Raw genomic sequence first — 57,671 nt, forward strand, 5'->3', positions numbered from 1 at the left:
CGGCGAGATCGTCGCCAGCCGCGTCGACGACCAACGGCAGATGGTCGAGCTGACCATCAAGCCGGATCAGGAGTTGCCGCGCAGCGCCTATCAATTGCCCACTGCCGTCGACTTCAAACTCGGCCTGCCCCTGCGCTGGACGTTCTGAGGTCGCCATGCCGGTCAGATATCTTCTTTGCACAACCGCTCTGATGCTGGCTCTCGCCAGCTCGGCTCATGCGGCGCGCAGCCTCGAGCAAGTCCGTTATGCGCTGTTTCAGGACGGCCAGGCGGAGGTCGAAGAAGACCTGCGTCATCTGTCCGCGCGTGGCGACCTGGCCGCCACTCGCCTGCTCGGCGAGGTGCTGGCCAGCCGCAGCCCGGCGAATACCACACAGGCCCTCGAGCTGTTCAAACAGGCCTTTGCCGATGGCCGCGGGGACATCGGCGCGCTGATTCCTCTGGCCCGGCTGGTGGACAACAAGCCGCGCTGGCGCGAAGCCAACCGCGCATACATGCGCCAGGCGCTCGGCCGTTTCACACCTGGACGAGATTTCATCGCCGTCGACACGCGCCTGGAAGTATTTCTGGTCTACCCCGAGCTGTTCACGCAGGACGAAGTCACCCGGCTGATCGAGCTCTATGACCGCGCCTGCCTGATCTACTGCCACGCGCCGCTGTACCGAGCGGTGGCGGCGGCCCGCTACGGTGAAAGAAGCGAAGCCGAGAAGTGGTTCCAGCTGGCCGTGGAAAGCGACCCTCGCGCCGTGCAGCGTTATTACGAGTTTCTTGGCGAACAGCGCAACGTGCTGTTTCGCGCCTTCGCCGAGCGCCTGGCGCCGCGCATGAATGCGCTGCCGATCGACCTGGTGCACCGCATCGCCCAACAAGTGGCGAACATCCGCAACATCGAGATCAGCACCTTCAACAACAACCGCCCGACCACCCGCGCGCAGACCGACGAAGAAAAAGAAGCCCGCGAAGTCAAGGCGAAGGCCCATGCCAGCCTGGTCGAACAGCTCGACCGCGAAGTGCTGCAGTGGCTGGACAACGCCATCGAGCGTGATTTCGGCCCGGCCATGCTGAGCAAGGCCAGCTTCCTCATGACCGCACCGGACCGCTACAGCCCGGAGCCCGTGCTGGCCCTGATCCAGCGTCTGGAACAACGCCAGGGCGAGAACCTGACCCTGAGCATGGCCGAACGCGAAAACCCGATCACCCCGCAGCGCATCAAAGCACTGCGCGCCAGCCTGCACATGGTGCTGTGGCGCACCCTCGATCCGCGGTTGAGTCAACGCCTGATCACCGAACTGCAGGCCGAGCAGTACCCCGAGGCCCTGCTGCTCGAAGGCGACCTGTACAGCCAGGGCGGGCTGGACGAGCCCGATCAGGATCGCGCTCTGGCGCTGTACATGACAGAAGCCCGCCAGGGTTCGGTGAACGCCCTGCTGCGCATCGCCCGCCTCTATACCTACGGCCGTGCCATCTGCCGCGACAACGGCAAGGCTTACTCCTTCGCCTATGCCGCCCATGAACTGGGCGACCAGCGCGCCACGGATCTGATGCACACGCTCAGCACCCGGCTCACGCCTGAACAGCGCGATATAGCCGCCGCCGAAGGCAACCGTCTTATCGAGGAATCCACACTGTGAGCGCTCCCAATGTCCTTAGCCGCGCAGCCCTGCTGCTCGCCTGCCTGCCGCTCGGTCTGCTGCACGCAGAAGAAACCAGCATCACCTCGCCCGAGCTGGAGCCGGTCACCTCGCTGCTGACGCACAAGCTGTTCCTGCGTACCGGCTACGGGCCGGACGAAACGCGCCTGGGCGAAGACCGTCGCAGCTTCTTCAGCTTGCGCTACGAGCCGTCCTACCGCTGGTACTCCCCCGAACAACGCTGGGCAAAGTGGGAAGCCTTCGGCCGCCTGTGGCTCAACTACGACACCGATCCAAATGCCCTGCAAAGCGACGAGGGCAACGACGAAAACGTATCGAGCCGGCGCCATGCCTACAGCGAGGCCCGCGAGTTCTATGTACGCCGCAACCTGCTGGGCGACGACCCGCGTTTTTCCGCGACCTTCGGCCGCCAGCGCTTCAGCGATCGTTTCGGCATCTGGTGGGACGACAGCATCGAAGCCCTGCGCCTGGACTACAACGACAGCTTCGCCAGCGGCTTCGTCGCCATCGCGGAGAAGTTCTACTACTACAACTCCGACGACAACCGCCTCGACCCGCGCGACAAGAAGATTCGTTACCTGATGGCCGAGTACGCCTGGCGCTGGCATGCCGACCACTGGATCGGTGCGCGCCTGCTGCACGAGGACGACTACTCGGGCAGCTCGCCCGATGATCGCCAGGACTTCGATGGCCTGCGCTACGGCGTATTCCTGCACGGTGACACCCGCCACCTGACGTCGCTGGTCAGCGACTACCATCTGGAAGTCGCGGCACTCGACGGCAGGCTGGAAACCACGCAGAACAATGGCCTGCGCGATAGCGGCGACAAGACCGGCTGGGCCGTGGTGGCGGATGTCGGCAAGCGCTTCGAAACGCTGCCATGGACACCGCGCGTAGGCATCAGCGGCGGCCTCACCGATCGCCCGGATGACAGCGGCAGCGACGGTTTCACCCTCAACCGCATCCAGTCCGACCGGCGCAACGATCCGCTGAGCTACAGCAGTCGCCTGGTCAGCAACCTGGTCAGCGTCAACCTGAGCAACCTGGCCTTCTACGGCATCGTGCTGGAAACCCAGCCCACCGATCGCACTGCGTTGGATGTGCGCATCAGCGATCTGCGCCTGCGCAACCGTTCGGCGCAACTGCCCCTGCGCACCACCAACGAAGGCGTGGTGCGCGATACCGGCTCGTCTCATCTGGGCCAGGTGCTCGACATCAACCACTACTGGCGCATGTTCCCGCTGGCCTACGACGGCAAGCGGGTACAGCTCAACACCCTGGCCAGCCTGAGCTACTTCAAGGCCGGCAGCGCGCTGGAAATCGGTGATGACTATCAACTGACGCTGGGCATAACCCTGACTTACTGACCGAGAGCAGCGCTAGCATGATCTTCGCCTCCAACGTCTTTCTGTTCCTGTTTTTGCCGGTGTTCCTGCTCTGTTACTACATAGCCAAGGACCACTGGCGCTCGTACGTGATCGTGCTCGGCAGCTACCTGTTCTACGCCTGGTGGCGCCCGGACTTCCTTCTGCTGTTCGTCGCCATTTCGTACTGGAACTACTGGTTCGGCCTGCGCATTAAGGCGCGGGTGGATGCCGGCGAGAAGAAGATCGCCTTTCGCCTGCTGACCGTCGGCGTGATCGGCAACCTGGCCACGCTCGGCTACTTCAAGTACGCCAACTTCGGCGCCGACGTGCTGGTGGCGGTGCTGGAACCCCTGGGCATCAATACCTTCACCCTGGAACACATCATCCTGCCGCTGGGCATCTCCTTCTATGTGTTCCAGGCGCTGAGCTACATCGTCGACATCTACCGACGCAACGCCGAGCCCACCAATCGCTTCGTCGATTTCGCCGCCTATATCGCCCTCTTCCCGCAACTGATCGCCGGGCCGATTCTGCGCTACAGCCTGATCGACAAGCAGTTGAAGAACCGCACCCACTCGCTGGAGCTGTTCTCCCTCGGTGCCTGCCGCTTCATGCTCGGCTTCATCAAGAAAGTGCTGATCGCCGACTCCCTGGCGCCGATGAATACCCTGTTCATTGGCGGCGGTGGTGAGCTGCAGATGGCCGACGCCTGGTTCGGCCTGCTGATATCCGCGTTGCAGCTGTACTTCGACTTCTCCGGCTACAGCGACATGGCCATCGGCCTGGGCATGATGATGGGCTTTCGCTTCGCCGAGAACTTCAACCAGCCCTATATCGCGCAGAGCATCACCGAGTTCTGGCAGCGCTGGCACATGACCCTGGCCGACTTCCTGCGCGATTACGTGTACATGCCGCTGGTACGCAAGCGCCTGGTCGGCATGCTCGTCGGGCTGGTCATCACCATGGTGCTGTCCGGGCTCTGGCACGGACCAAGCTTCGCCTTCATCTTCTGGGGGCTGTTCTTCGGGATCGCCATGGTGATCGAGCGCAAGCTGGGCATCGCCACCAAGGTCAACACGCCCTACAACTTCTGGCGCAACGCCCGCTGCATGTTTCTGCTGGCCTCCTGCATGCCGCTGTTCTTCACCGGCAACCTGCCGCACAGCCTGCAGGTCTATCAGGCGCTGATCGGCCTCAATGGCATCGGCTCGCTGGACCTTTACTGGTTCGGCACCTCCGCCATGACCATGACCTTCACCCTGATCGCCCTGCTGTGGATCGTCATCGCCGGCGGCATCAACATTCGCTACTACGCCAGCACCGGCAAGGACTCGTACTTCATGCAGCACGTCAGCGGCTTCGGCGCCCTGTTGCTGTGGGTCGGCTTCCTGCTGACGCTGACCCGACTGGCCGCGAACTCCTTCTCACCCTTCCTGTATTTCCAGTTCTGAGGATGCCTCCATGTTTCCGGTGATGAACTCGGCCAGCAAGATCAACGGGATTCTCTTCTGCGTGATGCTGTGCGCCATGTTCCTGTACTCGCTGCCGGCGGTGTTCGCCTTCGCCGGCACTCAGACCCAGGCCCTGTCGCTGTTTCTCGACGGCAAACTGGTGCGCAAGTTCGAGCAGTTCTACGACAAGCAATTGTTCCTGCGCGACCCGTCCGTCGAGCTGTGGGCCAACATCCAGCACGCGATCTTTCGTGAAGGCGCCAGTGGCGTGGTACTGGGGCGTGACGGCTGGTTGTTCACCAACCAGGAGTACCTGCAGCCCAGAGACCTCGAGGGCAACCTGGAACGGCAAATCGTGCTGATCGACAAGGTGCGCGCGCAACTGGCGCAGCAGGGCGCGCGACTGATCGTCCTGCCGGTTCCGATGAAGCTGGACACCTACGCCGCGCACTCCACCTATGCGCCTTCGGAGCAGATCAGCGGCCTGTACCAACACTTCAGCGAACGCCTGCGTGAACACGGCATCGATACCGTGGATCTGCGCAGCGCCTACCTGAGCGTTGCGGCCACCGAGCCGCTGTTCCTGCGTAACGATACCCACTGGAGCCCAAGGGGAGCCGAACTGGCAGCCCAGACCCTGGCCGCGCAGTTTCCCGAGCTCCTGGGCGAGACCCCTTACCTGACCCAGGCCGTCAGTGAAAAAGAAGTCACCGGCGATCTGCTCAACTACCTCAAGTTCGACCCCAGGCTGGCGCCCAGCTATTTCGAGCCGGTGCATATCCAGCTCTACGAAACCCTGCAGCAGAGCCGCAACGACCTCGCCGACAGCCTGTTCGGCGAAGAGGCCGTGTCACTGGCGCTGGTGGGCACCAGCTACACGCGTATCGATGACTGGAACTTCGTCGGCTTCCTTAAGGAAGCCCTGCAGCGTGACCTGGTGAGCGTCGCGCTGGAGGCCCGCGGCCCGTTCCAGTCGATGAACGAATTTCTCGCCGGCCCGGCCGCGAAAAGCGGTGAGCTGCAGACGGTCATCTGGGAGTTCCCCCTGCGCACCCTGCTCGCCCAGCGCCAGATTCCTACCCCCCTGGCTACGCCAGAAACTGCCCAACACTGACCGAGGTACCGTCGTATGCCTGCCTTCATTTCACGCGCACTGATCATCCTGCTGACGATCGCCAGCGCCGCCGCCCAAGCCCAGGACGGCAACGCCGACCTCTATGACCCGGTGGCCCCGGCCAACTCGGCTTTCGTGCGGGTACTCAACCTCAGCGAACGCAACATCGAAGTCACCCTCAGCGGCAAGAACAAGCCCCAGGTCGTCACCGGCGGGCAGTTCGGCGGCTATCGCTTCGTCGCGCCAGGCAAGCAGCGCATTGCCGTAGCCAACCAGGCGGTGGAACACGAGCTGAAGGCCAACACCGCCAGCACGGTGATCTACCGCGACGGCCAGTTGCTGCTGATCGCCGACCAGTTCGTCAACGAACCGCGCAAGGCGCAGATCGCCTTCTACAACCTCACCGACAAGCCGGCAGCGCTGAAGACCGTCGACGGGCAGCACGTGGTGGTCGACACCATCAAGCGCGACCAGACCGGCAGCCGCATGGTCAACGAGCTGAAGATCGCCTTCGCCGCCTATGCCGAGAGCGAACAGCTGATCGGTTTCGACGAGCTGTTCCTGAAAAAGGGCCGCTCCTATAGCTATGCCCTGCTACCTGCGGCCAACGGTTACCGCGCAATAACCCTGGCCAACAGCATCGACCCCAGCGAATGAACCCTGAACGGCTGGCCAAACAAGTGAGCGGACGATGACCCCAAAGAGCATGAAGCACTATTTTCTACTGGCCATCGGCAGCCTGATCGCAGCGGGCGTACACAACGCCTCCGCTGCGGCGCAGAGCGAAAAGACCGATGAATGCACGGATTTGCAATGCCTGATCTGCCCGCAACTCAGTGCGCCCGAGGAATATGCCGAAGGCAACATGAAGGCACTCAAGCAGATCGTACCGGGGAGCGATCGCTGGCTGTTCCGTTCGGAAGTCGACCTGACCAACGAGTTCGGCATTCCGCCGGCCATGCAGCCAGAGTTCGCCCGCCTGATGCGTGCGTTCGCCAGCCATGGCACCCAGGTCGCGGTGGCCGTGCAGCCTACTCGCGGCCTGATGCATCGCGCCCAGCTGCAGCCGGGGCACATGCATGGCTTCGACTACGCGCGCGCCAGCGCCAACCTGCGCAAGTTCATGCAGCAGATGCGTGACGGCGGCGCCATCGTTCCGGACATCATGACCCTGGTGGAGCAGCCGCCGAAGGATTTCTTCTTCCGCCGCGATCACCACTGGACCCCCGTAGGTGCAGAGGCCACCGCCCGCGTCACCGCCGACGCCATTCGCCAGCACCCGGTCTACGCGCAACTCCCGCGCAAGGGCTACACCACCGAGCAAACCCTGACCCTGCACAAAGACGGCACCCTCAACCTCGGCCTGGCAGCTATCTGCGGCAACCATTTCGGTTATCAGTTCGTCCCCGGCTACCAGACCGTTCCGGAAGATAACGATGCGGCCCTGCTGTTCGAAGATCAGCCCGACCCGGAAATCGTCCTGGTCGGCACCAGTAACTCCGCCGCCCGTGAAGACGAGACCAAGCAGTTCAACTTCGACGGTTTTCTCAAGCAGTACCTGAGCAGCGACCTGATCAACTACGCCCTGCCCGGTGCGGGCCAGGACGGCTCGCTGCTGGAATATCTGCTGTCACCCAACTACGCCCCGGACAAGGCGCCCAAGCTGATCATCTGGGAGCTGCCGGCCAACTACCGTCTCGATGGCGACCTGATGTACCGCCAGCTGATCCCGGCGGTCAACGGCGGCTGCAAAGCCAGCGACAGCCTGCTCGAAGCACGTCTGGAACGTCCCGCCATGGGCCTCAACGATCGTCTCGAACTGCTCAGCAACGCCGGTGCGCAGCGCAAGGACCTCAAGGGCCGCAATGCGCTGCTCGACATCCGCATCAGCGACCCCAACATCAAGAACTTCTACATCATCACCTACTACGACAACGGCACACGCGACAAGGTGTGGTTCCGCCGTGAGGCCATCGTCACCGGCGGCCAGTACTACCTGGAACTGAGCCGTGCCGCGGAGTTCCGCGACGCCAACCTGCTGTCGGTGCTGCTCGAACCTACCCAGGTGGTGGAGCAGCCCTTCCAGATCGAGACCAAGCTATGTCTGTGAGGATTTCGCCCAGCCGCCTGACGGCCATGCTGGTGCTGCTCGCCGGCCCCGTGAGCGCCAGCGCCACGCAGTCGATCTGGAGCAACCACACACCGAACATAGCGGCGCAGATGACGGCCGACTACCGCCACGAGAGCTGCCCGAAAAAACCGCCTGCGGCCTACACCGGACACCTGCAACTGGACAGCAAGTACGACCAGAGCGACGCCAGCAAATCGCGGCTGGTGGCGCGCCAGAGCAAAGACACCGAACGTATCCGCCAGCAAGTGAAGCAATACATCGGCGGCCTGGTGAAAGCGACTCAGGTGTTCCAGCGCACCAGCAAGGCCAACGAAGCCACTACCGCCCTGGCCTGCCTGAACCAGTGGCTCGATGCCTGGGCCAGCAAATCGGCGCTGCTCAGCGACGACGCCAGCAAGACCGGCGTCGCCTCGCGCAAATGGGCACTGGCCGCCATCGCCTCGACACTGCTCAAGGTGCAGGCCCTGAGCGATGAGCGCTATCAGTTGAGCGCCGTTCAGGCGCGCTGGCTGGGGCAGCTGTCGGCCAAGGTGATGGCCGAATACGAGCCGCGCCGCTACGACAGCGGCATCTACTTCAACAACCACGACTACTGGGCCGCCTGGGCCGTGGCCGCCACCGCCATGCTGCTCGATGATGACCGTGCTCTGGCCTGGGCCGATGTCGCGCTGCGCCGCGCCTTCACCCAGCTCACTCCCGGCAAGGGTGACTACCAGTACCTGCCCCTGGAGGTCGCCCGCGGCCGCCTGGCTGCCGACTACAGCCAATACGCCCTGGTACCGCTGATGCTACTGGTGGAGGCCGCCGAACATAACGGTCGCCCGCTCACCGAGCAGGAGCGCGAGAAACTCGCCGGCCTGGCCAACTTTGCCGCGCGCGCCGTGCTGGAGCCCAAGGCCCTGGCGGAACTGACCGAGCGCCAGAGCGAAGTCGGCCCACACAAGATGGTCTGGGTGCTGCCTTTTCTTACTCGCTATCCGCAGCACCAATGGGCCGCACGCCTGTACCAGGCGCACGGCAAAGCCATCAATCATTACAGCCAGGTGGGCGGCGATCTGAAACCGCTGTACCCCCAGCTCAACTGACTCAGGATGCCACCATGTCCCAGGCACTGAACCTCTCCCGCGCGCTGCTGCTGACGGCCTGCGCAGCCTGCAGTCTGAGCGCCCTCGGCGGCCCGGCGGCGTTGCACACACTGGACCCGCAGTGGCAACAGCAGCAGCAACAGCGAACCAGCCAGCAGATCATGCAACACAGCCAGCCACCGGCTTTCGACCTGCCGGCACCGGCGCAACGCGGCAACGCCAGCCTGGAGCCGATGTACTCCGCGCAGGCGGGCAGCTGGCCCTTCGAGCCGTTCGTGCACAACGGCCTGTTCCGCGCCATCGCCGGCTACCAGGCGCAACACCCGCGCGCCGTGGTCATCCGCGGTGGCAGCGTCAGCCTGGCGCAACTGCACGCGCAACTGAACGACCCAAAGGTTCTGCGTAAGCATGAAGACGGTTACCTGCTCAGCTACCCGCTGATGATTGCCGAAGACGCCGCCCTGCTCATCGACGATCAGGTGCTCTACCTCTTCGGCCCGTCGGGCACCGCGCTGATCAACCAGGGCTTGCTGCAGGTAAAAGGCTCGCGCCTGGAAAGCTGGAGCGACGGCCGCGCGCTGGCCACCGACCGCCCTACCCGCCCCTTCATCATGAACTGGGCCGGCAGCCGTCTGCGGGTTGTCGACTCGCACCTGGTCAAGATCGGCTACAACGCCAACTTCTCCCGCGGCATCAGCAGCGGCCTGAGCGCGCAACAATCCGCCACCCGGCCGGCGGCGCGCATTCTGATCGACAACAGCCGCTTCGAAAGCATGGCCAGCGCCCTGGAGCTGCGCCACAGCGAAGCCCTGATCCGCAACAACCAGTTCAGCCACCTGCAGCAGTACGGCATCGATCTGGGCAACAGCCGCTTCCTGATCGCAGACAACCGCATCGACGACGTAAAGCACAACAGCGGTATCCGCATCGGCGGCAGCAGCAGCGGGCGCATTCAGAACAACCTGATCCTGCACACCGGCAAGAGCGCCATCGAAGTCAGCGAGCAGAGCGGCGCGCTGCTGATCGAGAACAACCGCCTCGGTGCGTCCAGGGGTTACGGCGTGATGCTGCGGCAGATCAAAGGCGGCGCTGGGCTTTTGATCGAGAACAACCTGATCGCCAACAGCCGACTCAGCGCCATCGACGCCGGCGGGCTCAGCGGCGCCCTGATCATCAACAACCGCATCCAGTCCACCCCGGAATACGCCATCAGCCTGCGCAACGAGCAGCTCACCGCCGGCCAACTGGTCATCACCGGCAATACCCTGGAAAGCATCGGCAAAGCCATGATCCGCGTGGAGGGTATGCAGAACACCGTGCTGGGCAGCAACCAGTACCGCGCCAACCCGCTATTGCAGAACCTGCTGATCGGTGACCTGCTGCCCCTGCAGAGCCAGATCCTCGACAACACCGTGCGGCGCAACTGCCATCTGCAGATATCCCAGCCTCTGACCGGCACCAGCGGCAGCGCAGACGCCCCCACCTGCACCAACTGACCAGCGCCAGACGTGGCCGAAAGGCCTGCACTCATTCCGCTCCGAGTGCAGGCCAGGACACTAGCGATGCTCCACTTTTAGCGTTGAAAAAACCGCAGCCCCAGCACTGGTCTCATTGCCGTTGTTATCGAGCGTGTAAACACCCGCCTTGAAATACAGGTTGTGACTGGCCCAGGCCGAGTTGAGTACACCGCTCCAGGTTTTGACCGCACCACCAGGCTCGACCAGGCCAATCGTCAGCCTGCCGTTCTTCGCCAGAAACACCTCATAACTGAAATCCTGATTCAGCTTGATCTTGCTCGATAGCACGATCTTGGTTGCATTGGCGCTGGCCGGATTGCCGCGGAACGAAATAACCACGTTGCCATAGCCAGTGGGCGAGAAGGATTGATAGCCCAGCATCACCGGGGGCGAAGTGCCGTTCTTCGAATGGATCTGGGAAAAGGCGATCAGCCCATTCGAAGGCACCTGGGTGATTCTCGCCGTGGCGGTCAGCACGTTATCCGCGGCGCTGTAGGGCCAGTTGCGCAGAGCACCGTTGGCGAACGTCTCGCGCAACTCACTGCGCGGGTAGGTCGAGTTGGCGGTCGTGGTGCCGTTGACCGGTGCCCAGAAAAACAGCCTGCCCTCCTTGGACTGAAAGTAGTGATCCTGATACCCCCCGGCCAGAACGGGGGTGGAAATGACGGCAGCAGGGACACCGACAGGGATGGTCAGGTTCCAGGTGGACAGGTCGATCATTGGGCGCGGTACTCCGAGGGTGAAACGGTGGTCTACGCCCGATCTATCCATGGCCGTGCCAGCATCGCTTCGAGCGTTGAGGCGGAGAATATCGGCACACTCAGCGGCCGTTAACGACCATCCGTCACCATGATGGCGCTATTTTTTTGACCACATAAGACATAGCCAACAGCAAAATCTATCCACCCATTCACCGCTAAGGAATTTCCTCAGCGACACGCTGGGCAGTGCGCCAAAACTGACGGAGTTGGCGCCAATAAGCGCTTTGCAGAAATGTGCGCCAGCTCGCGCTTTGTAGCGCGGCGAGCGTTGCTTCGAGTGCGCCCAGCCATTCACAACTGACCCAAGCGAACACCTGGAAACGACAAAGCCCCGAACCGTATGGCGGTTCGGGACTTTGGTTTGATATATAGCGGGAAGATGGGGATCTTGAACCCGTTTGGGCGGGTGCCCGTTGCTGCCCTTCTCTGCCCAACGCTAGCAAAATCGGGGCTTTCGCCTCATCCCTCCTGCCCATTGCGGCACTCTGTCGCCCGTTGATTTCGACACGCCTGCTAGACAGTTTTGACGGCTATGGGTAGCGTCTAGCCATCACAGCGCCCTGGATCGTCTGAAATCTGGATGCTTTGCGTGTCGCTTTTCCTTCTGCCCAAGTCGCTTTCCTCATTTTGACCTTGATTAAAATCAAGGACTTAGCGAAATTCTAGGCAGGTTATCAGACACCAGCGGGTATTTTATGCGACAGCAATGTCGCCTAATTAATAGTTATGTGTCACACAAAATGGAGGGTGTGTGTTTAAATTTTTACTAGGAACAATCGTTGGATTGTTTATATCTATGTTGGCTTTTTCAACGCTGACAATTTTCGAAGTGAAAATTGATATGTCAGTTGCCACCAACATATTTATTGCAGCCGCAACATTGACCGCCACCTTGATTCATTTTGATTCGCAAAAGAAACAAAGAATTGATCGAATATGGGAAATGAACAAAGGCGTACTTCTTGATCTTACGCACTCGCTATCTGAAGCCATCGAAGCCACAGAAACCGAAATCCATAACCGTCACTGTCATCCAGAAGAACAAGTCACATTAAAAAATCATGATTGGAACAAGCTAAAAGAGAAAACAAATTATGTGCTTAATGTTTACGGCCCTCTAATAAGCGCTGAGTTACTAGCCTCAATAAATCATCACAAGCAAATGAGTAGCAACATTCACCACCAAGTTGACCGCGAAGGCCTAGACACATTAACAGCCTATGAAATCACATTAGAAGAACACAGAAAACTATACGAGCAACTTCTTTCGTTCATATCAAAAATAAGCGGTGTAAGTGCCACATAACAACTGGTTCAAACCGTTCGCTTCGCTCACTGGGACGGGCTAAAGCCCGCCCCTTAACCAAACGTTATGAGGCTAGATGCTTGTGAGCAGGCGTAGAGAACTAAAGGGAATTGCCGCCGGGATATCCTCAAGCTTCTCGTCAAGATACAACGACATTGATGGCTACTGGGGACTAGGAGTTATTTATCTCTGCGCAGCAAAGGCAGGTCTAAGTAAATTTCAACTAGACCTAATCAGTGGCGAATCACTTCCATACTTCAAACACTCAAAAAAAGTAGCCGCTCCTTATCTTGAGTACTTGAAGGTACAGGCAGAGAAAAAAGGGTTTCACGCTTGGCAGATCTGTAAGGCAGTCATAGAAATTGAATTCAACACCATCCCATCCAAGCTAAACTTAATTTTCAAGCGAACGTGGGGCGAGGCTTTTCTCTGCACTGTTAGCATCACAGACGACTTAGGTAAATCTTGGAGCTATCAATATGAAGGGTGGTGTGGGAAACATGACCCCACAAAAGAGCACCGAAGCACTCGCAGGTACGCCTCATAACAAGTGGTTCAAATCGTTCGCTTCGCTCTCTGGGACGGGCTAAAGCCCGCCCCTTAACCAAACGTTATGCCGGATAGATAAAATGTGGCAGGAACTCGTTAAACAGCACAGTGGCGCAATAATCGTTCGAGAGGCCGCTTCTGAATCAGCAATCCAGCTTGCCGAAAGAACCCTTGCCGTCAAATTCCCAAGTGACCTGCAAGCTCTCCTACTGGAGTCCGACGGAATCGAAGGCGAGTATGGTCACGGCCTTGTCTGGCAGCTTGATCGCATCGTTGAAGAAAATCTAAGTTTTAGAGAAAGCGCCGAGTTCAAAGAGCTTTATATGCCATTTGATTGTCTCCTTTTCTTTGCCGACGCCGGAAACGGCGATCAATTCGCCTTTCCTATCCAAACGGGAGGCATACGCAGAGATGACATTTTTGTCTGGAATCATGAGGACGATAGCCGCACATGGGCTGCTCCATCTCTGTCCAAGTACCTGGAATGGTGGCTCAGTGGAAAGCTCAAGGTCTAGGCATAACAATTGGTTCAAACCGTTCGCTGCGCTCACTGGGACAGGCTAAAGCCCGCCCCTTAACCAAACGTTAGAGGCTACTCACGCACACTGAGGCCAACAACCATGAAATACGACGATCAGAAAATTTCAGAAGTTGTTTTAGCACTGCTTGGAGTGTTTGAGTTCGAGAACGGCAGGGTCTGGAAGAAAATTGAATTCGGCGTCATGGATGAGCTATTTGAAAAAGGCTATATCACTGACCCCAAAGGCAAAGCAGAGTCTGTTTACTTAACAGAAGAAGGTTTGCAACTAGCTAAAGAGCTTGCTAAAAAACACTTCTCAGCACAAGAGTAACCTCTAACAACTGGTTCAAACAGTTCGCTTCGCTCACTGGGACGGGCTAAAGCCCGCCCCTCAACCAAACGTTAGGTGTAAATCTGAATGAGACTGTCTCAAGCGCTACCTGGATTATTCAAAGAGATAGAGTTTGGGCTGAAAGAAATTGGAGAAAATGAATTAGCATCTTCATTAATAGATTTAGAAATCGTCGGAAGATGTACCTGCGACGATGATAGTTGCGGCACGTTCTATACGTTACAAAAATCAACATGGCAGGGCAAACCGTTAAAACAAGTGACTCCACAGGTCGATGGCTTGTTTGCAATTGATGTTTTTCAAGGCCAATTGGTATGTGTCGAAATTTTCAATCGCATTGATGTCACTAATAAAATCAACGTGCTATTTCCACTCAACACCTAACAAGTGGTTCAAATCGTTCGCTTCGCTCTCTGGGACGGGCTAAAGCCCGCCCCTTAACCAAACGTTATAGGGCAAACATGGATAACCTCGACAAGGTCCGAAAACTCATACCGCTGTGGTATGCCCACAGAAAGTGGGCCGAGAAGCTTCTTGTCCGTGTATTTGATTTGAAATCCGCTGAGGAAATACTAAAACCAGAGCACCGAGGAAATAATCCAATTCCTGGGACAAACTGGATGTATCGAACTCACGGAGTTGGCGTAGACATATATCGAACCGCAGATGTAGGCGGAATCGACTTCGATTTTAATAAAACAGATCCAGATGAGTGGCGTTTACAAGTATTCTTTGAAAAGCAATACAACGAAGGAAACCTGCCTTTCGCAGAGTATCGAGAGCTTTATGAAGATGAAGGGTTGCTCCAGTGCTTCATAAAAATGGCGCTTGAAGGGGGAACCCTATAACAAATGGTTCAAATCGCTCGCTTCGCTCACTGGGACGGGCTAAAGCCCGCCCCTTAACCAAACGTTAGGCATCCATAATCCATGTCCGAAGTCAACGCAATGCGCGCCGCTATTAATTCGCAAGACATTGATGCGTTGTGGCTCGCTTTAGCCAAGGTAAGCAAGCGTGAGGGAGCTCCATTTCTCGCAGAGGTATTGCTAGAGGCATGGCACGAATCGCACGAAGACATCGTTTTTGAATTGGGTCTTATCGGTGAGCCGAGCACAACCGGCGCAATTGCTAAGGCGGCGGTAACCACCTTCGAATACTTGATTGAATGGGACAATCTCCAAGCATTTCAGCGTAAATGCGCATATGCCTTGGCCCGAATTGGCAGCCTAGAGTCTCGTGCCGCCCTAGAGGCTCTTGCGAAGCACGCAGATCCGCACTTGAGCGAGTACGGTAAGGAAGGGCTAGAGCATTGGCCGCTGCCATACCGGGAGGGTGAATATGCCTAACAATTTCGTCGAGAGGGACGTCCGCAAGCTGCGCTTGCGGGTCCCCTTCGCCTTCGGCTCCGGCCGCCCCTCACGTCAAACGTTAGGTGCAGAACATGACATCGTCTCGCCTCAGAGTTACCGCCAGCATTAGTCAGCATAAGCTTCTGATCATTGAGCCATGGGCGCATGAAATAGTGCTCGAATTAGGAACCGAATACGACTTAATCGCGGACACTGCGGAACAACCTTGGTTTGAGGTGGAGACGCTTGAGGACTGCATAATGGTTTATGTGAATGGTGCTGGGGCTACATACAAACTATTACATAAAGATAAGATAATTTCCGAAAGTAACATCCGTACACCTTATATATAACTGGATACACCTAACTAGTGGTTCAAATCGTTCGCTGCGCTCACTGGGACGGGCTAAAGCCCGCCCCTTAACCAAACGTTAGGCTACCGCAGTCATGAAAATCGAACGTGCCAAAAAGGTACTGACCGAAAACACCAAAGTTCTTTATGGAATTTTCGGCGTCATTGAGTGCTCACCCTTCTTTCCTCCTTGTGGCTTTCTAAATGAATTTTTCAAAAAAGGTTCCGATCCTTGCGATCAAGACTCAAGAATGGGGAGCTGGGAACCATTTGAATTAAACGCACAAGAATATGAAGCCGTAGCATCCTGGTGGCTAAAAAATCATCCTAACTCTACTATCGACGCACTTGGAGTTAAAAATTGGGATGATTGGCAGATTAAAATCATCGAAGAAAATTACTAACAGCCTAACAAATGGTTCAAACCGTTCGCTGCGCTCACTGGGACGGGCTAAAGCCCGCCCCTTAACCAAACGTTAGAGCCACGGAAGGAGAAACAATAGGGGACAGACCACGATTAATATCCTGTAAATCGTGGTCTGCCCCCTATTTCCCTAACCACCACACACGGTCCGCAAAAGCGGAGCGGGATCGTTCGTTCTGGAGAAAGCCTTGCTGGCGAACGCTTAAAGATATCAATCGAATCCGTCTACGGTGTGACCTGCGTCCTTAATATTGGAGACATGCGCTATAATTTGAGGCGCGTCATCTGACAGATCAAAATCAAAAACAACCAGTTTGTTTATTTTTCTCACCTCATCAAAATCTACATTTTTAAGCAGGTGAGCAGTCCCCGCGGTCATAAACGTCAGAGCATCATTTGCCCGAGAAGCGACAATAAATCCCTCACTGATGGATTCAACCCACTCAAATGGGTACTTATAGTTAGGCTGAGCCCCTAACCCCCTAAGAGCAGTAAGACAATCGAGCATATCGTTAAAGGTAGGTTCATTCCTCTGATGCTTCTTCCGTTTAAACTTTACAAAATACAAATTAAAGTTAGCCACAAGCGCCTCCTAGATATTTCTCCAATAAACATATGCTTCTTTACGCCAAACAGCGGCAATTGAAATCACCATACAGATAAATAATCTACCGCGAGTTTAAACAATAGGGGACAGACCACGATTAATTTTCCGTAAATCATGGCCTGCTCCCTATTGTTCCTACGCTTTCTCGGCATCATCACTCCGTAGCCATATCCGATGACGCGTGCTTCCCAGTGCCGCGAGCATTGCTTAGCATGTACACAACATATATACGTTGTAGTTACGAATCGACCGATAGGTGACGACCATGGCCAAAGAAGCCGTTTTCAATCTGAAGCTTGAGCCCGAACTGCGCGAAGACTTCATGGCAGCCGCTCAAGCCGCACACCGGCCGGCCTCCCAGGTTATGCGCGACCTCATGCGCGACTTCATTCGCCAGCAGCAACAGGCCAAAGAGCATGATGAGTTCGTGCACCGCAAGGTCGCTGCTGCAAGGGCATCGGTAGAGGCTGGTCGTGGCCGCTCCAATGATGATGTAGAAGCTGAATTCGCCGCTCGCCGGACCAAGGCTCTGGGTCACTGATGCAGGTTATTTGGACACCTGAGGCCCTGCAGGACCGTCTGGATGTCTGGGAATACATCGCCACTGAGAACCCTCGCGCTGCAGTACATATGGACGAGCTATTCAGTGCTGCTGCCGCCAGCCTGGCTGACGTTCCCGACAAGGGCAGGCTGGGAACTGTGGCCGGTACTCGCGAGCTGATCCCCCACGAAAACTACCGCCTTGTCTATCAGGCTGAGCGTGACGCCGTCTGGATTCTCGCCCTGGTGCACGTCGCCAGGATGTGGCCGCCGGTCCAGAGCTAGCTGCAGTCTCTAGCCGCTTTCGACACTTCTTCGACACCTTGCATGCCGCAGAAAGCAAAAGCCCCCGAAGCTCTGGGAGCTTCAGGGGTTTTGGCTTGGATATGGCGGGAAGATAGGGACTTTCCGAAATCGGCCTAAAAACTCAATAAAATCAATGCATACAGGCACTTACAGAGCCGTTTGCTACAAATTTTTGCTACAAAACCACCAAAAAAACGACTAGCCTGTCACCCTAAAGAACATGTTCTTTATGGGTGAACAGAAATGGCCAGCGACAACCTAGTCTTACGCTCAGGGATTTGGCACGCCCGTCTAGCGATTCCAGAGGATGCTAGGCACGCCCTCAATCGGCGTGAGTTCACCGCTTCGCTCAAAACCGGCTCCAAAACCGAAGCCCAGCGCCTAAAACTCTCCTACTTGCAGCATTGGCAATCGTTGATTGTCCAAGCGCGTGGCACTTCAAAACTCGATCCAGAGGACGCCCGCATTCAGGCCAAGGAAATGGCCGAACGCGCCCGAGACTTCTTTGCCGATGTTGCACAGGCTTACATAACCAATGGCCCTATGAGCATCGAGAAGGCCGAAAATATGGCCGATTTTCTTACATTGGGACCAGAACATAGCGAAGAAGAATGGAGCCGGATTATTAGGCATTTTGAAGAGGGGAAAACTCTCGACCCATTCGAGTTCAATCGTGATCTTCAATCGCTTGTTAACAGCAATATGGAGCGACAGGCCGACGCTCTACCCTTGAAGCCAGTAGACCGGGAAGATATCCGCCAGATACTCAAAGACCCGAGCCACTACCAAGCCAAATCGCCCATTACCACCACCAGAATCAAGGCTTTTAAGACCTTTCAAGAAGACGTTAAAGGCATTGTTCAAAAGACCGTAGACACCCAGGTCGCCAAACTCGAAAACCTCAAAAAATGGCTTGAATCGAACCGCCGCGACCTTACCCACGAAAGCATTACGGCCTACATGGATACGCTCAGCGTCAGCGAGAAAACCAAAAAACAGTTTTTGTTCGCCGGTTCCAGTTTTTGGAAATGGGCACTCCGATACGATGAGAACTTCAAGAAACTACACCGCGACCAGCAATCCCCTTTCCAGAACCACGATTTCCCCACAAACCGCAGCAAGAAAGCCTCGACCTCGACAGAGCGCAAGGCATTCAGCACAGAAGACGTGGCAAGGCTATACAACACTGCCAAAGGGCTAAAAAACCGCGAAACCCTTGCCGACCTCATTCTATTGGGTGCCTACACAGGGGCACGGATTGAGGAACTATGCCGAATCAAAACAACCGACATAGTTATGGAGGAAGGTATTAAGTGCATCCATATTTCGGATGGTAAAACAAAGTCCAGCGAAAGACACATTCCAATCCACCCAGCCCTAAAAAATGTTTTAGAGCGTTTGGTCGAAAACTCAGAAGACGGCTACCTAATAAAATCTACATCAGGAAATAAATACGGAAACCGTTCGGATGCTCTTAGCAAGCAATTTGGCCGTTTAAAAACAGACCTTGGCTATAACAATCAATTTGTTTTCCATAGTTTCCGCAAGACAGTAATCACCCAATTGCAACGTGCAGATATACCCGGAATCCTCATCGCTTCCATTGTTGGACACGAAACCGGAACCATTACTTTCGACGTATACAGTTCAGGCCCTAGCCCAAAGCAAAAACTCAAAGCAATTTCAACACTCAACTACTCAATAAAAATCTAAAATCTCAGGGCGTTACACATTAAAAACGCCCTAAAACCACCGGAACCGCTTTAAAGCCCTTCCTTTTCGAAGCCTCACATGTGCGCGCGCCATAGCAAGCTATATATAAGACCTCTTACATAAGCCCACTTAATCGCGCACATATACAACCCGGCTTCCACATTTCAAAACAGCATCCAAACTTGAATAAATTAACTTCCATGGTAATTTATATATATGGGGCATAAAAAGCGGAACGGTTTTAGACCTTTATCAACCCTTTGGTTAGTCCTTCACACTTTTACTGCGTAAAAGGTGCGAAGGACTAACCGGGCCAAGGGTTCCCCTTTGGATTCCCAAGATCAAAAACAGAGCAAAAAGCAGACCCAACTCGCTGACAATTAAAGGAGCAAAATCACAACTACTGAGGGATACATGAGCAATGAAATCAAGAGCACAACAATGCTGTATAAGAGACTTAATTTCTCAGTCTCAAAACTCAAGCAACTGGTAAAATCTTTAAAGCATTCTTTGCGAATCGAAAGCAAAGAGGAAAAGAAAATTCAATGGGATGAGGATTTATCCCATAAGAATATATTCTTAATAAATGGCGAGCGTGTTGCTATGACGCAACAATCCGCCCTAGCATTCCTAAACTCAAAAATAAAGCCACTGCAACAAGTCACCCGCAGCAAAGAGCAGCGCCACGAAGATATCGAGTTCAAAAGTAAATATAAGTACAAGATAAAGAAGATTATCAAGGACGAAACTGGCAACCCTATTGCCACTTACCTTGAAGATCTACTTGAACAAAAAGAGTTCATAGATAGCACCATCGTCCAATCTGACTTTGAACGTTTTGAGGTCAGCAGGAAGGCGCAGAAACTACAAAGCGTTCAAAACTACATAGACTTACACAACAACATTGTTCAGTCTGAAAAGCCCTTGGATGGTCGCAAGACAGTCATACAAGAGGCATTCTTTAAGTTCCCAATGCACAACCAAATAGACCTCCCGCCAGAGTTCTACATTACGGCAATACAAGAGTTCTACGCCCAGCACTTCCCTGACTATAACGTCATTATGACCGTTTATCATGGCGACGAACTAGAAGGCAAAGGCAAGAAGAAAATAGGCGACCACCCACACATATTCATTGACTGCAAAAACAAGAGAACAGGCGAATACGACCTTACAGAGCAGCAGGCAATGCTTGCTAACAAGGTCATAGAGACGGTTGATTTTTTCAAAGACTACGATCCAGTTAATACTCAAAAACAGACCTACCAAGAAAGCCAAATCACAGGCGAAGCCTTACAGGAATTATTCTACCAACACATAAACCAGAAATTTATCATGGAGAATATTCCGATCCTCGCAAGCAAATTAGAAGCAACAGAGGAAAATCTTGAATTAAGGAAGAAAATAAGACTTGAAAGTAAAAAGCCAAAAGAGGAACGTGCATTCAACCTATACACACTTAGAGAGGAACAACTAGAAGAAATTGAGAAGAAACTTGAAGGTACTGAAAAGGAAATAAAGAAAACCGTAGAGAATAAAATCCAACTAGACGCCGTAATCACGACCAAACAAGAGCAGATAGTTAAAGAAGAAGTAAAACTAGAGCGCGCAGAAAAAAACACAAGCAAAAGGTTAGCATCGCTTTCTAATGAGATATCCGTAAAGAAGAAAAGCCTTGAAGAACTTGCAGCGCAAGAAGAATCGACCAAGATAGAAATCAATGCATTAACTCAGAAGAAGATCGATCTAAAAAGAACCCTTGAAACTGAAATGGAGAAATACAACAAGACGGTTAAACGCTTGAATGAAAAAATCATTCAAGACCAGAAGAAGAAAAGCGAGATAGAGAACGCAATCAAGGTATTGAATGAGCACTTACAACCCCTCATCCATAATTTTGATGTAAAGGTTGATAAGGTGCTAAATGCTAAGCGCTTGGACAATCCAACCAATTCAATCTACAACGAAATAAAAGAAAATATGCTCCAAACGTCCCGCTATCTTGGGAAGGAAAAGAGAGCAGACTATTTATTCAACGCTCAAGAAAAGCTCAAAGAGGCTGGGCTAGATAATACAAAAGTCGAGTTCAACATTTTGGACAGGGCTAAACTATGGGCGTCCGATACATTCACAGACAAGCAAACCATTGAGTTTGATCAAGAAGAAAAACAAGAAGCAGCGAAGGCAAGAGCCAGAAGAATGCTAAAACCTAAACCGCCAAGCCCATTTAATAATCCTAATGACCCATACTAATAACCGCCTTTGAGCGGTTTTTTTATTGTCAGCCTATTGCAATTAATTTTTTGTATGATTTCATAATAAGAATAACAATAACTTATTACCTTATCTTATTATTATTATTATTATTATTATTTCAATTTAAAGGAGAAAAATATGAACAACACAACAGAAAACAACCAAGCAGTAGAAAAAATCCACAGAGTAGCAACAGAACTATATAACGCTAATGGTCAAAAATCATACCCTACAGTTTCCCAAGTCAGAGCAGCAGCAAAGACTGATATGAATACAACCAGCGAAGCGATGAAGCAATGGAGAAACCAACAAGAGCAACAGGTTCAGACAGCGCAGATAGACATTCCAGATGCTGTTCAAAAGGCTGTAAACGAAACGACAGCCAAGATATGGAGCCTTGCACAGCACACAGCAAACGACGCACTACACACCGCACAGAAGGCGTGGGAGAAGGACAAAGCGGAATCGGAGCAACTAACCAAAGAAATAGCAGAAGAATATGATAAGCAATCCATTATTCTTGAAAAAACAACAGAGGAAAAAAACCAATTGTGTATTGAGCTTCAGAATTTAAAATCAGAATATAGCGAAGCGCTAACAAAACTAGCAGGGCAACAGGCAAGGCTGGAAGCCGTAGAGCAGCATAATAAAGAGCTGCTTGGACTTTTTAAATACTCAGACAAAAAAACCGCCCACTAATGGGCGTTATTTTTCATCTCGGTGATCCTCAAAAGCAAATGCGCTTGGCCCGGATACCGCTAAAAGGGGCGAGTGCGATCTAATATCTATTTGCGAAAGAAGGCCATACATCAAATCATTTGTATGATATTTGTTCATATAGTACATAACAAACATATCAAGCGAGCCCAGCCTTGATTTTAAGTCCACCTTTGACTTGACTAAATCGCTCTTCATGATCCGCTCATAAAATGCGAATTTTTTTAATGCCGATATAAAACTTCCACTTTTAATATACTCCCTTGCCTGCGCAATAACTTTATCCAGTTCCACCTGGTCAAGGTTCTTTTCATTCTTCAAAATTGAAACAAGGTCTAATTTTTCTAAGGCACGAACAAGACAATTGTAATACATATCTTGCCACTGCAATCGTATAATGGCCCTCTGAATATCTTCATTCATTGACCTATACAATTCATCAAATCCAACGGCAATATTCGACAATAACCCCAATGAATGATCCAAATTCTCCAAGCAGGAATCATTTCCTGTTTTTATCTGAGAGGCGACACTAATCATCTTTTCAATTTGTGCTTTTGCTTCTGCTGCTACGATCTGCTGACGCTGTTGACGAATACTTTTACGATACTGCATTAAAGCAAGAACAAACGCCGATGCTGTTGCAATCGCAGCTAATCCGTTAAATACATCCAAAGCAGTAATATCACCATCTCCACCAGAAACGCCGTATATTACACAAGCGCCATATGTAAGATACGAGGATAAAATTACAATAAAAACTGTGTAGCCAATAAAATCAAGATAATTTGTTTTACTCTTCAAAACTGGCTTTTGAAAAATCATTCTTACCATTCCTTTGTCTGGGCTTTCAATAAGATACCTAGAGTCATTCTGACAGGCAACAAAAAACCCGCTGAATTGCGGGCTATGTGTTAGTTATCTTCAATACCGTATTCAAAAATCACAGTAGTAGATTCGCCTGAACCTGTGTTGCACGCCTTAGATATTTCTGAGGTTGTCATGTCGCTATATACAACATCTAAACTTCCAACAGCCGCTAAATCCCACCCAACTTTTCTTTGATTTCTGACTAAATCCACACAGACACCATCCTTAGGAACTTTCTTATACTCCAATGTAAACCCATTACTACTTGACGCCCCCTTTACTACGACAGCTCCACCCCAAGCATTATAAACCTTATCTCCTGCTATTTTCATTTTCTTTGGGAAAATACCAGATTGAACAGCCAATTCATTTTCTAAATCATCGGTGGTTTCATCGCTAAACAAGTCAGAAACCTGAGCATAAATAAACGAAATATTTTCCGATTCATTCTTGACATTCAATCTATCTTTTACAGTCCCATAAAGCGTTAATGCAATCGCTACTATCCCAAGCAATATACCCACCACAACCAATGATTCTATCAATGTTAATCCGCGACGCTTCCCCGTTTTGCTTAAATTCATAAATCCCTTTAATTATTGTTAACTTAATATCAATATACCCCAAGAAATACAAATTGGAAGTGCAAACAAAAAAAGACCGGCCTAAGCCAGTCTTTTCTAACAACTAACGCAATCGAGGAACCACGTTAATTACAATTTATCACCCGATAAATATAAGTCAATAGAACATTGACAATTTAATTATGTATGGCAACTTGAATATAACAGAAAAAGAAAACCGCCTCTGGAAAAGGCGGTAACTAAAACAATAAAACTAAAACAAACACTCTACACAACCATTTAATCATCAAGAACTTTATTGTCAAGTAACTTCCATAAGTTTTTCTTTTTCTGAACATAAACCAGAAGAGGATAACAATGGAATGCTTAAACTTATTTAACGAGAAACTACCAACAAGACCTTATCATGCTGACGACTTAACCAACGGATTGAGGATCAACAAAAAGGAGAAGGCAGCACTCGCCCGACACATTCAACCAAACGGCCCAACCCACAAGTTATGGCTTGTCTATGACGTAGACCGTCGAGACGCTGGCCTACACTGGGAAGCAGTAGGCGCACCAGCCCCAAACCTAATCGCTCGAAATCCGGCCAATGGGCACGCTCATTTGCTCTATGGGCTACATACACCTATCCGAACCGCAATCGACGGTAAAACAGCCCCTTTACGCTACGCTGGGGCTATCGACAACGCTATGCGTGATCTTCTGGATGCTGACATTGGTTATTCAGGGCTTATCTGCAAGAACCCACTAAACCCACACTGGATCGTCAAGCAGTGGGAGCAAGAGCTTTACACCCTAGACGGCCTAGCCGATTACCTAGACCTATCTGCCTACCAGAACAAGCGCAAGCCGCTACCAGACTACGGCCTAGGCAGGAACTGCACCCTATTCGAGAAACTAAGAACCTGGGCCTACAAGGCCATACGTCAGGGCTGGCCAGTCTATGACCAATGGCTAAACGCTTGCTTGGACAGGGCTACAGGGTACAACAGCCAATTCTCTACCCCATTGGATACCGCAGAGGTCAAACATACGGCCAAGAGCGTTGCCAAATGGACTTTTAGAAACTTCAATCGTGGAACCTTTGAAAACTACATCGCCAAAACTCATACACCTGAGATTCAAGCGATTAGAGGCAAGAAAGGTGGAGCCGCAAAGGGCAAGGATAAGAGAGAGCAAGGCATTATATTGCTTGAATCTGGCGCTAGCATTCAAGAAGTAATGCAGCAGTTAAAAGTAAGCCGTAGAACCGTGTTTTACTGGAGGGAACAGGCATAGCATTATAATCAGTGCAAATAGCCTATATCAGATAATAGCGCCGAGGCAGGCCGCTGGGTCCATATATTTAACTTCGTTTCCCAGAACCATAACTACCCGGCAAACGTGCCCAGGAATCTAACATGTCAATTTTTTTGGGTGACTTTTTATCTTTGGCTAATTTGCTGGTATTTGCATTGCTTGGCTTCTTAACTTCTAGTTTAAATCCGTTAGAAGCGAATTTCTCCAAGTTTACTTTTAGGCTCGCCTTTTCATTTGGTCCGACTTCAGACCTTACCATTCTAATGGTGCCTTCTTTGATCGAACACTTCACGCCGGCTCTTTCAGAAATAAATCCAACAATAAAAATCTGGTAATTTCTTTCGGCGAATAAACTCGCAATATCTACCAAATACCCCGTATTCTTATGTTTGAAATAATGATCTAGCGCAAAATTTAATGCATCTTCAAAAATCGATGAAAAAATCAATTTTTTATTGTCTACTAATGGCCTAATTCGACTCTTATTTAATGCCTTTATTTGATCGAATGATTCCTTCACTTAGATATTTTCTCCAATTGCAAACGCAAGATTCGGCTTGATTTGTACAGCAACGCCCCACCTCTCAGTGTAAGCCTTATCCCGCTGGCACCCAAAGCCACGGATGGAAACCCTCCGCACCTTCGGGCACCTCTCCCTCGCCAACGGACACAAGGACGCACCACGGCCCCATAGGGAGCGTGGAAAGCAAAACAGCAGGGCAAACCAAGGGGAGGCCTAGAAACGGCTAGAAAAGGCTAAGGGGGCAAATCGCAGGCAAAGAAAAACGGCGATCCGTAGGTGAGGCTTGCGCTACAAAAAACGCTACAAACCTTTGCTACAAATCGCCGTTTCGGCGGCCTCATAAACCGTTGATTTATAAGGCTTTTTTCGATATGGCGGGAAGATAGGGATTTGAACCCTAGGTGCCATTGCTGACACAACGGATTTCGAATCCGTCCCGTTCGACCACTCCGGCATCTTCCCAAGCGGCGCGAATCATAACAGCTGAATGCGCTTTGGCGAAGCTTATTTTGAAAAATTTTCGTGTTCTATCAGGCGCTTGTGAAAAAGCCGGGGGCTGCCCGGCCTTCTCTCGCAAGGCTCAAGCGGTCAGACGAGTCAGCGCTTCGCGGTACTTGTCAGCGGTTTTCTGCGCGACGTCTGCCGGTATGGCTGGGGCCGGGGCTTGCTTGTTCCAGCCGGTGGATTCCAGCCAGTCGCGCACGAACTGCTTGTCGAAGCTCGGCGGGTTGCTGCCTTCGGCGTAGCTGTCGGCCGGCCAGAAGCGGCTGGAGTCGGGGGTCAGCACTTCGTCCATCAGGGTCAAGGTGCCGTCTTCGTCCAGGCCGAATTCGAACTTGGTGTCGGCGATGATGATGCCGCGGGTAGCGGCGTACTCGACAGCCGTGGTGTACAGCTTGATCGCGGTGTCACGCACTTGGGCAGCCAGTTCGGCGCCGATGATGGCTTCGCACTGCGCGAAGCTGATGTTCTCGTCATGATCGCCCACGGCGGCCTTGGTCGAGGGGGTGAAGATCGGCTGCGGCAGCTTGGCCGCTTCCTTCAGGCCTGCCGGCAGGGCGATGCCGCAGACGGTGCCGCTCTTCTGGTATTCCTTCCAGCCGGAGCCGACGATGTAGCCACGCACGATAGCCTCCACGGCGACCGGCTTGAGGCGCTTGGCGACGACGGCGCGGCCTTCGACCAGTGGCAGCTCGGCAGCCGATACGACGTCTTCGACCTTGTCACCGGTGAAGTGGTTGGGCACCACGCCTGCCAGCTTGTCGAACCAGAAGTTGGAGATGGCGGTGAGGATCTTGCCCTTCTCCGGAATCGGTTGCTCGAGGATGACGTCGAATGCCGACAGACGATCGGTGGCCACCATCAGCATGCGCTTGTCGTCGATTTCGTAGAGGTCGCGGACCTTGCCCGAGTAGATCTTCTTCAGGCTCAGGGTGGTGGGTGTGCTCATGTCGGCATTTCCGTTTCTGGCAAACAAAACAGGCGAAACCTTTGCGGGTTTCGCCCATCGATTAACGGCTGGAGCGCGCTGCAGGCCGTTTTTCAACGGCCTGCCGGCGCCGGTCAGCCGAGATTATCCTGGATCAGGCTCAGCACGCGGCGCGACACGTCGGCCGGGGCAATGGTGTTGAGGTCTTTTTCCACGGTGACCTGTACGCCATCGCCAACCGGGGTCAGGCGTACCTGATAGCGCTCGGCGCGGGCTTCGATCTCTTCCTTGCTCGGCGCGCTGCCGAACAGGCGACCGAAGAAGCCTGGCTTCTCCTCGTTGACCTGAGCGCCTTCGGCCATGTTGATGTAGTACAGGCCAAGGCTGCGGTTGAGGTCGTCGACGCGTACGTTACCGAGCTCCAGCGAACGGCCGACGCCGGACCAGGCGCGATCGAAGTCGGCGCCGAGGTTGAGCACCGGGTTGCCGTTGCCGTCTTCGCTCAGGCTGACGCGGCTAGGCGCATCGTAGTCGCGCGCGGCGAGCAGCGACACCGAACCGCCCTGCTCCACACCACGGGCCATGCTGACCAGCATTTCGTCGAGCAGTGCAGCTTCGAGGCTGGCGTTGCCGCTACGGGCAGCGAAATCGACATCGGCGGTGCTGCCGGCAGGACGCTCGGCGCTGGTGACGAAGACTTCACTGGTGTTGCGCTGCACGCCCGGCTCGATGCGCACGCGCACGCGGGTTTCGGCGTCCGGCGCAACGCCGGAAACGCGGCTGCTCAGACGGCGCGCCATGCTCGTGGAGAGCTCATCGAAACGCTGCCAGGAGGTAATGAATTCGCCGGTTTGCGGACGCTCGCTGGCGATGCGGAAACCGTTGTCTTCGAAGAACTGACGCGCCAGCGGCCAGACTTCGGCCGGCACACGCTGGGCCACGACCCAACGCGAATCGCCACTGCGCTGCAGACTGAACTCGCGCTCGTCGGCACGCACTTGCAGGCCTTGTGGGCGCGGTACGTCGAACTTGCCGGAGGTTTCGGTGGTGCTGGCAACCTGGGCAGGCACCGGCAGCAGCGGGTCGAGGCGCTTGGCCTGGACGTCGGTCGGCAATTGCATCGGTGCAGTCTGACGCGCCTCCAGGTAGTCGCTGCCGCGATCACGGAAGTAGCCATTGTCACCCCAGAGCCAGCCACAACCGCTGGTGCTGGAGACGATCAGAGCAAGGGCGGAAAATCCGGCCAGTCGCTTCATGCGTAGAATCCTTGAGTTAAGCCAATACACCGCACTGGCGCATGGCCTGGCGCAGCGGTTCGTGACAGCGCGGGCTGAGCCAGGTCAGTGGCAGACGAATACCGTCGCCCATCAGGCCCATTTCGTGCAGCGCCCATTTCACCGGAATAGGGTTGGATTCGAGGAACAGTGCCTTGTGCAGCGGCATTAGACGGTCGTTGATGGCGCGGGCGATGGCCGCCTCGCCACGCATGGCAGCAGCGCACAGGTCGCTCATGGCACGCGGCGCAACGTTGGCAGTAACGGAGATGTTGCCCTTGCCGCCCAACAGCATCAGCTCGACGGCGGTGGCGTCGTCACCGGAGTAGACGAGGAAATCCTTGCTGACGCGATCCAGTACGTCCTGGGCGCGCTGCAGGTCGCCGGTGGCTTCCTTGATGCCGATGATGTTGTCGATCTTCGACAGGCGCTCGACGGTCTCCGGCAGCATGTCGCACACGGTACGGCCCGGCACGTTGTAGAGAATCTGCGGGATGGCCACGGCTTCGGCGATGTGACGGAAATGCAGGTACAGGCCTTCCTGGGTCGGCTTGTTGTAGTACGGGGTGACCAGCAGGGCGGCGTCGGCGCCGACTTCCTGGGCGGCACGGGTCAGTTCGACCGACTCACGGGTGGAGTTGCCACCGGTGCCGGCAATCACCGGGATACGGCCGGCAACCTGCTTGACCACGCGCTTGATCACTTCGATGTGCTCGGGCACTTCCAGCGTGGCGGACTCACCGGTGGTGCCGACCGCGACGATGGCATTGGTGCCCTCTTGCAGGTGGAAATCCACCAATTTGCTCAGGGCCTCCCAATCCAGACCACCCTGCGCATCCATGGGCGTGACCAGTGCCACCATACTGCCCGCAATCATGCAACCGCTCCTGCCGGAAAAATTGAGCCGTAATGGTACTGGTGCCACCAATCTGGCACAAGCAACGGACAAGGGCTTATCCGGTCGTTTGAACACTACCTGCGTTTTTCCACGGCCTGCATCGGCGCTGGCCGTCGTCCGATGCACAAGGCTTCGCCATTCCCCTCGGCGGTGCTTTTCGCTAACCTGCTGTCTTTGGTCCGCGGCTTCTCGTGCGCGGACCGTTCATCGCTTTAGGAAGGCTGCATGTCCACCCCCCTCGTTCGCGAACAATTCCTCGTCATCAGCGCGCTCGGCCGCGACGCCATGGCCCTGACCAACCTGCTCAGCCGCACCAGCCATGAGAACCGTTGCGCGGTGATCAGCACTCGCCTGAGCCGTCACGGTGAATTCAGCGCCCTGGTGTTGCAGGTGTCCGGCAGCTGGGATGCGCTGGCGCGTCTGGAGTCGAGCCTGCCGCTGCTGGCCAAGAAGCATGACTTCACTGTGGACCTGGCGCGCAGTGCCGCCGCCGAGGTGCGCCCGCAGGCGCTGCCTTATGTGGCCTACGTCAGCGCCGTGTATCGCCCGGACATTCTCAACGAGCTGTGCCAGTTCTTCATCGACCACCGCGTCGAGCTGGAAGCCCTGACCTGCGACACCTACCAGGCACCGCAGACCGGCGGCACCATGCTCAACGCCACCCTGACCGTGACGCTGCCGGCCGGCACGCAGATCAGTTGGCTGCGCGATCAGTTCCTCGATTTTGCCGATGCGCTGAATCTTGATGCGCTGATCGAACCCTGGCGCCCACAGAATCCCTGATAGCCGCATGCAAGGAGTTTCCATGCCCGTTGAACTCGACAAAGCCGTTGCCGACTTCCAGGCCGAGGCCACCAGTGGCCAGCAGGTAAAGCTGTCCGACCTCAAGGGCCAGCAGGTCGTGCTGTATTTCTACCCGAAGGACGCGACCCCGGGCTGTACCACCGAGGGTATGGACTTCAGCGCTCGCTTCGAGCAGTTCAAGGCCGCCAACACCCTGATCTTCGGCGTGTCGATGGACAGCCTGAAAAAGCACGAAAGCTTCAAGTGCAAGCAGGCGTTCCCCTTCGAGCTGATCAGCGACGAAGAGCACAAGCTGTGCGACCTGTTCGGCGTCTATCAAATGAAGAAGAACTACGGCAAGGAATACATGGGTATCGTGCGCAGCACCTTCCTGATCGACAAGGACGGCGTGTTGCGTGAAGAGTGGCGCAACCTCAAGGTCACCGGCCATGTCGACAAGGTGCTGGCAGCCGCCGAAGCGCTGCATAAGGGCTAAACGGTAGGGTGACGTGGTTTTTGGTGCGCACAGCGCACCCTACGGCATCGCTGCCAACGCCTCGACGAGTGACACCCCTGAAAAAGGCCGCGTTTGCGGCCTTTTTCATTGGGCTGGATAGCCGTCATTTCACGCATTTCGCGGTCCAGATCGCTCCAGCAGCCCAGGTCAGGCTTACGCAGACACCGGCTCGGTACGCGGCCAGGCGTTGATCACCGCCTTGAACAGGGTCGCCAGCGGAATGGCGAAGAACACGCCCCAGAAGCCCCACAGCCCGCCGAACAACAGCACCGCGCAGATGATCGCCACCGGGTGCAGGTTGACCGCCTCGGAGAACAGCAGCGGCACCAGCACGTTGCCATCAAGCGCCTGGATGATGCCGTAGATCACCATCAGATAAAGGAACTGATCACTCCAGCCCCACTGGAACAGACCGATCAGCGCCACCGGCACGGTCACCACCACCGCGCCGATATAAGGCACCACCACCGACAGGCCGACCAGCAAAGCCAGCAGCGCGGCATAGTTGAGGCCGAGGAAGGCGAAGGCGATGTAGGTGACCACCCCGCAGATGATGATCTCGATGAACTTGCCACGGATGTAGTTGGCGATCTGCTGATTCATCTCCTGCGCGACCTGCGTGATCAACGCGCGCTCTCGCGGCAGATAACCGCGAAACCACTGGCCGATCTGCTCGCGGTCCTTGAGGAAGAAGAACACCAGGATCGGCACCAGCACCAGGTAGATCATCACGCTGACCAGCATCGGCAGGCTGGACAGGGAGAATGACAACGCCCACTGGCCGAACTTGCCAGCTTCGCCGCGCATGCTGTCGATCAGCTGCACGACCTGCGCGTCGGTGATCAGGTTCGGGTAGCGCTCCGGCAGCAGCAGGAATACCGACTGCCATTCGGCGGCCATACGCGGCAGTTCATTGAACAGCGTGCTCAACTGCTGCCAGAGCAACGGCATCAGCACCAACAGAAACACCGTCAGGCCGCCCATGAACAGGGTGAACACCAGCCAGACCGCCAGCACCTGCGGCACTTTCAAGCGCTCCAGGCCGTTGACCAGCCCCTGCATGAGAAAGGCCAGCACCAGGCCGGTCAGCACCGGCGCGAGCATGCCGCCGAGCGTCAGCACCAGCGCAAAGCCCAGCACCAGCAGCACCGCCAGCACCACGGCCTGCTCATCGGAGAAGTAGCGATGCAGCCAACTACGCAAAACCTTGACCATCAGAATTCCTTAACGCAGAGAAATGCCGGTTCTTTCACTACGCCCGCCATATGAAAAATGGCGCACGCCGCACATGAATGACCACCGGGATATGTTTCAAGCTACAACAGCTGCTCAGGCCTTACGCAACCAGTAACGATAAATACCTGCCTCGACCTCTTCATGCAGCAGCGCATGGCCGGCCAGGCTGGCGAAGGCACGAAAGTCGCGCTGCGAGCCGGCGTCAGTAGCGCTGACCTTGAGCACGGCCCCACTGGCCAGGCGGTTGAGCTCGAGCTTGGCCTTGAGCAACGGCAGCGGGCAGTTCAGCCCGCAGGCATCGAGCTCGGCATCGAAAGCCGGTACGTCTGTCATCATCTACTCCTGATAGGTCGGCTAGGATACCCAAGCCGCCACAACCCTGGCCAGCGCGGTAGCTGGCCGGCTACAGTAACGCCTTTGCCTCCCGAGAGCCTTGAGTGCATGACTTTTCTGCGCCCCACCCTGCTGACGCTGGCCTGCCTGTTCGCCGCCCACACGGGTGCCAGTGATCTGCCGTCGCTAGGCGACGCCAGCTCCTCGATCGTCTCGCCACAGCAAGAACATCAGCTCGGCCGTGCCTGGCTCGGCCTGTTGCGTGGCCAGGTCTCGCAACTGGACGACCCGCAACTTAAGGATTTCGTCGAATCCAGCGTCTATCGCCTGTCGGAAACCAGCCAGTTGCAGGACCGCCGCCTGGAGTTCGTGTTGCTCAACAGCCCGCAGCTCAACGCCTTCGCCGCCCCCGGCGGGATCGTCGGGGTCAACGGCGGTCTGTTCCTCTACGCCCAGACCGAAGCCGAGTACGCCTCGGTCATGGCGCACGAACTGGCGCACTTGTCGCAGCGTCACTTCGCTCGCGGTGTCGAGGCGCAACAACGCATGCAGCTGCCGCTGATGGCCGCCATGCTCGCCGGTATCGTCGCCGCTGCAGCAGGTGCCGGCGACGCCGGTATCGCCACCATCATGTCGACCCAGGCCGCTGCCATTCAGGAACAACGGCGTTTCTCCCGGCAGAACGAACAGGAGGCCGACCGCATCGGCCTGGTCAACCTGGAAAAGGCCGGTTACGACCCACGCGCCATGCCGCTGATGTTCGAACGGCTGATGCGTCAGTACCGTTACGACGCCAAGCCGCCGGAATTCCTGCTGACTCACCCGGTGTCGGAGTCGCGTATCGCCGACACCCGCAACCGCGCCGAGCAGTTTCCGGCCAAGGGTCGCCAAGACAGCCTGCGTTACCAGTTGATGCGCGCCCGCGTGCAGCTGACCTACGAAGAGACGCCTGGCGTCGCAGCCAAGCGCTTTCGCGCCATGCTCGACGAGAACCCCGGCCTCGATGCCGCACGCTACGGCCTGGTACTGGCGCAGATGAAAACCGGTCAGCTCGCCGAAGCCGGTGAAACCCTGGCGCCGCTGCTGAGCAAGACCCCGGACGACATCACCTACAACCTGGCGCAGATCGAGCTGGATATGGCGGCCAATCGCCTGGACGCGGCCGAGCGTCGGCAGGAGCGCATGTTCGCCCTCTACCCGAGCAACTACCCGTTGCAGCAGGCCCGCGTCGACCTGCTACTCAAGCAGCAACGCATCGCGGACGCCGAGCGTGCCCTGGACAATCTGCTCAAGACTCGCGCCAAGGACCCGGACGTCTGGTATCAGGTCGCCGAAGTGCGTGGCCTGAGCGGCAACACCATCGGCCTGCACCAGGCACGCGCGGAGTTCTTCGCCCTGGTCGGCGACTACAACCAGGCCATCGAACAGCTGGACTTCGCCAAGCGCCGCGCCAGCAACAACTTCCAGCTGGCCTCGCGCATCGATGCCCGTCAGCGCGAACTCTCCGAGGAGAAGCGCCTGGTCGAGCAGATGCTGCGCTGATCCGGAGCATGGCGGTGCGCACGGCGCACCCTACCCGCCGCCCATGAAGCACCCTAGGGTGCGCTGCGCGCACCGACAGCAGCGTGGTAGCCCGGATGCAATCCGGGACCCCGGCGGCAAATTACCCGGATTGCATCCGGGCTACGCAAGCCTGTGAATACCGCGCCACAAAAAGAAGCCCCGCACTTGGCGGGGCTCTTTTATTTCAGCGCACGGCTCAGGCGCTTTGCGCCAGGTCCATCAGCTCGCGGTTGGCCACCGCGTACATGGCGTAGTCGGTGCCGGTCGCCGAACGCAGCTCGGCCAGCATCGCCTTCCAGCGGTCGACCAGGCGTTGATGCTGGTCGAGCCACAGCGCCACGCGCGCCTCGATTTCCTGCGGACCATCGGCCATCTGCAGTACCGACACGGTAATCGCCCGCTGCTGCCAGTCCAGATCATCACGGAAGGCTTCGCGGGCCAGCGACTGCCAGTTGTTCTCCACCGGCAGATTGGTGATCTGCTGCAAGTACCAGGACAGCTCCAGCGCACCACCGACGGCGAAGTAGGCAGTGGCCACTTCGCTGGTGTCCTTGCCGGTCACGTCCGCCGCTTCGATGATCGGCAGCAGCGTGTACAGGTGGCTGGTGCCAGCGACGACGCGCGCCAGCTCTTCCGGTGTACCGGCTTCGACGAAGCTCTGGTAGCGCGCCAGCCACTGCTCGCGGGCCGGGCCTTCGAGCAGTTCGTCCAGGCGACCGACCAGTGCTTCGATGCGCGGTGCGAAATGCGCCACGTCGCGCGCAGCGTCCAGCTCGTTACGGCGGCTGCGCAGGAACCAGCGCGTGGCGCGGCGGCCCAAACGCATCAGCTCGTCCATCAACTGCAGTTGCAGATCGGCCGATACCTTGTAGTCCAGCGCCTCGATCTGCGACCACCAGTGCGGCAAGCGGAACAGATCACGCACGATGACATAGGCGCCAGCGACGTTGGCCGCGCTCATGCCGGTGGACTCCTTCAGGCGCTGCACGAAGGTGATGCCCATGTGGTTGACCAGGTCGTTGGCGATCTGCGTGCTGACGATCTCGCGCTTGAGGCGGTGGCGGCGCATGGCATCGCCGAACTTCTCGGTGAGGATCGCCGGGAAGGCGGTCTCCATCTCACGGGCCAGGTACTCGTCGTCCGGCACCAGGGACTTGAGCAGCGACTCCTTGAGGTCGATCTTGCTGTAGGAGATCAGCACCGACAGCTCCGGCCGGGTCAGGCCCTGGCCGTTGGTGGCGCGCTCGTTGAGCTCCTCGTCCGAAGGCAGGAACTCCAGGGCGCGGTCCAGCTTGCCGGCGCTCTCCAGCGCATTCATCAGGCGCTTGTACTCGCCGACGTGCTCACGGGCGCGGCGCTCGGCCAGCGACAGCGCCTGGGTCTGCTTGTAGTTGTTGCCCAGTACCAGTTCGGACACATCATCGGTCATCTCGGCCAGCAGCTTGTTACGCTGCTTCTCGGTCATGTCGCCGCCCGAGACGATCTCACCCAGCAGAATCTTGATGTTCACTTCGTGGTCGGAGCAGTCCACACCACCGGCGTTGTCGATGAAGTCGGTGTTGCTGGCGCCGCCATGCAGGCCGAATTCGACGCGACCGAGCTGGGTCATGCCCAGGTTGCCGCCCTCACCCACCACCTTGGCGCGCAGTTCGCGACCGTCCACGCGCAGGGCGTCGTTGGCCTTGTCGCCGACGTCGCCGTGGCTCTCCTTGCTGGACTTGACGTAGGTGCCGATGCCGCCGTTCCACAGCAGGTCGACCGGTGCCTTGAGCAGGGCATTGAGCAGCTCGGTGGGCGCCAGCTTGTCGGCAGCGATATCGAAGCGCGCCTTCATCTGCGGGGTGATGGCGATGCTCTTGGCACTGCGCAGGAAGATGCCGCCGCCATCGGAAATCAGCTTGGTGTCGTAATCGGCCCAGCTCGAACGCGGCAGCTCGAACAGGCGCTTGCGCTCGACGAAGCTCTTGGCGGCGTCCGGGTTCGGGTCGATGAAGATGTGCATGTGATTGAAGGCCGCTACCAGCTGCAGGCTCTCGGACAGCAGCAGGCCATTGCCGAACACGTCGCCGGCCATGTCGCCGATACCGATCACGGTGACGTCGTCCTTCTGCACGTCGATGCCGCGCTCGCGGAAGTGACGTTGCACCGAAACCCAGCCGCCCTTGGCGGTGATGCCCATGCCTTTGTGGTCGTAACCGGCCGAGCCGCCGGAGGCGAAGGCGTCACCGAGCCAGAAGTCATATTCGGCGGCGATGCCGTTGGCGATGTCGGAGAAGGTCGCGGTGCCCTTGTCGGCCGCTACCACCAGGTAGGGGTCGTCGGCGTCGTGGCGCACCACGTTGACCGGCGGAACCACCTCGCCTTCCTTGAGGTTGTCGGTGATATCCAGCAGGCCGCTGATGAAGATGCGGTAGCAGGCGATGCCCTCGGCCAGCACCTCGTCACGCGAACCACCGACCGGCATCCGGCGCGGTACGAAGCCGCCCTTGGCGCCCATCGGCACGATCACCGCGTTCTTCACCTGCTGCGCCTTGACCAGGCCGAGCACTTCGGTACGGAAGTCCTCTTCGCGATCCGACCAGCGCAGACCGCCACGGGCGACGTCGCCGAAGCGCAGGTGCACACCCTCGACGCGCGGGCTGTAGACGAAGATCTCGAACTTCGGCACCGGCCGCGGAATATCCGGAATCAGGCGCGGGCTGAGCTTGAAGCTGAAATAGGATTTGACCGCGCCGCTGGCGTCGGTCTGGAAGAAGTTGGTGCGCAGGGTGGCTTTGATCAGGTCCAGGTAGCGACGCAGGATGCGGTCTTCGTTGAGCACGGCGACGTTGTCCAGCGCGGCGAGGATGGCCTGTTCGAGCTTCTGCTGCTTGTCTTCCAGGTCCTCGGCGGTGAGCTTGCGCGCGAGGTAGAAACGGGTGCGGAACAGACGCACCAGCTCCTTGGCGATATCGGCGTGGTTGATCAGGGTCGCAGCGATATAGCTGAGGTCGAAGCCCAGGCGGATCTGCTTGAGATAACGCGCGTAGGCACGCAGCAGCGCCACTTCACGCCAGGGCATGGCGGCGGTCAGCACCAGGCGGTTGAATGCATCGTTCTCGGCATCGCCACCGACGATGTGGATGAATGCGTCCTGCAGGGTGTCGTTGAGCTGCTGGATGTCGACGTCCAGGCCTTCGGCATAGGTGAAGGCGAAGTCGTGAATCCAGAATTCGCGGCCGTCATTACGACGCAGCTTGTAGGGGAACTCGCCAAGCACGCGCAGGCCGAGGTTCTCCAGAATCGGCAGCACGTCGGACAGCGGCAGCGGCGTATCGGCGTGGTACAGCTTGCAGTGCAGTTGCTGCCCTGCCTGGGCCAACGGCTGGTAGAAACTCATCACCAGCGGCTTGTCGTTGCTCAGACTGAGCAGGTGCTGCATGTCCACCACCGCCGAGTGCGGGGCGAAACGCTCGCGGTAGCCAGCCGGGAAGCCGTCGGGGAATTCGGCCAGCACGCTGGTACCTTGCGCCTCGCCGAGGCTCTCGACCATCAGGCTGGCGTAGTCGTCCTTCCACGAACGGCAGGCCTGGATGACTTCTTTCTCCAGGCGCACGGGGTCGATCTGAGTCTTGTTCTTCGGGTCGACGCGCAGGATGAACTGCACACGCGCCAGCACCGATTCGGAGAAGAAGGTCCAGAATTCGCAATCGGTAGCCTGCAGACGCTCCATCAGCACCTGCTGGATCTTCACACGGGTTTCGGTGGAGTACACGTCGCGCGGCACATAGGCCAGGCAGTAGCAGAAGCGGCCGTAGGGATCGCGGCGCAGGAACACGCGAATCTTGTTGCGCTCCTGAATCTGCACGATGGCCAGGGCGGTATTGAACAGGTCGTCAACCGGGGTCTGGAACAGGTCGTCACGCGGCAGCACTTCCAGTACCTGGGCCAGCTCCTTGCCCAGATGGGCGCTGCTGTCGAAGCCGGAACGCTGCTTGATCACGTCCACCTTGCGGCGGATGTAGGGGATGTTCCACACACTCTCGGCATACACCGAGGTGGTGTACAGGCCCATGAAGCGGCATTCCTTGACCACGTTGCCCTTGGCATCGAGTTCGCGGATGGAGACGAAATCCGGATAGGCCGGGCGGTGTACACGGCTCGGTACCGCAGCCTTGGCGAAGGACAGCAACTGCGGCTCGTGCAGGTAGGCCACCGACTCTGGTTCGATGTGCAGCTCCTCGGCGGTCAGCCCGGTGCGCAGGCGCTTGGACAGACCGAGCAGGGATTTCTCGTCGTAGACCATGCGGCCGCCATCGGCGGTCGGGGCGACGGTGAACTCCTCGTAACCGAGGAAGGTGAAGTGGTTGTCCAGCAACCAGTTCAGGTAGACCTTGATTTCATCCAGCTCGGCCTTGTCCACCTTGAGCTTGGCGCGATCCAGCCAGGCCAGCAGCTCGCGTGCCTTGGCCTTCATCGGCTGGAAGTCGGCGACGCTCATGCGCACGTCACTGAAGATTTCGTGAATGGCTTTTTCCAGGGTTTTCAGCTCGGCGGAGCTGGAGCAGCGGTCGATCTCCAGGAACATCAGCGCTTCTTGCAGCACGCCCTCGCCCTGGGTACCGCGCGGCAGGATTTCCAGCAACTGGCCATTCTTGTCACGGCGCACGCTGAACACGCTGTTTTGCAGGGTGTGGATGCTGTAGCCGTGGCGATTGAGCTCCATGCGCACGGAGTCGACCAGGAACGGGGTGTCGCCATGCAGGATTTCCACCGCCGTGTGGGTGGACTGCCAGCCATGCTTCTCGTAATCGGGGTTGAAGGTGCGCACCTGCGGCTTGGCGTGATCGAACTGCTCCAGCATGCGCCAGGCCGACAGGGTGCAGCCGACCAGGTCGGAGAGACGCCGCTGGGTCAACTCCTCGAGGGCGATGATGCCGAAGAACTGTTCGGCGAAAAGGGCTACTTGTGGCAGCGCTTGCTCACTCACGTGCTGTGCCAGGGCCGCTTGCAGTTGGTGCTGGAAGTCGGCTTTGCTGGCCGCCGTAAAGAACGCCATGGTTTTGCTCCATTGGGCTGGTGGTTCGACAGGACGTCTGGATCGCTGCCGCTAGGTATTAGTTCAACGTTAGTCCATGAAGCGACGATGACACTTGCGAGTCGCATGTGGACCGGCGTGAAGGGAGCGACCGACTGGTCACATATAACCAGCGAGCTTAACGAGGGTTGGCCCACAACCGCTTGCGGTGCTGCGACATTTTCTTTCAAGGCTGCACCGGCGCGGTGCAAAAAGAGAAAGCCATGGCCCGCACGCGGAGCGCGAACGGGCCACGGCGAGAGTCAGGCGCCGCGCATCGCCTCGGGCAGCGCCAGCACGATCTGCGGGAACAGTGTGATCAGGATCGCGGCCAGCACCAGCAGGAGGAAGAACGGAAAGCTGGCACGTGCCACGGCGCCCAGGTTGCGCCCGGTAAGGTTCTGGATGACGAACAGGTTGAAGCCCACCGGTGGCGTGATCTGCGCCATTTCCACCACCAGGATGACGAAGATGCCGAACCACAGCAGATCGATCCCGGCAGCCTGCACCGCCGGCAGAATCACTGCGGTGGTGAGCAGGATGATGGAAATGCCATCGAGGAAGCAGCCCAGGGCGATGAAGAACAGGGTCAGCGCCAGCAGCAACAGGTAGGGCGACAGCTGCTTGGCGATGATCCAGTCGGCCAGCGCCGCGGGCAGGCCGGTGAAGCTCATGGCCGAAGTCAGGTAGGCCGCGCCGAGCAGGATGAAGAAGATCATGCACGAGGTGGACACCGCGCCCATCAGGCTGGCCATGAAGGTTTCCCGGGTCAGCGCCCCCGAGACCAGCGCGATCAGCAGTGCCCCCACCACCCCCACTGCCGCCGCCTCGGTGGCCGTGGCGATGCCGCCATAGATCGAACCGATCACGGCGATGATCAGACCCAGCACCGGAATCAGCAGTTTGGCCCGCCGCAGTTTGTCCAGGAACGGCAGACGCTCGCCCTCCTCTGGCAGCTTGCTGCGATTGCAGGCGGCCCAGAGCATCAGATAGCCGCTGAAGATCGCCAGCAGCAGCAGGCCCGGCAGGATACCGGCGATGAACAGACGCGAGATCGACACCTGCGCCGCCACGCCATAGACGATCATCATGATCGACGGCGGAATCAGCAAACCGAGCGTGCCGGCACCGGCCAGCGAGCCCATGGCGATGGACTCCGGGTAGCCGCGCGACTTCAGCTCGGGCAGGGAGATGCGACCGATGGTGGCCGCCGTGGCAGCGGAAGAGCCGCTGACCGCCGCGAACAGGCCACAACCGAACACGTTGACGTGCAGCAGCCGCCCCGGCATGCCGCGCATCCAGGGGGCCAGGCCGTTGAACATGTCTTCGGAAAGCCGTGTGCGATAGAGGATCTCGCCCATCCAGATGAACAGCGGCAGCGCCGTCAGTGTCCAGCTGGCGCTGTGTGCCCAGTTGGTGGAAGCGAGAATAGAACCGGCCGGCGCACCGCCGAACAGCTCCATGCCGATGATGCCGACGCCGAGCAACGACAGGGCAACCCAGACGCCGCCGCCAAGCAGCACGAACAGCGCCAGCAGCAAGGTGATTGTAATGATTGTGTAGTCCACGGGTTCACTCACGAATGCAGTGCGGCGCTGGCCGCAATTAAGGGTCGAGCCAGCGGGCTCACTCGCTCATCGCCGTACCGGCTTCGACAGCCTCGAAGCGCTTGCCCTGGCAGACCAGCACCAGGCGCTCGGCCATCGCCACCACCAGAATCAGCGTGCCGAGCATCATCGGCAGCTGGGGCAACCACATGGGAATCGGCAACAGACCGGACGACACTTCCTTGAACTCATAGGACTCCAGAACGAACAACGCGCAGTACCAGGCCATATAGGTGGCGATCCCCAGGCCGACCAGGGTGGCCAGCACATCGACCACGCGACGACAGCCAGCAGGCAGCAGGCGCAATATCAGCTCCACACGGATATGCGCGCCGCGCTGCAACGCGTAGGGCAAGGCGAGAAAGCCCGATGCAGCCATGGCGTAAGCGGCGAACTCATCGGCAGCGGGCACCATGGTGCCCAGTTGGCGGGCGACGATCTGCGCCACGACCAGCACGCAGATCAGGACGAGAAACACGCCGGACAACCATCCGGACAGGGTGTAGAGCTTGTGCAGTGGGGTCATGAACAACGGGCTCCCTGGGCAAGCCACGAGACAAGCCCGCCACAACGAGAGCGGCGGGCAGCGAAATCAAGGCTGGTAGGTATCGAGAATCGCCTTGCCATCGGCACCGGCGCGCTTGAGCCACTCATCGGTCATGCTCTGGCCGATCTGCTCGAAGCCGCTCTCCACCGCCGCCGGGGCCTGCTCGGATACCTGCATGCCATTGTCGGCCAGGGTCTTGACCAGCTCACTGGTCTTCTCCTGGGCAATCGCCCAGCCACGTTTTTCCGCACGCTCGGCAGCAGCCAGCACGGCAGCCTGGGTCGATTCCGGCAGGCGGGCGAAGGCACGGGCGTTGACGATGACGAAGTTCTTCGGAATGAAGGCCTTGACGTCGTAGTAGTAGGAGGAGAAGTCCCAGGCCTGGGAATCCACACCAGTGGTCGGCGAGGTGAGCATGCCGTTGATCATGCCGGTACTGAAGGCCTGCGGGATTTCGCCGGTCTGGATCACGGTCGGCACTGCGCCCATCAATTCGGTCATGCGCGACGTGGCCGGGTTGTAGGCACGAAACTTCATGCCCTTGAAGTCATCCATGCTCGCGATCGGGGTCTTGGTGAAGATGCTCTGCGGCGACCAGGGCATGGCGTACAGCAGCTTGATGCCCTGCTTGGCCAGGCGTTCTTCCACGGCCGGGCGGCTCGCGTCCCACAGTGCCTGGGCCTGCTCGTAATTGCGCACCAGGAACGGCACGCTGTCGACTTCGAAGATCGGGTCTTCGTTACCCAGCACCGACATCAGCACGTCACCCAGTTGCACCTGACCGGTCTGCACCGCGCGCTTGACCTCAGGGCGCTTGAACAGCACCGAGTTGGCGTGCACACGAATCTGCAGCTCGCCAGCACTGGCCTTCTCCACATCCTGCGCGAACTCCTTGGCCACGGTGGTGATGAAGTTGCCATCGGGCTGCTCGACGCTCATGTTCCAGCGCTCGGCGGCCTGGGCACCGAAGCCCAGTGCGCAAGCCAAAGCGGTAATGGCGAAACGCGATGCGATGCTTTTCATGGTGCTCTCCTGTTCATTGTTGTTTGTGCGCCGCAGAACGCGGCGGGAAGACGATTTCGAGTCTCAGCGCATCGCCCTACCCTGTCCAACTAGAAAAACCGGAGGCGCATGATCGGAAATCGTTATGGGATGAAAAGGGGCATTTCTGCAGCCAATGCACCAGCAGCGGGCAGCCCTGGACGGGCCCGCAAGCTGTTGAACGAAGGTGCTCAGGCGCTCTGTTGTTCCGGCACGGGCGACACACGCGCCATGCAGGCTGCGCCCATTTCTTCGGCGTAGACATCCAGGGCTTCGCAGGCCAGGGCGATGATGTCTTCGCTGAGCTCAAGCCCCACGCCGGTACGCCAAGTGGCGACCACCGGCAAGGATGGCGGCTCGGGCACCTCGTCGAGAATGCTCAGCAGCCCTTGCTTGAGCTCGTCATGCACCAGCGCTTGCGGCAGCGCGCCGATACCGAAACCGTCGCGCACCAGACGCGTCATCGCGGCGATGGAGTTGACGCAATTGATGCGTGGCGCGCTGACGCTGCCGGCATGCAGCAGGTTGAGAATGTCCTGATGCGGCCGTGAATTCTTCGAGAAGGTGATGATGCGTTCGCGCGCCAGTTCCTCCATCGAGGCGTAGCTGCGGTGGTACAGCGAGCCGGTCGGGACGATCCAGCGCACCGGAAAGGCGGCCAGTTCCAGGTTGCGTACGCTGTCGCCGTTGACCATGTCGGTCTGGAACACGATATCCAGATAACCCTTGAGCAATTGCTCGTTGAGGTTGCGCGCAGTGTCGGCAGTCAGCTCGATCTCCACGGCGGGGTAGCGCTCCATCACCCGTGTTACGAACGGACTCAACCAGGTGTGAATGACGGTATCCATCGCGCCGACGCGAATACGCCCCTGAATGTTGCCGGTATCGCTGATCGACTGCTTCAGGGCCTGCATGGTGTCGATCATGCGCTCGGCGTATTCGAGCACCTTCTGCCCTTCCGGGGTCAGCGATACGCCCTTGGAATCACGCAGAAAAAGACGGGTACCGAGTTCATCCTCGAGCGCGGCGATGCGGCTGGAAATGGACGCCTGGGTGCTGAACAGCTTCTCGGCTGTCAGGCGGAAGCTCTTGAGCCGTGCCACCCAAACGAAGGTCTCGAGAAATCTCAGATTCATGCCGTAACGCCTCTTCGCAATGTTCTTATCAGGGCCTGTTCAGCAGCGCCCACGCAGCCTCGGGCGTAGCAGGTTGCATGCCAGAGGTTTTTTGCTCGACCGATGATTTTTCCTATCGCTGGCCCCCTGTTTTTTCTCGTTGGACGCAGGCGAACAACGCTTTGAAGAATGGCGCCGCGCTCTGCGCAGACCACAACAAGACCATTCAAAACGCGCTCTGCCAAGCAGCCGCCCTCGCCGCTGCGCGCTCCCAACAGGAGACACTGCACCCATGAAACCCCATTACCCACTGGCATCCGCGCTGCTGCTCGGCAGCGGCCTGCCGACGCTCGCGCATGCCGACTTCATCGAAGACAGCAAAGCCAGCGTCGAGATGCGCAACTTCTATTTCAACCGTGACTTCCGCCAGAGCGGCGCCCGTGACAAGGCCGAAGAATGGGCGCAGGGCTTTCTGCTGCGCATGGAGTCGGGCTACACCGAGGGCACCGTCGGCTTCGGTATCGATGCATTGGGGATGCTCGGTCTGAAGCTCGACTCCGGTGACGGCACGGCCGGCAGCGGCCTGCTACCGGCCGATGGCTCCGGTGGTTCGCAGGATGAATATTCCAAGCTCGGCCTGACCGGCAAGGTGAGGCTCTCCAACAGCACGCTGAAAGTCGGCGCCCTGCACTTTCGCAGCCCGATCGTCTCGGCCAACGACTCGCGCCTGCTGCCACAGACCTTCCAGGGCGCCCTGCTCAACGTTCAGGAAATCGACAACCTGACCCTGCAGGGCGGCAAGATCAACCGCATCAAGGCCAATAGCTCCACCGACTACACCAAGATGACCGGCAACCGTATCGGCGGCAGCAGCGATTCCTTCGTGTTCGGCGGTGGCGAGTACAAGATCACCCCGCAACTCACCGCCGGCTTGCACCATGGCACCCTCGAGAATGTCTACCAGCAGTATTACGGTACCCTGGTGCATGTGCTGCCGCTGGGCGAGGGCCAGTCGTTCAAAACCGACCTGCGTTACTCGCAAAGCCGCGAGGACGGCAACTTCCGCGATCTGGACAACAAGGCGTTCGGCGCCATGTTCACCTACAGCCTGGGCGGTCATGCCTTCGGCGCGGGCTACCAGCGCATGAGCGGGGACGACCCGTTCCCCTATATCGCCAGCAGCGACCCCTTCCTGGTCAACTTCGTACAGATCAACGACTTCGCCAACGTCGAGGAGCGTTCCTGGCAAGTGCGCTATGACTACAACTTCGCCAGCATCGGCCTCCCCGGCCTGACCTTCATGACCCGCTATATCTCCGGTGACAACGTCGAAGTGGCCGGTCGCAGCAGCGAGGGCAAGGAATGGGAGCGCAACACCGATATCGCCTACGTGGTGCAGAACGGCCCGCTGAAGAACCTGGGGCTGAAATGGCGTAACGCCACTGTTCGCTCCAATTTCGCCAACGATCTCGACGAGAACCGCCTGATTCTCAGCTACACCCTGGCGCTCTGGTAAGCACTTCAACCTGATGACGGGGCCATTACGGCCCCGTTCGCGTTTCTCAGGAAGCAAGAAGGCCATAGACTTTTAATCAAGTTGTATGACAACTTGCCGATTCCTGAGCATCATCCCGAAGAAGATGGCGAGGCGTTATCGTGAGCTTTTCACTGTCCTGGCAACAAAAATTCCGCGCCCTGGTCGCGCTCACCCTGATCAGTCTGATTCTGATGGCGGCCGCCTCGTTATGGGCCAACCACCGCGTCAGCACTGCATTACAGGCGAGGGAGCAGGCGGCAGCCTATGCCAGCGCCAGTACCCAGCTGATGAACCACTGGTGGCGACAGAACGCACTGCGCCAACAGATCACCCCCGAACAGCAGGAAGCCTTCAGCAGTGGTCTCAATGAGCTGCAAGAGCTTGTCGGACAACTGTTGACGCAAGCCCAAGCCCTGCAGGACGACGCCACGGTGCAACACGCCCAGCAGATCCAGGCCGTGCTGCTCGAGGAACTGGCCCAACAGCGCCAGTGGCTGAGCCTCAACCAGGCCTTGGGCCTGACCCCCTTCGAAGGCCAGCGCAAAACCCTGACTGAAAGAGGCAAAGCCCTGGAGGCGATCAGCTTCGACCTGATCAAGCCCTTCATAACCAGTGCCCTGAGCAGCCAGCGCGACTATCTGTCGACCTTCGATCCGGCGTTCGCCCAGATTGCCCTGACGGCCATCGGCAAGTTGCAGGAGCAGATCGCCGACCTCGAATGGCAGGACACGCCAATCGGCAAGAACGTGCAGGGCTATGCCCAGGCGTTCACTGACACTCATGACAGCATCGGACGCATCAACGCGACCAACCAGCGCCTGAGTCAGCTGGGCGAGCAACTGCAGACGCGTATCGACGAACAAGCGCAGGCGCTGCAGAGCGGCCTGTTGCTGCGCCGCACCCAGGAAGCTGAACAAGCGCGCCTGTCCGCGCTGTGGATGATGGGGCTGAGTTTCCTGGCGGTCGCCGCCCTGCTCTGCCTCACCTTGCTGCAGGCCTCACGCACGCTGGTCACCCGCCTGCGCAACGTCATTCAGCTACTCACCCAGGTCGCATCCGGCGATCTCACCGGCAAGCTGCCGGTGGGCAACAACCCGCGCGACGAGTTCAACCAGTTGGCCGACGCCGCCAACCGCATGATCCAGGGCATCGGCGGCATCGTTGCCGAAGTGGTCCGTGCCAACGGCGAACTGAGCCGCCTGCATCATCACCTGGGCGATGCCATGCGCCAGTTGGGTGACAACAGCACCCAGGTGGAAATGCAGACCGAACAGGCCGCCTCGGCCTCGCACCAGATCAGCGCCACCCTCAACGACATGGCGCAGCGCACGGCGCAAGTCGGCACCGCCACCACCAGCGCCTACGATGCCGCGCGCAACGGCGGCGAGGTGATCGCCGCCAGCGTCGACAGCATGAGTCGCCTGGCGCAGCTGATTCAGGATACCCATAGCCAGGTCGATGCCCTCGGCCAGAGCAGCGCCCGGGTCAGCGGCATCGTCAATGTGATCAACAGCCTCGCCGACCAGACCAACCTGCTCGCACTGAACGCGGCAATCGAGGCAGCCCGGGCGGGCGATGCCGGTCGTGGTTTCTCGGTGGTGGCCGATGAGGTGCGCTCGCTGGCGCAGAAGACGGTCTCGGCAACCACCGACATCAGCGCCATCGTCGGCGAGTTCCAGCAACAGACCCGGCACATGCACCAATTGATGAGCAACGGTCTGAATCTGGCTGCCGACAGCGAGCGGCATGCCGCTCAGGTAGCCGACGCGATCAGCGCCATCACCTCGGCGATGGAGCGCCTGACCGGCGAAATGAACCAGGTCGTGGTGGCCATCGAGGAAGTCTCCACCACCACCGAGGACATCGCCGACAAGATGGAAACCATCCACGTGCATACCGGGCAGAGCAAGGACCTGCGCCATACCCTGGGCGGCCATACCGAGGGTCTGTCATCCCAGGTCGATGCACTGGGACGCAGCGCCAGGCAGTTCCGCCTGGCCTGAGCCTCATCGACTTTTCCTATATCGGGCGCACGCTTTAATTAGTTGGACGCCTCCGGCAGGCCGTTGAAAAATGACAGCCATGGATGACGGCTACGGCCGTCGCAAGCCGCGCCAGCACCGGCTTACCGGCTGCCTGCCTGAGGAGCTCCCGCGTGAACGATCTGCTTCTGAACTGTGACATCGGCGAAAGCTTCGGCGCCTGGACCATGGGCCTGGACGCCGAGGTCATGCCCTACATCGACTGCGCCAACATCGCCTGCGGCTTCCATGCCTCCGACCCCAGCGTGATGCGCAAGACCGTGGCCCTGGCCGTGGCCCACGATGTCCGCATCGGTGCGCACACCGCCTATCAGGACCTGGTCGGCTTCGGCCGTCGCTCGATGGACTGCACGCCGCAGGAAGTCGAAGACCTGATGCTCTACCAGATCGGTGCGTTGGAAGGCATCTGCCGCAGCCAGGGCACCCGTGTCAGCTACGTCAAACCTCACGGCGCGTTGTATCAGGACATGATGCGCAAGCCCGCCACCCTGCGTGCGGTGATGAGCGCCGTGGCCAAGTACGACCGCCAGCTGCCGCTGATGCTCATGTGCACCCGCGACAACAGTGCCGCCCAGGCGCTGGGCGACGAATTCGGCCTGACCCTGTGGTTCGAAGCCTTCGCTGATCGCGCCTACGACGCCGCCGGTTTTCTGGTCAGCCGCAGCCTGCCGGGTGCCGTGCACCATGACAGCGAAGTGATCGTCAGCCAGGCGCTGACCCTGGCGCGTGGCGAGGCCCTGCAGGCCAGCGACGGCAGCGCACTGCACCTGGCGGCGCAGACCCTGTGCGTGCATGGCGACAACGCCAGTTCGGTGGCGGCCGTGCAACGCATCCGGCAGGCTTTCGACAGCCTGGTTCAGGCATGAAGGCGCCCAACGCCCGGCTGGAAGTCGCCGGCATCGACAGCCTGATCCTGCGCCTGTTCGAGCATATCGATGAAGCCAACATGCCATGGATGCTGGCAGCGCGTACGCGCCTGCAGGCAGCGTTCGGCGGCGCACTGATCGACCTGGTGCCCTCCTACACCACGCTGTTGCTGCACTACGACCTGTGCCAACTCGACAGCGAGCAGGCGCGCGCGAAGGTCGCCGAAGCACTCGATGGCTTGCAGCCTGCCGATGTGCAAGGCGGTCGCGAACACCAGCTGCCCACCTGGTACGACCGCAGCGTCGGCCCGGAGCTGCAACTGCTGGCGCGGCGCAGCGGGCTCAGTGAGGCGGAGGTGATCGCCCGGCACAGCAGCCATGCCTATCAGGTATTCGCCCTGGGTTTCGCGCCCGGCTTCGCCTTCATGGGCCTGGTCGAGGAGATCCTCGCCGCGCCACGTCTGAACACACCGCGCAAGCGCATCGCCGCCGGCAGCGTGGGCATCGCCGAACGGCAGACGGCCGCCTACCCGGTGGTCTCGCCCGGCGGCTGGAACCTGATCGGGCGTACGCCGAGCCGCCTGTTCGGCCGCGATATCGAGGGTTACAGCCTGCTGCAACCCGGCGATCGCGTGCGTTTCGTACCCATCGAGCGCGCCGAATTCATACGCCTGGGCGGTGACGACAGCCCGTTGGAGGCCAGTCAATGAGCGCTCTCGACACCGGCTTGCGCGTCTTGCGCAGCAGCCCCTTCATTCAGTTGCAGGACGGTGGGCGATTCGGTGTGCGTCACCTCGGCGTGACCCAGTGCGGCGCGCTGGACTGGATCGCTCATCGCTGGGCCAACTGGCTGCTGGGCAACCCGCTGGCGGCCGCAGTGGTGGAGATCACCCTGGGCAACGCCGAATTCGAATGTAGCCGCGACGCCACACTGGCGCTGACCGGCGCCGACCTCGGTGCACGGCTGGACGAGCAACCGCTTACACCCTGGTGCAGCTTCGAGGTTCGCAAGGGCCAGCGCCTGAGTTTCGCCCAGCCGCGTCAGGGCGCGCGCGCCTATCTGGCAGCGCCGGGTGGATTCAAGGCACCGCTGGTGCTGGGCAGTTGCGCCAGCATGCTGCGCGAAGGTCTCGGCGGCTTGCAAGGCGATGGCCGCGCCCTCGCTGTCGGCGATGCGCTGGGCTGGACCGGCAGCACAAGCGCAACGCGACAGATGCCCGCCGAGTGCACTCCCGAGTACCAGGATGCACCGAGCCTGCAGCTGGTGTTGGGCGCGCAGATCGGAGACTTCCGCGGCCAGAGCCTGTTCGATGCCTTCAACAGCCAATGGCTGATCGACCAGCGCGCCGACCGCATGGGCATTCGTCTCAACGGCCCGCAGCTGCAATGCCAGCGTGGCTCGATGATCTCCGAAGGCATTCCCCTGGGCGCCGTGCAGGTGCCGCCGGATGGCCAACCAATCATCCTGCTCAACGACCGTCAGACCATCGGTGGCTATCCGCGCCTCGGCGCATTGACACCCCAGGCCGTGGCTCGGCTGGCGCAATGCCTGCCAGGGCAGAGCGTGCACCTGACGCCCACCACGCAGGACAGCGCCCTGCTCGCCCAGCGCCGGCTTCTGGCGCAGTGGCAATAGCGTCGCACCTGGCTGCATGACCCGCCCTCGCCAGAGGCGGGTCATTTCAGCGGTGGCGACATCCCTCGCATTTCTGTTGCCAGACTGTTCATGACCCGCGCCGCGCATAGCGGCTGAAGCCGTAAATGCATTAAAGTCGGCGGTCTGCACGCGCGGCTGTGAAAAGCCGCGCCCATCCGCCAGAAGAGCCCGACGATGGAACACCGTGAAGCGCTGGTCGCGTTACGCCAATTTCTCTCCACCCAGATTCTCGGCCAGGAAAAGCTCATCGAGCGTTTGCTGATCGCCCTGCTCGCCGACGGCCATTTGCTGGTCGAAGGCGCCCCCGGTCTGGCCAAGACCAAGGCGATCAAGGAACTGGCCGAAGGCATCGAGGGCGAGTTCCATCGCATCCAGTTCACCCCCGACCTGCTCCCGGCGGACATCACCGGCACCGAGATCTACCGCCCGGAAACCGGCAGCTTCGTGTTCCAGCAGGGGCCGATCTTCCATAACCTGGTGCTGGCCGACGAGATCAACCGCGCCCCGGCCAAGGTGCAATCGGCGCTGCTCGAGGCCATGGCCGAGCGCCAGGTATCGGTGGGCCGCAGCACCTACGACCTGTCGCCGCTGTTTCTGGTCATGGCCACGCAGAACCCCATCGAGCAGGAAGGCACCTACCCACTGCCCGAAGCCCAGCTCGACCGCTTCCTGATGCACGTGAAGATCGGTTTTCCCGACGCGGCCGTGGAGCGCAAGATTCTCGCCCAGGCCCGTGGCGAGGCCCTCAATGGCGAGGCCAAGCCCGAACACCGGGTCAGCCAGCAGGCGGTGTTCGCCGCGCGCAAGGAAATCCTCGGCCTGTACATGGCCGATGCCGTGGAGGAGTACCTGGTGCAACTGGTCATGGCCAGCCGCACCCCGGCCAAGTTCGATGCCGAGCTGGCCGACTGGATCGCCTATGGCGCCAGCCCGCGCGGCTCCATCGCCCTCGACCGCTGCGCACGCGCCCACGCCTGGCTGGCCGGGCGTGACTTCGTCAGCCCGGAAGATATCCAGGCCGTGCTGTTCGACGTGCTCCGTCATCGCATCATCCTGTCCTTCGAGGCCGAAGCCTCGGGCGTCGATCAGGACCGCGTGATCCAGCGCATCCTCGACGTGGTGGCGGTGGCCTGATGCAGCCGCGCCGCATGCGCTCGTCCCATGTAGCCCGGATGCAATCCGGGACTGATTGCGCTGCGTCCCCGGATTGCATCCGGGCTACGGGCTGAAGCCCATGCAAACCCCGCCCAGCCACCCCGGCATCCATATCGCCCTCGGCGAGTTGATCGACATGCGCCACAAGGTGCATGAAGTGCCGCTGTTCTCCACTCCGGCCCGGCGCAGCCCGTTGATTGGTCTGCATCACTCCAAGCTGCGCGGTCGCGGCGTGGACTTCGACCAGGTGCGCGTCTATCAGCCGGGCGACGACGTGCGCACCATCGACTGGCGCGTCACTGCACGCACCCAGGAGCCGCACACCAAGCTGTTCCATGAAGAGCGCGAGCGCCCCATCTTCATCATCAGTGAACAGAGCCAGCGCCTGTTCTTCGGCTCCGGCCAGTGCTTCAAGTCGGTGCTCGCCGCCCGTGCCGCAGCGCTGATCGGCTGGGCCGCGCTGGGCCATAACGACCGTATTGGCGGCCTGGTGTTCGCCGACAACGAGCATCACGAAGTCAAACCACGGCGCAGCAAACAGAGCCTGCTGCAACTGCTCAACCTGCTGGCCCGCGCCAACCAGGCGCTCGGCCCGGAGAGCCAGGCCAACACCAGCCGCGACCACTTCGGCCTGGCCCTGCGTCGCGCCCGCGAGGTGCTGCGCCCGGGCAGCCTGGTGATCGTGCTGTGCGATGAGCGCGCCCTCAGCGATAACGCCGAGCAGCAGTTGACGCTGCTCGCGCGCCACACCGATCTGTTGCTGCTGCCGCTGTCCGACCCACTCGATCACGCCCTGCCGGCTGCTGGCCTGCTGCGCTTTACCCAGAACGGCGCGCAGCTGGAGCTCGACAGCCATAACGGTGATCTGCGCCAGGCCTATCGCGCCCAGGCCCAGGCCCGCGAGGCGCGCTGGCAGCGTCTGGCGCAGAAGCTCGGCGTACCACTGCTGCCGCTGAGCACACAGTTCGAACTGGTCGAGCAATTGCAGGAGCAGCTCAGCACCCTGCATTCGAGAAAATCCCTATGAACCCCATCGACCAGTTGCAGCCGCTGATCGACCCGCCACCCGTACTCTGGTGGCCGCCGGCACCGGGCTGGTGGTTGCTCGCCGTGCTGCTGCCACTGCTCGGCTGGGGACTGTGGCGCTTGCTGCGCAACTGGCGCCGACGTGCGCCCAAGGTGACCGTGGAACAGGCGCTCGACCCACTGCGCCAGGCGGCGCTAGACGAGCTGGCCATCTTGCGCAAACCCTATGACGGCGCACCCGCCGGCCCCTGGCTGCAGCAGCTCAATGCCCTGCTCAAGCGCCTGTGCCGCGAACGCTATCCGGAGAGCGCCAGCCACACCCTGAGCAGCCGTGCCTGGCTGGCGTTTCTCGATAACCGCTGCCCGGCGGCCGGCCTGACCCGCTGGATGGTTCTGGTCGACGGCAGCTACAGGCCGCAGTGCACCCTGAGCGATAAAGCCATAGTGGAACTCGATCAGGCCATCGCCATCTGGATTCGCAAGCATGTTTGAGTTCGCCTGGCCCTGGGTCTTTCTGCTGGCGCCACTGCCCTGGCTGCTGCGCCTGCTACTGCCGCCGGCCGACAGCGGCGATGCGGCGCTGCGCGTCGGCTTTCTCGACGAGTTGCAGGCCCTGAGCGGTCGCCATGCCCGCGCCGCCCTGCCCAGTTGGCGCCAACAAGCACCGCTGGCGCTGCTCTGGTGCCTGCTGCTGTGCGCTGCAGCACGGCCGCAGTGGGTCGGCGAACCCCTGCCGCTGCCAGCCAGCGGCCGCGACCTGCTGCTGGCCGTGGATGTCTCCGGCTCCATGGACTACGCCGACATGCAGTGGGACGACGAGCCGATCAGCCGGCTGGAGCTGGTCAAACGCCTGCTCGGCGACTTCATCGAAGGCCGCCGTGGCGACCGGGTCGGCCTGATCCTGTTCGGCAGCCAGGCCTATTTGCAGGCACCGCTGACCTTCGACCGCCACACGGTACGCACCTGGCTGGACGAAGCCCTGATCGGCATCGCTGGCAAGAACACTGCCATCGGCGATGCCATCGGCCTGGCAGTGAAACGCCTGCGCCAGCGTCCGGCGCAAAGCCGCGTGCTGGTGCTGATCACCGATGGCGCCAACAACGGCGGCGAAATCGACCCGATGGTCGCTGCGCAACTGGCCGCCGACGAAGGCGTGCGTATCTATGCCATCGGCATCGGCGCCGACCCGCAGCAAAGCGGCGCATTCGGCAGCTTCGGTTTCAGCGCCCTGGATCTGGACGAAACCAGCCTGCGCGCGATCAGCGACGTTACTGGCGGCGAATATTTCCGCGCGCGCAATCAGGCCGAACTGCAGCAGATCGAACTGACACTCGACCGCCTCGAGCCAGTCGCCCAACAACCTACCCTGGCCCGCCCCGCCCTGGCGCTCTACGCCTGGCCGCTGGCACTGGCGCTGCTGGGCTCGCTGTTGCTGGTCAGCCAAGTGCTATGGCCCGACCTGCTGCAGCGGCTGCGGAGGCGTGCATGAGCATGCTCTGGCCTGAGTGGCTGCGCCCGCTGTGGCTGCTGGCAGTGCCGGTACTGGCCTGGCTGCTCTGGCGCCTGTGGCATCGCGAGCGCCAGAGCGGGCGCTGGCAGCTGTTGTTGCCGGCGGCGTTCCATCAGGCGCTGCTCAAGGGCGGCAGCGGCCGCTCCAACAAGCTGCCCTGGCTGGCGCTCAGCCTGGCCTGGCTGCTGGCCGTACTGGCGCTGCTCGGTCCCAGTTGGCAGCGCGTCGAACAGAGCAACCAGAAGCCCGCCGACCCTCTGTTGGTCCTGCTCGAACTGACGCCGCAGATGCTCGCCACTGACGGCCGCCCCAATCGACTGGAGCAGGCCCGGCGCAAATTGCTCGACCTGCTCGAAGCGCGCCGCGACGCACAGACGGCGATCATCGTCTACGCCGGCAGCGCGCACAGTCTGGTACCGCTGTCCGATGACCTGGCCACCAGTCGTAACCTGCTCGAAGCGCTGAAGCCGTCGCTGATGCCGGAGCCGGGGCGCCGAGCCGATCTGGCCGTGGCGCGTGCACTGCAACTGCTCGACCAGGCACAACTGGGCCAGGGTCGCCTGCTGCTGATCACCAGCGCCCTTGATGAAGGGGAACGTAGCGGCATCCAGCAAGCGCTGCAAAAGCGCTCGGTGCCGTTGCTTATTCTCGGCGTCGGTAGCCGCGAAGGCGCCCCGGTGGTGCAGGAAGACGGCAGCTTCCTCAAGGACTCGCGCGGCGCCATCCTGATTCCACGCCTCGATGCACGCGGCCTGCGGGAAACCGCCGAAGCCCATAACGGCCGCTACGCAGCGAGCCGCCTGGACGACGAAGACCTGCGTCGTCTGGGCCTGCTCGACGGCCCGCAGGCACTGCGCGCAGCGAGTGAACCGACATTGCTCGACAGCCATATCGACCAGGGTTACTGGTTCCTGCTGCCGCTGCTGCTGCTCGCCGCCTGCGCCGGTCGCCGCGGCTGGCTGTTCTGCCTGCCGCTACTGCTGATGCTGCCGCCACAGAGCAGCCATGCCTTCGAGTTCAATGACCTCTGGCTACGCCCTGACCAGCAGGGTCAACGCTTGCTGCAGGCGCAGCGCCCGGCCGAAGCGGCGCAACGTTTCGTCGATCCACAGTGGCAAGGCAAGGCGCTTTACGAGGCAGAGGATTATGCCGCTGCCGCGCAGCGCTTCGCCCAGGGTGATTCGGCAGCCGATCACTACAATCGCGGCAATGCCCTGGCCAAGGCGGGCGAACTGGAGGCAGCGCTGGACGCTTACGAACAAGCCCTGGAACGCCAGCCGGAGCTGGCTGCGGCGCAGCACAACAAAGCGCTGGTGGAGCAAGCGCTGCGTCAGCGCGAGAATCATCAGCAATCCGGCGACGGTGATTCGACCGAGCAGCAGGAACACGCGAACGAGCAGCCCGATACCAATGAATCGTCGGCTGGCCAGCCTGCCGAGAGCACTACCACACAGCCCACCCAGCCGGGCAGTAACGGCGACAACAGTGAAAGCAGCGAAGTACAGGGCTCCGCCAATGGCGCCGGGGAAGACACCCAACCCGGCACCAGCAGTGAAACGCCGGGCGACGCCGAGCCCGTTGAGCAACCCCGTACGGAAGCCGATCTGGGCACTGCGGCGGAACGCCGACAAGCGCTGGAACAATGGCTGCGGCAGATCCCGGATGACCCGGCCGAACTGCTGCGGCGCAAATTCTGGTATGAACAGCAACAGCGTCAGGACTCGAATCGATGAAGCGTCTGGTCTTCCTGCTTCTTCTACTGCTCACCGGACAGGCCCATGCCGAAACCTTTTTCGCCAGCGTCGACCGTACCCGCCTGAGCGAAGGCGAAACCGTGGTGCTGACGCTGGAGTCGACCGACCCGACCCGCTTCGGCCGACCCGACCTGACGCCGCTGGAAGAGGACTTCGAGGTGCTCGGCAGTCGCCAGGTCAATCGTCTGAGCAGCATCGGCGATACACCACGCGCCAGCACCCGCTGGATCCTGACCCTGCAGCCACGCCGCAACGGTGAGGTGACGATCCCGGCGATCCGCCTGGAGGACGCCGAAACCCTGCCGATCACGCTGAACGTCGAGGCAGCCGTCAGCGCCGGTAACGGCGAACAGCTGGCACCGGTATTCATCGATGCCAACCTCGACCAGGAGAGTGTCTACGTCCAGGCCCAGGCCGTGCTGACCCTGCGCATCTACCACTCGGTGTCCATGTATGACGACAGCAGTCTGACGCCCCTGCGCATAGCGGATGCGCGTGTCGAGCAACTGGGCGAACCACGCACCTACGAGAAGAGCATCGGCGGCGTGCTGCACGGCGTGATCGAGCTGCAATACGCCATCTATCCGCAGCGCAGCGGCCAACTGGTGATCCCTGGGCAGACCTTCAGCGCCACCCTGGTCGACCGCTCGCGCAACAACGATTTCCTGCCTTTCGGGCCGCGCACGGGCAAGGTCTCGCGGGTCAAATCACCGGACATTCCACTGCAGGTCAAACCCCAGCCGGCCGACTATCCGGCTGACGTGCCCTGGCTACCGGCGCGCGCCCTGGGTCTGGCGGAAACCTGGAACCCGCAACCGGAAACAAGCCAGGTCGGCGACTCCCTGACCCGCCGCCTGATTCTCAAGGTCGATGGTCTTTCCAGCGCCCAGTTGCCGCCGTTACCGGCGACCCAGGTTGATGGCCTGCGGCGTTATCCGGATCAGCCGCAGATGAACGACCAGAAGAGCGAGACGGGCATCATCGGCACCCGCGAAGAACGCGAAGCACTGGTGCCCAATCGCGCCGGCAGTTTCGACCTGCCGCCGCTGGAAGTGGTGTGGTGGAACACCCAGACCGACACGCTGGAACGCACCACCCTCTCCGCCCGCACCCTGCAGGTCGCGGAAAACCCGCAACTGCAGAACGAGGAACAACCCAATACGCCGATGGTGACGACCCAGGTGGTCGAGGGGCCGGACCTGTGGCCCTGGCAACTGGCCTGCGCGCTGTTGAGCCTGACCACACTGCTCGGCTTCGGTCTGTGGTGGCATGCCCGCCGGCAACCGGCGATCCAGCGCGCGGCGCAGAGCGGCCCCAGCCCGCGCACGCTGCTCGACGACATCAAGCGTGCCTGCCAAGCCGGCGATGCCCAGGCCACCCGTCATGCACTCGACGCCTGGGCCCGCCAACAGCCGGAAACCCTCGCCGACATGGCCGCACGCCACGTGCCGCTGTCGGACGCCCTGGACGGTCTCAACGGCGCGCTGTACAGCGAAGTTGGTCAGCAATGGCAAGGCGAGGAGCTGTGGAAAGTGATTCGCAACCTGCCGGCCGCCCAGGAGCCGAGCAGCGCACCGCAGGACAGCAGCGCGCTGCCGCCGCTGTATCCGCGCTAGGCGCGCGATGGGCTTGCAGGATACGCAGTCCGAAGCGTGCAACTGGTAGGGTGGGCTTCAGCCCACCAACAGCGGCTGACCTTGGTGGGCTAAAACGGATCGCCGCCCGGCCCACCCTACGTACTGCGTTAGCGGGTGCGTCCGAGAATCGCGGATAAATCCGCTCCTACGGCGACGGTGAAACACCCCAGCTCAGCGCCAGGCCACCCAGGGACGAAAATAGCACCCACGCTCTGCGTGGGCGCATGAGTCAACAACACTCTCGGATCACAACGACAACGCCAGCCTACGGATTGCAGTCGACGCACAGACCGGTAGGAGCCGGCTTGCCGGCGATACACCCCATATGCCGCAATGATCGCCAGCAAGCTGGCTCCTACACAGGAACGCGTCCTGCGGATTTCCTGGGCTCCCGCATTAGCGGGCGTTTCAGAAGTCCCCAAACCCACATCGGAAACTTTCCGATACGCACATAAAAAAACCGCGGCCCAAGGGCCGCGGTTTTCGTGCTACGCGATGAGCATCAGCCCTTGGCGCGCAGCTTCTCCGGGTTGATCAGGAAGCGGGCCAGTGCCGGCAGCAGCCAGATCGCGCCGATCATGTTCCAGAGGAACATGAAGGTCAGCATCAGGCCCATGTCGGCCTGGAACTTGATCGCCGAGAAGATCCAGGTCGCCACACCGATGGCAAGGCAGACGCCGGTGAACAGCACCGCCTTACCGGTGGACTTGAGCGTCTCGTAGTAGGCCTCCTGCAGCGACAGCCCCTGACGCAGGTAAGTCTCAAGACGGCTGTAGATGTAGATGCCGTAGTCGACACCGATACCCACACCCAGCGCGATCACCGGCAGGGTAGCTACCTTGACGCCGATGCCCATGAAGGCCATCAGCGCGTTGCCCAGCACCGACGTCAGGACCAGCGGCAGAATCACGCACAGGGTCGCGGCCAGCGAGCGGAAGGTCAGCAGACACATGATGCTCACCGCCGCATAAACGGCGATCAGCATGGTGGTCTCGGACGCCGCGATCACCTCGTTGGTCGCCGCTTCGATACCGGCATTACCGGCAGCCAGCACCACCTGCAGGTCATCGTTGCTGTGCTGCGCGGAGAACTCCTCTGCCGCAGCTACCGCGCGCGACAGGGTCTCGGCCTTGTGATCCTCGAGGAACACCAGCACCGGTGCCACCGAGCAGTCGGCGTTGTACAGGCCTTCGGCACGGGCGATGGAGTTGTTCAGCACGTCCTGGTTGCGCGACAGGGTTTCCCATTTCAGGTTGCCCTCGTTCATGCCCTTGATCACCTGCTTGGACACAGTGACCATGGAGATGGCCGACTGCACGCCCTCGGTGTTCGTCATCTTCCACATCAGCTCGTCCATCGCGGCCAGGCTGTCATAGGTGGAGCAGCCCTCGGGGCCGGTCTTGATCATCACCACCAGCACGTCGGAGCTGGTCGAGTAGTTGCGAATGACGAAGTCGTTATCGAGGTTGTAGCGCGAATCCGGATGCAGTTCCGGTGCGCCCTGATCGAGGTCACCGATCTTCAGGTTCTGCCCGTACCAGACACCACCAGCCAGTGCCACCACGGCGATCACCACGGAGATCGGTGCCACCATCGGATGGGCGAAGTTGGAAATGGTACGCCAGACCGGGTGATCCTTGGCGGCTTCCTCACGACTCTTCTTCACCGCACGCTTGCCGATGCCGATGTAGGAAATCAGTACCGGCAGCAGGATCAGGTTGGTCAGGATGATCACCG

The 57,671-nt window shown here is 59.0% G+C and carries 52 protein-coding genes and 1 tRNA gene (2 of these 53 cut by a window edge); 36 read left to right on the forward strand and 17 right to left on the reverse strand.

Translation table 11 applies throughout. From position 1 onward, the window contains the following. The 9 genes in view from BLR77_RS20735 to BLR77_RS20775 are tightly spaced (at most 43 nt apart) and all read left to right on the forward strand, a layout consistent with a single transcriptional unit that may run on beyond the window. Window positions 1-148, forward strand: the 3' portion of a protein-coding gene (locus tag BLR77_RS20735; protein WP_074681365.1) for a PilZ domain-containing protein. 998 nt of this gene lie to the left of the window's left edge; only the last 148 of its 1,146 coding nucleotides appear in the window; the start codon falls outside the window, past its left edge; it ends in the stop codon at window positions 146-148. 43 nt (window positions 149-191) lie between these two features. After that, window positions 192-1,631 (forward strand): sel1 repeat family protein, encoded by a 1,440-nt coding sequence (locus BLR77_RS20740; protein WP_169716329.1) that lies wholly within the window; start codon window positions 192-194, stop codon window positions 1,629-1,631. Beyond that, window positions 1,628-3,019 carry an alginate export family protein gene (locus BLR77_RS20745; RefSeq protein WP_074681369.1) on the forward strand — a complete coding sequence of 464 codons (1,392 nt, stop codon included), beginning with the start codon at window positions 1,628-1,630 and terminating at the stop codon, window positions 3,017-3,019. The genes BLR77_RS20740 and BLR77_RS20745 overlap by 4 nt, the downstream gene beginning before the upstream one ends. 17 nt (window positions 3,020-3,036) lie before the next feature. Next, window positions 3,037-4,470 (forward strand): MBOAT family O-acyltransferase, encoded by a 1,434-nt coding sequence (locus tag BLR77_RS20750; protein ID WP_074681371.1) that lies wholly within the window; start codon window positions 3,037-3,039, stop codon window positions 4,468-4,470. A gap of 10 nt (window positions 4,471-4,480) precedes the next feature. Then, complete coding sequence (locus BLR77_RS20755; protein WP_074681373.1) at window positions 4,481-5,584, forward strand: alginate O-acetyltransferase; 1,104 nt, start codon at window positions 4,481-4,483, stop codon at window positions 5,582-5,584. A gap of 15 nt (window positions 5,585-5,599) precedes the next feature. Continuing rightward, a complete protein-coding gene (locus BLR77_RS20760; RefSeq protein ID WP_074681375.1) occupies window positions 5,600-6,241 on the forward strand; it encodes an alginate O-acetyltransferase AlgF in 642 nt (213 codons plus the stop codon). A 34-nt stretch (window positions 6,242-6,275) separates the two neighbouring features. Beyond that, window positions 6,276-7,694, forward strand: a complete 1,419-nt coding sequence (locus BLR77_RS20765) for an alginate O-acetyltransferase AlgX-related protein (RefSeq protein ID WP_074681377.1) — start codon at window positions 6,276-6,278, stop codon at window positions 7,692-7,694. Further along, a complete protein-coding gene (locus BLR77_RS20770) occupies window positions 7,685-8,800 on the forward strand; it encodes a polysaccharide lyase (protein ID WP_074681379.1) in 1,116 nt (371 codons plus the stop codon). Before BLR77_RS20765 ends, BLR77_RS20770 begins: the two co-directional genes overlap by 10 nt. 14 nt (window positions 8,801-8,814) lie before the next feature. After that, window positions 8,815-10,296 (forward strand): right-handed parallel beta-helix repeat-containing protein, encoded by a 1,482-nt coding sequence (locus BLR77_RS20775; protein ID WP_074681381.1) that lies wholly within the window; start codon window positions 8,815-8,817, stop codon window positions 10,294-10,296. A gap of 60 nt (window positions 10,297-10,356) precedes the next feature. Here BLR77_RS20775 and BLR77_RS20780 read toward each other — a convergent pair whose 3' ends face one another. Continuing rightward, window positions 10,357-11,037 (reverse strand): polysaccharide lyase family 7 protein, encoded by a 681-nt coding sequence (locus BLR77_RS20780; RefSeq protein WP_074681383.1) that lies wholly within the window; start codon window positions 11,035-11,037, stop codon window positions 10,357-10,359. Window positions 11,038-11,829: 792 nt separating this feature from the next. On the opposite strand from BLR77_RS20780, the gene BLR77_RS25240 reads away from it, so the two are divergent. The 7 genes from BLR77_RS25240 (at window position 11,830) to BLR77_RS20805 (ending at window position 15,910) form a co-directional block, all read left to right on the forward strand. Further along, window positions 11,830-12,384, forward strand: a complete 555-nt coding sequence (locus BLR77_RS25240) for a hypothetical protein (protein ID WP_139203055.1) — start codon at window positions 11,830-11,832, stop codon at window positions 12,382-12,384. A 629-nt stretch (window positions 12,385-13,013) separates the two neighbouring features. After that, entirely contained in the window at window positions 13,014-13,448 is a 435-nt protein-coding gene (locus BLR77_RS20785) for an SMI1/KNR4 family protein (protein ID WP_074681385.1), read from the forward strand. A gap of 105 nt (window positions 13,449-13,553) precedes the next feature. Further along, the gene (locus tag BLR77_RS20790) at window positions 13,554-13,784 is read left to right on the forward strand and encodes a DUF6429 family protein (protein WP_074681387.1); all 231 of its coding nucleotides are present in this window, start codon (window positions 13,554-13,556) and stop codon (window positions 13,782-13,784) included. 87 nt (window positions 13,785-13,871) lie between these two features. Further along, window positions 13,872-14,189, forward strand: a complete 318-nt coding sequence (locus BLR77_RS25245; protein ID WP_139203056.1) for a hypothetical protein — start codon at window positions 13,872-13,874, stop codon at window positions 14,187-14,189. A gap of 77 nt (window positions 14,190-14,266) precedes the next feature. Further along, a complete protein-coding gene (locus tag BLR77_RS20795) occupies window positions 14,267-14,653 on the forward strand; it encodes a DUF6896 domain-containing protein (RefSeq protein ID WP_074681389.1) in 387 nt (128 codons plus the stop codon). 81 nt (window positions 14,654-14,734) lie between these two features. Next, window positions 14,735-15,151 (forward strand): hypothetical protein, encoded by a 417-nt coding sequence (locus tag BLR77_RS20800; protein ID WP_074681391.1) that lies wholly within the window; start codon window positions 14,735-14,737, stop codon window positions 15,149-15,151. Window positions 15,152-15,601: 450 nt separating this feature from the next. Beyond that, complete coding sequence (locus tag BLR77_RS20805) at window positions 15,602-15,910, forward strand: hypothetical protein (protein WP_074681393.1); 309 nt, start codon at window positions 15,602-15,604, stop codon at window positions 15,908-15,910. A gap of 231 nt (window positions 15,911-16,141) precedes the next feature. Here BLR77_RS20805 and BLR77_RS20810 read toward each other — a convergent pair whose 3' ends face one another. After that, the gene (locus tag BLR77_RS20810; RefSeq protein WP_074681395.1) at window positions 16,142-16,513 is read right to left on the reverse strand and encodes a hypothetical protein; all 372 of its coding nucleotides are present in this window, start codon (window positions 16,511-16,513) and stop codon (window positions 16,142-16,144) included. Window positions 16,514-16,802: 289 nt separating this feature from the next. On the opposite strand from BLR77_RS20810, the gene BLR77_RS20815 reads away from it, so the two are divergent. The 5 genes from BLR77_RS20815 to BLR77_RS20835 all read left to right on the forward strand — a co-directional run bounded on the left by BLR77_RS20815 (window position 16,803) and on the right by BLR77_RS20835 (window position 22,051). After that, window positions 16,803-17,078: an antitoxin of toxin-antitoxin stability system gene (locus BLR77_RS20815; RefSeq protein ID WP_074681397.1), complete on the forward strand. Its 276-nt coding sequence runs from the start codon at window positions 16,803-16,805 to the stop codon at window positions 17,076-17,078. After that, a complete protein-coding gene (locus BLR77_RS20820) occupies window positions 17,078-17,362 on the forward strand; it encodes a type II toxin-antitoxin system RelE/ParE family toxin (RefSeq protein ID WP_074681399.1) in 285 nt (94 codons plus the stop codon). Before BLR77_RS20815 ends, BLR77_RS20820 begins: the two co-directional genes overlap by 1 nt. A 264-nt stretch (window positions 17,363-17,626) precedes the next feature. Continuing rightward, on the forward strand, window positions 17,627-19,096 hold the full coding sequence (locus BLR77_RS20825; RefSeq protein ID WP_074681401.1) for a tyrosine-type recombinase/integrase: 1,470 nt from the start codon (window positions 17,627-17,629) through the stop codon (window positions 19,094-19,096). Window positions 19,097-19,510: 414 nt separating this feature from the next. Further along, entirely contained in the window at window positions 19,511-21,349 is a 1,839-nt protein-coding gene (locus tag BLR77_RS20830) for a hypothetical protein (protein ID WP_074681403.1), read from the forward strand. Between the two features lie 141 nt (window positions 21,350-21,490). Further along, window positions 21,491-22,051, forward strand: a complete 561-nt coding sequence (locus BLR77_RS20835; protein WP_074681405.1) for a DNA-binding protein — start codon at window positions 21,491-21,493, stop codon at window positions 22,049-22,051. 6 nt (window positions 22,052-22,057) lie between these two features. Here the strand turns inward: BLR77_RS20835 and BLR77_RS25250 are convergent, their stop codons facing one another. Next, the gene (locus BLR77_RS25250; protein WP_139203057.1) at window positions 22,058-22,894 is read right to left on the reverse strand and encodes a hypothetical protein; all 837 of its coding nucleotides are present in this window, start codon (window positions 22,892-22,894) and stop codon (window positions 22,058-22,060) included. 89 nt (window positions 22,895-22,983) lie between these two features. Next, the gene (locus tag BLR77_RS20845) at window positions 22,984-23,523 is read right to left on the reverse strand and encodes a type 4 pilus major pilin (protein WP_083366103.1); all 540 of its coding nucleotides are present in this window, start codon (window positions 23,521-23,523) and stop codon (window positions 22,984-22,986) included. 357 nt (window positions 23,524-23,880) lie between these two features. On the opposite strand from BLR77_RS20845, the gene BLR77_RS20850 reads away from it, so the two are divergent. Continuing rightward, window positions 23,881-24,807, forward strand: a complete 927-nt coding sequence (locus tag BLR77_RS20850) for a replication initiation protein (RefSeq protein WP_074681411.1) — start codon at window positions 23,881-23,883, stop codon at window positions 24,805-24,807. A gap of 67 nt (window positions 24,808-24,874) precedes the next feature. On the opposite strand, the gene BLR77_RS25255 is transcribed toward BLR77_RS20850, so the two are convergent. From BLR77_RS25255 to dapA, 5 genes are all read right to left on the reverse strand, one after another. Then, window positions 24,875-25,348 (reverse strand): hypothetical protein, encoded by a 474-nt coding sequence (locus BLR77_RS25255; protein WP_139203058.1) that lies wholly within the window; start codon window positions 25,346-25,348, stop codon window positions 24,875-24,877. 375 nt (window positions 25,349-25,723) lie between these two features. Further along, window positions 25,724-25,813: transfer RNA gene (locus BLR77_RS20855), tRNA-Ser, on the reverse strand. Window positions 25,814-25,931: 118 nt separating this feature from the next. Further along, a complete protein-coding gene (locus tag BLR77_RS20860; protein WP_021489705.1) occupies window positions 25,932-26,801 on the reverse strand; it encodes a phosphoribosylaminoimidazolesuccinocarboxamide synthase in 870 nt (289 codons plus the stop codon). A 113-nt stretch (window positions 26,802-26,914) separates the two neighbouring features. Continuing rightward, window positions 26,915-28,036, reverse strand: a complete 1,122-nt coding sequence (bamC, locus tag BLR77_RS20865; RefSeq protein WP_074681413.1) for an outer membrane protein assembly factor BamC — start codon at window positions 28,034-28,036, stop codon at window positions 26,915-26,917. 16 nt (window positions 28,037-28,052) lie between these two features. Beyond that, window positions 28,053-28,931: a 4-hydroxy-tetrahydrodipicolinate synthase gene (dapA, locus tag BLR77_RS20870; protein WP_074681415.1), complete on the reverse strand. Its 879-nt coding sequence runs from the start codon at window positions 28,929-28,931 to the stop codon at window positions 28,053-28,055. A 246-nt stretch (window positions 28,932-29,177) separates the two neighbouring features. Here dapA and BLR77_RS20875 point away from each other — a divergent pair, with 246 nt between their 5' ends. Beyond that, window positions 29,178-29,735, forward strand: coding sequence for a glycine cleavage system transcriptional repressor (locus BLR77_RS20875; protein ID WP_074681417.1), 558 nt, complete (start codon window positions 29,178-29,180; stop codon window positions 29,733-29,735). 22 nt (window positions 29,736-29,757) lie between these two features. Then, entirely contained in the window at window positions 29,758-30,231 is a 474-nt protein-coding gene (locus tag BLR77_RS20880) for a peroxiredoxin (protein WP_074681419.1), read from the forward strand. A 174-nt stretch (window positions 30,232-30,405) separates the two neighbouring features. Here BLR77_RS20880 and BLR77_RS20885 read toward each other — a convergent pair whose 3' ends face one another. Beyond that, the gene (locus tag BLR77_RS20885; RefSeq protein ID WP_074681421.1) at window positions 30,406-31,467 is read right to left on the reverse strand and encodes an AI-2E family transporter; all 1,062 of its coding nucleotides are present in this window, start codon (window positions 31,465-31,467) and stop codon (window positions 30,406-30,408) included. Between the two features lie 114 nt (window positions 31,468-31,581). Continuing rightward, window positions 31,582-31,821 (reverse strand): sulfurtransferase TusA family protein, encoded by a 240-nt coding sequence (locus BLR77_RS20890; RefSeq protein ID WP_074681423.1) that lies wholly within the window; start codon window positions 31,819-31,821, stop codon window positions 31,582-31,584. A gap of 108 nt (window positions 31,822-31,929) precedes the next feature. Here BLR77_RS20890 and BLR77_RS20895 point away from each other — a divergent pair, with 108 nt between their 5' ends. Continuing rightward, the gene (locus tag BLR77_RS20895) at window positions 31,930-33,363 is read left to right on the forward strand and encodes a M48 family metalloprotease (RefSeq protein WP_074681425.1); all 1,434 of its coding nucleotides are present in this window, start codon (window positions 31,930-31,932) and stop codon (window positions 33,361-33,363) included. A 217-nt stretch (window positions 33,364-33,580) separates the two neighbouring features. On the opposite strand, the gene BLR77_RS20900 is transcribed toward BLR77_RS20895, so the two are convergent. The 5 genes from BLR77_RS20900 to BLR77_RS20920 all read right to left on the reverse strand — a co-directional run bounded on the left by BLR77_RS20900 (window position 33,581) and on the right by BLR77_RS20920 (window position 42,771). Continuing rightward, window positions 33,581-38,422, reverse strand: a complete 4,842-nt coding sequence (locus BLR77_RS20900; RefSeq protein WP_074681427.1) for an NAD-glutamate dehydrogenase — start codon at window positions 38,420-38,422, stop codon at window positions 33,581-33,583. Window positions 38,423-38,703: 281 nt separating this feature from the next. After that, window positions 38,704-40,008 carry a TRAP transporter large permease gene (locus tag BLR77_RS20905; RefSeq protein ID WP_074681429.1) on the reverse strand — a complete coding sequence of 435 codons (1,305 nt, stop codon included), beginning with the start codon at window positions 40,006-40,008 and terminating at the stop codon, window positions 38,704-38,706. Between the two features lie 58 nt (window positions 40,009-40,066). Continuing rightward, window positions 40,067-40,573, reverse strand: coding sequence for a TRAP transporter small permease (locus BLR77_RS20910; protein ID WP_074681431.1), 507 nt, complete (start codon window positions 40,571-40,573; stop codon window positions 40,067-40,069). 66 nt (window positions 40,574-40,639) lie between these two features. Then, window positions 40,640-41,617 (reverse strand): TRAP transporter substrate-binding protein, encoded by a 978-nt coding sequence (locus BLR77_RS20915; protein WP_074681433.1) that lies wholly within the window; start codon window positions 41,615-41,617, stop codon window positions 40,640-40,642. Window positions 41,618-41,826: 209 nt separating this feature from the next. Continuing rightward, window positions 41,827-42,771, reverse strand: coding sequence for a LysR family transcriptional regulator (locus tag BLR77_RS20920; protein WP_074681435.1), 945 nt, complete (start codon window positions 42,769-42,771; stop codon window positions 41,827-41,829). 271 nt (window positions 42,772-43,042) lie between these two features. On the opposite strand from BLR77_RS20920, the gene BLR77_RS20925 reads away from it, so the two are divergent. The 11 genes from BLR77_RS20925 (at window position 43,043) to BLR77_RS20975 (ending at window position 55,913) form a co-directional block, all read left to right on the forward strand. After that, the gene (locus BLR77_RS20925) at window positions 43,043-44,266 is read left to right on the forward strand and encodes an OprD family porin (RefSeq protein WP_074681436.1); all 1,224 of its coding nucleotides are present in this window, start codon (window positions 43,043-43,045) and stop codon (window positions 44,264-44,266) included. A gap of 140 nt (window positions 44,267-44,406) precedes the next feature. Beyond that, a complete protein-coding gene (locus BLR77_RS20930) occupies window positions 44,407-46,290 on the forward strand; it encodes a methyl-accepting chemotaxis protein (RefSeq protein ID WP_074681438.1) in 1,884 nt (627 codons plus the stop codon). A gap of 152 nt (window positions 46,291-46,442) precedes the next feature. Next, window positions 46,443-47,195 carry a 5-oxoprolinase subunit PxpA gene (locus BLR77_RS20935; RefSeq protein WP_074681440.1) on the forward strand — a complete coding sequence of 251 codons (753 nt, stop codon included), beginning with the start codon at window positions 46,443-46,445 and terminating at the stop codon, window positions 47,193-47,195. After that, complete coding sequence (locus BLR77_RS20940) at window positions 47,192-47,905, forward strand: 5-oxoprolinase subunit B family protein (RefSeq protein WP_074681442.1); 714 nt, start codon at window positions 47,192-47,194, stop codon at window positions 47,903-47,905. Before BLR77_RS20935 ends, BLR77_RS20940 begins: the two co-directional genes overlap by 4 nt. Next, complete coding sequence (locus BLR77_RS20945; protein ID WP_074681444.1) at window positions 47,902-48,831, forward strand: 5-oxoprolinase subunit C family protein; 930 nt, start codon at window positions 47,902-47,904, stop codon at window positions 48,829-48,831. The genes BLR77_RS20940 and BLR77_RS20945 overlap by 4 nt, the downstream gene beginning before the upstream one ends. 195 nt (window positions 48,832-49,026) lie before the next feature. Beyond that, complete coding sequence (locus tag BLR77_RS20950; RefSeq protein ID WP_074681446.1) at window positions 49,027-49,986, forward strand: AAA family ATPase; 960 nt, start codon at window positions 49,027-49,029, stop codon at window positions 49,984-49,986. A gap of 100 nt (window positions 49,987-50,086) precedes the next feature. After that, window positions 50,087-51,034, forward strand: coding sequence for a DUF58 domain-containing protein (locus BLR77_RS20955; RefSeq protein ID WP_074681448.1), 948 nt, complete (start codon window positions 50,087-50,089; stop codon window positions 51,032-51,034). After that, window positions 51,031-51,525 (forward strand): DUF4381 domain-containing protein, encoded by a 495-nt coding sequence (locus BLR77_RS20960; protein WP_074681450.1) that lies wholly within the window; start codon window positions 51,031-51,033, stop codon window positions 51,523-51,525. The genes BLR77_RS20955 and BLR77_RS20960 overlap by 4 nt, the downstream gene beginning before the upstream one ends. Further along, window positions 51,518-52,522 carry a vWA domain-containing protein gene (locus BLR77_RS20965; RefSeq protein WP_074681452.1) on the forward strand — a complete coding sequence of 335 codons (1,005 nt, stop codon included), beginning with the start codon at window positions 51,518-51,520 and terminating at the stop codon, window positions 52,520-52,522. Before BLR77_RS20960 ends, BLR77_RS20965 begins: the two co-directional genes overlap by 8 nt. Then, window positions 52,519-54,276 (forward strand): VWA domain-containing protein, encoded by a 1,758-nt coding sequence (locus BLR77_RS20970; protein ID WP_074681454.1) that lies wholly within the window; start codon window positions 52,519-52,521, stop codon window positions 54,274-54,276. The genes BLR77_RS20965 and BLR77_RS20970 overlap by 4 nt, the downstream gene beginning before the upstream one ends. Beyond that, window positions 54,273-55,913, forward strand: coding sequence for a BatD family protein (locus tag BLR77_RS20975; protein WP_074681456.1), 1,641 nt, complete (start codon window positions 54,273-54,275; stop codon window positions 55,911-55,913). Before BLR77_RS20970 ends, BLR77_RS20975 begins: the two co-directional genes overlap by 4 nt. A gap of 523 nt (window positions 55,914-56,436) precedes the next feature. Here the strand turns inward: BLR77_RS20975 and BLR77_RS20980 are convergent. Further along, on the reverse strand, window positions 56,437-57,671 hold the 3' portion of the coding sequence (locus BLR77_RS20980; RefSeq protein ID WP_074681458.1) for an efflux RND transporter permease subunit. The gene runs 1,120 nt beyond the window's last position; the window shows 1,235 of its 2,355 coding nt (coding positions 1,121-2,355); its start codon lies off the right edge, out of view; the stop codon is at window positions 56,437-56,439.

The sequence above is a fragment of the Ectopseudomonas alcaliphila genome (assembly GCF_900101755.1).
In the GTDB taxonomy this organism is placed as follows: Bacteria; Pseudomonadota; Gammaproteobacteria; order Pseudomonadales; family Pseudomonadaceae; genus Aquipseudomonas; species Aquipseudomonas alcaliphila.

Coding starts and splice junctions, on each gene's coding strand:
- BLR77_RS20955 (WP_074681448.1), top strand. CDS start 50,087: ATGCAAACCCCGCCCAGCCACCCCGGCATCCATATCGCCCTCGGCGAG.
- BLR77_RS20790 (WP_074681387.1), top strand. CDS start 13,554: ATGAAATACGACGATCAGAAAATTTCAGAAGTTGTTTTAGCACTGCTT.
- BLR77_RS20795 (WP_074681389.1), top strand. CDS start 14,267: ATGGATAACCTCGACAAGGTCCGAAAACTCATACCGCTGTGGTATGCC.
- BLR77_RS25250 (WP_139203057.1), bottom strand. CDS start 22,894: ATGATTTTTCAAAAGCCAGTTTTGAAGAGTAAAACAAATTATCTTGAT.
- BLR77_RS20920 (WP_074681435.1), bottom strand. CDS start 42,771: ATGAATCTGAGATTTCTCGAGACCTTCGTTTGGGTGGCACGGCTCAAG.
- BLR77_RS20965 (WP_074681452.1), top strand. CDS start 51,518: ATGTTTGAGTTCGCCTGGCCCTGGGTCTTTCTGCTGGCGCCACTGCCC.
- BLR77_RS20950 (WP_074681446.1), top strand. CDS start 49,027: ATGGAACACCGTGAAGCGCTGGTCGCGTTACGCCAATTTCTCTCCACC.
- BLR77_RS20845 (WP_083366103.1), bottom strand. CDS start 23,523: ATGAATTTAAGCAAAACGGGGAAGCGTCGCGGATTAACATTGATAGAA.
- BLR77_RS20895 (WP_074681425.1), top strand. CDS start 31,930: ATGACTTTTCTGCGCCCCACCCTGCTGACGCTGGCCTGCCTGTTCGCC.
- BLR77_RS20805 (WP_074681393.1), top strand. CDS start 15,602: ATGAAAATCGAACGTGCCAAAAAGGTACTGACCGAAAACACCAAAGTT.
- BLR77_RS20830 (WP_074681403.1), top strand. CDS start 19,511: ATGAGCAATGAAATCAAGAGCACAACAATGCTGTATAAGAGACTTAAT.
- BLR77_RS20875 (WP_074681417.1), top strand. CDS start 29,178: ATGTCCACCCCCCTCGTTCGCGAACAATTCCTCGTCATCAGCGCGCTC.
- BLR77_RS20740 (WP_169716329.1), top strand. CDS start 192: ATGCTGGCTCTCGCCAGCTCGGCTCATGCGGCGCGCAGCCTCGAGCAA.
- BLR77_RS20780 (WP_074681383.1), bottom strand. CDS start 11,037: ATGATCGACCTGTCCACCTGGAACCTGACCATCCCTGTCGGTGTCCCT.
- BLR77_RS20940 (WP_074681442.1), top strand. CDS start 47,192: ATGAAGGCGCCCAACGCCCGGCTGGAAGTCGCCGGCATCGACAGCCTG.
- BLR77_RS20850 (WP_074681411.1), top strand. CDS start 23,881: ATGGAATGCTTAAACTTATTTAACGAGAAACTACCAACAAGACCTTAT.
- BLR77_RS20800 (WP_074681391.1), top strand. CDS start 14,735: ATGTCCGAAGTCAACGCAATGCGCGCCGCTATTAATTCGCAAGACATT.
- BLR77_RS20760 (WP_074681375.1), top strand. CDS start 5,600: ATGCCTGCCTTCATTTCACGCGCACTGATCATCCTGCTGACGATCGCC.
- dapA (WP_074681415.1), bottom strand. CDS start 28,931: ATGATTGCGGGCAGTATGGTGGCACTGGTCACGCCCATGGATGCGCAG.
- BLR77_RS20815 (WP_074681397.1), top strand. CDS start 16,803: ATGGCCAAAGAAGCCGTTTTCAATCTGAAGCTTGAGCCCGAACTGCGC.
- BLR77_RS20775 (WP_074681381.1), top strand. CDS start 8,815: ATGTCCCAGGCACTGAACCTCTCCCGCGCGCTGCTGCTGACGGCCTGC.
- BLR77_RS20925 (WP_074681436.1), top strand. CDS start 43,043: ATGAAACCCCATTACCCACTGGCATCCGCGCTGCTGCTCGGCAGCGGC.
- BLR77_RS20900 (WP_074681427.1), bottom strand. CDS start 38,422: ATGGCGTTCTTTACGGCGGCCAGCAAAGCCGACTTCCAGCACCAACTG.
- BLR77_RS20770 (WP_074681379.1), top strand. CDS start 7,685: ATGTCTGTGAGGATTTCGCCCAGCCGCCTGACGGCCATGCTGGTGCTG.
- BLR77_RS20910 (WP_074681431.1), bottom strand. CDS start 40,573: ATGACCCCACTGCACAAGCTCTACACCCTGTCCGGATGGTTGTCCGGC.
- BLR77_RS20860 (WP_021489705.1), bottom strand. CDS start 26,801: ATGAGCACACCCACCACCCTGAGCCTGAAGAAGATCTACTCGGGCAAG.
- BLR77_RS20750 (WP_074681371.1), top strand. CDS start 3,037: ATGATCTTCGCCTCCAACGTCTTTCTGTTCCTGTTTTTGCCGGTGTTC.
- BLR77_RS20975 (WP_074681456.1), top strand. CDS start 54,273: ATGAAGCGTCTGGTCTTCCTGCTTCTTCTACTGCTCACCGGACAGGCC.
- BLR77_RS20835 (WP_074681405.1), top strand. CDS start 21,491: ATGAACAACACAACAGAAAACAACCAAGCAGTAGAAAAAATCCACAGA.
- BLR77_RS25245 (WP_139203056.1), top strand. CDS start 13,872: ATGAGACTGTCTCAAGCGCTACCTGGATTATTCAAAGAGATAGAGTTT.
- BLR77_RS20885 (WP_074681421.1), bottom strand. CDS start 31,467: ATGGTCAAGGTTTTGCGTAGTTGGCTGCATCGCTACTTCTCCGATGAG.
- bamC (WP_074681413.1), bottom strand. CDS start 28,036: ATGAAGCGACTGGCCGGATTTTCCGCCCTTGCTCTGATCGTCTCCAGC.
- BLR77_RS20755 (WP_074681373.1), top strand. CDS start 4,481: ATGTTTCCGGTGATGAACTCGGCCAGCAAGATCAACGGGATTCTCTTC.
- BLR77_RS20890 (WP_074681423.1), bottom strand. CDS start 31,821: ATGACAGACGTACCGGCTTTCGATGCCGAGCTCGATGCCTGCGGGCTG.
- BLR77_RS20915 (WP_074681433.1), bottom strand. CDS start 41,617: ATGAAAAGCATCGCATCGCGTTTCGCCATTACCGCTTTGGCTTGCGCA.
- BLR77_RS20880 (WP_074681419.1), top strand. CDS start 29,758: ATGCCCGTTGAACTCGACAAAGCCGTTGCCGACTTCCAGGCCGAGGCC.
- BLR77_RS20960 (WP_074681450.1), top strand. CDS start 51,031: ATGAACCCCATCGACCAGTTGCAGCCGCTGATCGACCCGCCACCCGTA.
- BLR77_RS20970 (WP_074681454.1), top strand. CDS start 52,519: ATGAGCATGCTCTGGCCTGAGTGGCTGCGCCCGCTGTGGCTGCTGGCA.
- BLR77_RS20785 (WP_074681385.1), top strand. CDS start 13,014: ATGTGGCAGGAACTCGTTAAACAGCACAGTGGCGCAATAATCGTTCGA.
- BLR77_RS20825 (WP_074681401.1), top strand. CDS start 17,627: ATGGCCAGCGACAACCTAGTCTTACGCTCAGGGATTTGGCACGCCCGT.
- BLR77_RS20765 (WP_074681377.1), top strand. CDS start 6,276: ATGACCCCAAAGAGCATGAAGCACTATTTTCTACTGGCCATCGGCAGC.
- BLR77_RS20945 (WP_074681444.1), top strand. CDS start 47,902: ATGAGCGCTCTCGACACCGGCTTGCGCGTCTTGCGCAGCAGCCCCTTC.
- BLR77_RS20820 (WP_074681399.1), top strand. CDS start 17,078: ATGCAGGTTATTTGGACACCTGAGGCCCTGCAGGACCGTCTGGATGTC.